Source organism: Sphingopyxis granuli NBRC 100800 (assembly GCF_001591045.1).
In the GTDB taxonomy this organism is placed as follows: domain Bacteria; phylum Pseudomonadota; class Alphaproteobacteria; order Sphingomonadales; family Sphingomonadaceae; genus Sphingopyxis; species Sphingopyxis granuli.
The window spans coordinates 1-51,952 of the sequence record NZ_BCUA01000023.1 but is presented as its reverse complement, the minus strand read 5'-3'; the positions used below and the strand labels follow the sequence as shown (position 1 = coordinate 51,952).

46 protein-coding genes are annotated in these 51,952 nt (G+C 67.7%); 27 read left to right on the top strand and 19 right to left on the bottom strand.

Going from position 1 to position 51,952, the window contains the following annotated elements; all coding sequences use genetic code 11:
• Nucleotides 1–350: 350 nt before the first annotated feature.
• The 4 genes from SGR02S_RS07890 to SGR02S_RS07875 all read right to left on the bottom strand — a co-directional run bounded on the left by SGR02S_RS07890 (nt 351) and on the right by SGR02S_RS07875 (nt 5,639).
• Nucleotides 351–1,940: an acyl-CoA dehydrogenase family protein gene (locus SGR02S_RS07890; RefSeq protein WP_067107646.1), complete on the bottom strand. Its 1,590-nt coding sequence runs from the start codon at nt 1,938–1,940 to the stop codon at nt 351–353.
• Between the two features lie 2 nt (nt 1,941–1,942).
• Nucleotides 1,943–3,157 carry an acetyl-CoA C-acetyltransferase gene (locus SGR02S_RS07885; protein ID WP_067107643.1) on the bottom strand — a complete coding sequence of 405 codons (1,215 nt, stop codon included), beginning with the start codon at nt 3,155–3,157 and terminating at the stop codon, nt 1,943–1,945.
• An 80-nt stretch (nt 3,158–3,237) separates the two neighbouring features.
• Nucleotides 3,238–4,434, bottom strand: coding sequence for a CoA transferase (locus SGR02S_RS07880; protein ID WP_067107640.1), 1,197 nt, complete (start codon nt 4,432–4,434; stop codon nt 3,238–3,240).
• A 35-nt stretch (nt 4,435–4,469) separates the two neighbouring features.
• The gene (locus SGR02S_RS07875) at nt 4,470–5,639 is read right to left on the bottom strand and encodes an acyl-CoA dehydrogenase family protein (protein WP_067107637.1); all 1,170 of its coding nucleotides are present in this window, start codon (nt 5,637–5,639) and stop codon (nt 4,470–4,472) included.
• Nucleotides 5,640–5,849: 210 nt separating this feature from the next.
• Here SGR02S_RS07875 and SGR02S_RS07870 point away from each other — a divergent pair, with 210 nt between their 5' ends.
• The gene (locus SGR02S_RS07870) at nt 5,850–6,587 is read left to right on the top strand and encodes a helix-turn-helix domain-containing protein (protein WP_067107636.1); all 738 of its coding nucleotides are present in this window, start codon (nt 5,850–5,852) and stop codon (nt 6,585–6,587) included.
• On the opposite strand, the gene SGR02S_RS07865 is transcribed toward SGR02S_RS07870, so the two are convergent.
• The 3 genes from SGR02S_RS07865 to SGR02S_RS07855 are packed head-to-tail and all read right to left on the bottom strand — an operon-like array spanning nt 6,581 to nt 9,575.
• Nucleotides 6,581–7,774, bottom strand: coding sequence for an acyl-CoA dehydrogenase family protein (locus SGR02S_RS07865; protein WP_067107633.1), 1,194 nt, complete (start codon nt 7,772–7,774; stop codon nt 6,581–6,583). The genes SGR02S_RS07870 and SGR02S_RS07865 overlap by 7 nt on opposite strands.
• 19 nt (nt 7,775–7,793) lie before the next feature.
• Nucleotides 7,794–8,645: an HTD2 family dehydratase gene (locus tag SGR02S_RS07860; protein WP_067107630.1), complete on the bottom strand. Its 852-nt coding sequence runs from the start codon at nt 8,643–8,645 to the stop codon at nt 7,794–7,796.
• Nucleotides 8,646–8,657: 12 nt separating this feature from the next.
• Nucleotides 8,658–9,575: an SDR family NAD(P)-dependent oxidoreductase gene (locus tag SGR02S_RS07855; RefSeq protein ID WP_067107664.1), complete on the bottom strand. Its 918-nt coding sequence runs from the start codon at nt 9,573–9,575 to the stop codon at nt 8,658–8,660.
• A gap of 204 nt (nt 9,576–9,779) precedes the next feature.
• Here SGR02S_RS07855 and SGR02S_RS07850 point away from each other — a divergent pair, with 204 nt between their 5' ends.
• Nucleotides 9,780–10,991: a glycosyltransferase family 87 protein gene (locus tag SGR02S_RS07850; RefSeq protein ID WP_067107627.1), complete on the top strand. Its 1,212-nt coding sequence runs from the start codon at nt 9,780–9,782 to the stop codon at nt 10,989–10,991.
• A gap of 12 nt (nt 10,992–11,003) precedes the next feature.
• Here the strand turns inward: SGR02S_RS07850 and SGR02S_RS07845 are convergent, their stop codons facing one another.
• Together SGR02S_RS07845 and SGR02S_RS07840 are read right to left on the bottom strand one after the other, a co-directional pair.
• A complete protein-coding gene (locus SGR02S_RS07845; protein WP_067107624.1) occupies nt 11,004–11,285 on the bottom strand; it encodes an ACT-like domain-containing protein in 282 nt (93 codons plus the stop codon).
• Nucleotides 11,286–12,341 (bottom strand): Leu/Phe/Val dehydrogenase, encoded by a 1,056-nt coding sequence (locus SGR02S_RS07840; protein ID WP_067107661.1) that lies wholly within the window; start codon nt 12,339–12,341, stop codon nt 11,286–11,288.
• 125 nt (nt 12,342–12,466) lie between these two features.
• Between SGR02S_RS07840 and SGR02S_RS07835 the strand changes: the two genes are divergently transcribed.
• Nucleotides 12,467–12,931 carry an Lrp/AsnC family transcriptional regulator gene (locus SGR02S_RS07835; RefSeq protein WP_067107621.1) on the top strand — a complete coding sequence of 155 codons (465 nt, stop codon included), beginning with the start codon at nt 12,467–12,469 and terminating at the stop codon, nt 12,929–12,931.
• A gap of 12 nt (nt 12,932–12,943) precedes the next feature.
• Here the strand turns inward: SGR02S_RS07835 and SGR02S_RS07830 are convergent, their stop codons facing one another.
• The gene (locus tag SGR02S_RS07830) at nt 12,944–14,272 is read right to left on the bottom strand and encodes an MFS transporter (RefSeq protein ID WP_067107619.1); all 1,329 of its coding nucleotides are present in this window, start codon (nt 14,270–14,272) and stop codon (nt 12,944–12,946) included.
• Between the two features lie 157 nt (nt 14,273–14,429).
• Here SGR02S_RS07830 and cyoA point away from each other — a divergent pair, with 157 nt between their 5' ends.
• From cyoA to SGR02S_RS07790, 8 genes are all read left to right on the top strand, one after another.
• Nucleotides 14,430–15,608, top strand: a complete 1,179-nt coding sequence (gene cyoA / locus SGR02S_RS07825; protein ID WP_067107616.1) for a ubiquinol oxidase subunit II — start codon at nt 14,430–14,432, stop codon at nt 15,606–15,608.
• Nucleotides 15,609–15,619: 11 nt separating this feature from the next.
• Nucleotides 15,620–17,629: a cytochrome o ubiquinol oxidase subunit I gene (cyoB, locus tag SGR02S_RS07820; RefSeq protein ID WP_067107613.1), complete on the top strand. Its 2,010-nt coding sequence runs from the start codon at nt 15,620–15,622 to the stop codon at nt 17,627–17,629.
• Nucleotides 17,630–17,633: 4 nt separating this feature from the next.
• Nucleotides 17,634–18,260, top strand: coding sequence for a cytochrome o ubiquinol oxidase subunit III (cyoC, locus tag SGR02S_RS07815; protein WP_067107610.1), 627 nt, complete (start codon nt 17,634–17,636; stop codon nt 18,258–18,260).
• Nucleotides 18,257–18,637, top strand: coding sequence for a cytochrome o ubiquinol oxidase subunit IV (gene cyoD / locus SGR02S_RS07810; RefSeq protein WP_067107607.1), 381 nt, complete (start codon nt 18,257–18,259; stop codon nt 18,635–18,637). Before cyoC ends, cyoD begins: the two co-directional genes overlap by 4 nt.
• Nucleotides 18,634–19,341: an SURF1 family protein gene (locus SGR02S_RS07805; protein ID WP_067107604.1), complete on the top strand. Its 708-nt coding sequence runs from the start codon at nt 18,634–18,636 to the stop codon at nt 19,339–19,341. Before cyoD ends, SGR02S_RS07805 begins: the two co-directional genes overlap by 4 nt.
• On the top strand, nt 19,341–20,645 hold the full coding sequence (locus tag SGR02S_RS07800; RefSeq protein ID WP_067107602.1) for an ATP-binding protein: 1,305 nt from the start codon (nt 19,341–19,343) through the stop codon (nt 20,643–20,645). Before SGR02S_RS07805 ends, SGR02S_RS07800 begins: the two co-directional genes overlap by 1 nt.
• Nucleotides 20,645–21,178, top strand: coding sequence for a response regulator transcription factor (locus SGR02S_RS07795; protein ID WP_082737293.1), 534 nt, complete (start codon nt 20,645–20,647; stop codon nt 21,176–21,178). Before SGR02S_RS07800 ends, SGR02S_RS07795 begins: the two co-directional genes overlap by 1 nt.
• 118 nt (nt 21,179–21,296) lie before the next feature.
• Complete coding sequence (locus SGR02S_RS07790) at nt 21,297–22,481, top strand: acyl-CoA dehydrogenase family protein (RefSeq protein WP_067107596.1); 1,185 nt, start codon at nt 21,297–21,299, stop codon at nt 22,479–22,481.
• Nucleotides 22,482–22,667: 186 nt separating this feature from the next.
• Here SGR02S_RS07790 and SGR02S_RS07785 read toward each other — a convergent pair whose 3' ends face one another.
• Nucleotides 22,668–24,071 carry an MFS transporter gene (locus tag SGR02S_RS07785; RefSeq protein WP_255211417.1) on the bottom strand — a complete coding sequence of 468 codons (1,404 nt, stop codon included), beginning with the start codon at nt 24,069–24,071 and terminating at the stop codon, nt 22,668–22,670.
• A 69-nt stretch (nt 24,072–24,140) separates the two neighbouring features.
• On the opposite strand from SGR02S_RS07785, the gene guaB reads away from it, so the two are divergent.
• The 3 genes from guaB to SGR02S_RS07770 all read left to right on the top strand — a co-directional run bounded on the left by guaB (nt 24,141) and on the right by SGR02S_RS07770 (nt 27,476).
• A complete protein-coding gene (gene guaB / locus SGR02S_RS07780; RefSeq protein WP_067107593.1) occupies nt 24,141–25,598 on the top strand; it encodes an IMP dehydrogenase in 1,458 nt (485 codons plus the stop codon).
• A 124-nt stretch (nt 25,599–25,722) separates the two neighbouring features.
• Complete coding sequence (locus SGR02S_RS07775; RefSeq protein ID WP_067107591.1) at nt 25,723–26,913, top strand: RsmB/NOP family class I SAM-dependent RNA methyltransferase; 1,191 nt, start codon at nt 25,723–25,725, stop codon at nt 26,911–26,913.
• A gap of 32 nt (nt 26,914–26,945) precedes the next feature.
• A complete protein-coding gene (locus tag SGR02S_RS07770) occupies nt 26,946–27,476 on the top strand; it encodes a tetratricopeptide repeat protein (protein WP_067107588.1) in 531 nt (176 codons plus the stop codon).
• Here the strand turns inward: SGR02S_RS07770 and rsmA are convergent.
• From rsmA to SGR02S_RS07750, 4 genes are all read right to left on the bottom strand, one after another.
• A complete protein-coding gene (gene rsmA, locus SGR02S_RS07765; RefSeq protein WP_255211416.1) occupies nt 27,473–28,318 on the bottom strand; it encodes a 16S rRNA (adenine(1518)-N(6)/adenine(1519)-N(6))-dimethyltransferase RsmA in 846 nt (281 codons plus the stop codon). The genes SGR02S_RS07770 and rsmA overlap by 4 nt on opposite strands.
• Entirely contained in the window at nt 28,315–29,334 is a 1,020-nt protein-coding gene (gene pdxA / locus SGR02S_RS07760) for a 4-hydroxythreonine-4-phosphate dehydrogenase PdxA (RefSeq protein ID WP_076076122.1), read from the bottom strand. Before pdxA ends, rsmA begins: the two co-directional genes overlap by 4 nt.
• On the bottom strand, nt 29,334–30,671 hold the full coding sequence (locus SGR02S_RS07755; RefSeq protein WP_067107585.1) for a peptidylprolyl isomerase: 1,338 nt from the start codon (nt 30,669–30,671) through the stop codon (nt 29,334–29,336). The genes pdxA and SGR02S_RS07755 overlap by 1 nt, the downstream gene beginning before the upstream one ends.
• Before the next feature lie 135 nt (nt 30,672–30,806).
• Complete coding sequence (locus SGR02S_RS07750; protein WP_067107582.1) at nt 30,807–33,107, bottom strand: LPS-assembly protein LptD; 2,301 nt, start codon at nt 33,105–33,107, stop codon at nt 30,807–30,809.
• A 131-nt stretch (nt 33,108–33,238) separates the two neighbouring features.
• Between SGR02S_RS07750 and SGR02S_RS07745 the strand changes: the two genes are divergently transcribed.
• The 4 genes from SGR02S_RS07745 (at nt 33,239) to ndk (ending at nt 36,328) form a co-directional block, all read left to right on the top strand.
• The gene (locus SGR02S_RS07745) at nt 33,239–34,684 is read left to right on the top strand and encodes a leucyl aminopeptidase (protein ID WP_067107579.1); all 1,446 of its coding nucleotides are present in this window, start codon (nt 33,239–33,241) and stop codon (nt 34,682–34,684) included.
• An 8-nt stretch (nt 34,685–34,692) separates the two neighbouring features.
• A complete protein-coding gene (locus tag SGR02S_RS07740; RefSeq protein WP_067107576.1) occupies nt 34,693–35,142 on the top strand; it encodes a DNA polymerase III subunit chi in 450 nt (149 codons plus the stop codon).
• Between the two features lie 120 nt (nt 35,143–35,262).
• Nucleotides 35,263–35,805, top strand: coding sequence for a hypothetical protein (locus SGR02S_RS07735; RefSeq protein WP_156483008.1), 543 nt, complete (start codon nt 35,263–35,265; stop codon nt 35,803–35,805).
• Nucleotides 35,806–35,905: 100 nt separating this feature from the next.
• On the top strand, nt 35,906–36,328 hold the full coding sequence (ndk, locus tag SGR02S_RS07730; RefSeq protein WP_067107570.1) for a nucleoside-diphosphate kinase: 423 nt from the start codon (nt 35,906–35,908) through the stop codon (nt 36,326–36,328).
• Nucleotides 36,329–36,391: 63 nt separating this feature from the next.
• On the opposite strand, the gene cls is transcribed toward ndk, so the two are convergent.
• The 3 genes from cls to purM form a co-directional block, all read right to left on the bottom strand.
• Nucleotides 36,392–37,837 carry a cardiolipin synthase gene (gene cls, locus SGR02S_RS07725; protein WP_067107566.1) on the bottom strand — a complete coding sequence of 482 codons (1,446 nt, stop codon included), beginning with the start codon at nt 37,835–37,837 and terminating at the stop codon, nt 36,392–36,394.
• 54 nt (nt 37,838–37,891) lie between these two features.
• A complete protein-coding gene (gene purN / locus SGR02S_RS07720) occupies nt 37,892–38,842 on the bottom strand; it encodes a phosphoribosylglycinamide formyltransferase (RefSeq protein WP_067107563.1) in 951 nt (316 codons plus the stop codon).
• A 138-nt stretch (nt 38,843–38,980) separates the two neighbouring features.
• Complete coding sequence (gene purM, locus SGR02S_RS07715; RefSeq protein ID WP_067107560.1) at nt 38,981–40,087, bottom strand: phosphoribosylformylglycinamidine cyclo-ligase; 1,107 nt, start codon at nt 40,085–40,087, stop codon at nt 38,981–38,983.
• A 149-nt stretch (nt 40,088–40,236) separates the two neighbouring features.
• Between purM and SGR02S_RS07710 the strand changes: the two genes are divergently transcribed.
• Genes SGR02S_RS07710 through SGR02S_RS07695 form a run of 4 tightly spaced genes read left to right on the top strand, consistent with a single transcriptional unit; the run spans nt 40,237 to nt 45,782 of the window.
• Complete coding sequence (locus tag SGR02S_RS07710) at nt 40,237–41,502, top strand: hypothetical protein (RefSeq protein WP_067107556.1); 1,266 nt, start codon at nt 40,237–40,239, stop codon at nt 41,500–41,502.
• A complete protein-coding gene (locus SGR02S_RS07705) occupies nt 41,502–42,158 on the top strand; it encodes an HdaA/DnaA family protein (RefSeq protein ID WP_067107553.1) in 657 nt (218 codons plus the stop codon). Before SGR02S_RS07710 ends, SGR02S_RS07705 begins: the two co-directional genes overlap by 1 nt.
• Nucleotides 42,149–44,317, top strand: coding sequence for an RNA degradosome polyphosphate kinase (locus SGR02S_RS07700; protein WP_082797024.1), 2,169 nt, complete (start codon nt 42,149–42,151; stop codon nt 44,315–44,317). Before SGR02S_RS07705 ends, SGR02S_RS07700 begins: the two co-directional genes overlap by 10 nt.
• A gap of 4 nt (nt 44,318–44,321) precedes the next feature.
• The gene (locus SGR02S_RS07695) at nt 44,322–45,782 is read left to right on the top strand and encodes a Ppx/GppA family phosphatase (RefSeq protein WP_067184921.1); all 1,461 of its coding nucleotides are present in this window, start codon (nt 44,322–44,324) and stop codon (nt 45,780–45,782) included.
• Between the two features lie 129 nt (nt 45,783–45,911).
• Here SGR02S_RS07695 and rnd read toward each other — a convergent pair whose 3' ends face one another.
• Complete coding sequence (rnd, locus tag SGR02S_RS07690) at nt 45,912–47,096, bottom strand: ribonuclease D (protein WP_067107547.1); 1,185 nt, start codon at nt 47,094–47,096, stop codon at nt 45,912–45,914.
• Nucleotides 47,097–47,544: 448 nt separating this feature from the next.
• Here rnd and aspS point away from each other — a divergent pair, with 448 nt between their 5' ends.
• From aspS to SGR02S_RS07665, 5 genes are all read left to right on the top strand, one after another.
• Nucleotides 47,545–49,326, top strand: coding sequence for an aspartate--tRNA ligase (gene aspS, locus SGR02S_RS07685; protein WP_067107545.1), 1,782 nt, complete (start codon nt 47,545–47,547; stop codon nt 49,324–49,326).
• Between the two features lie 62 nt (nt 49,327–49,388).
• Nucleotides 49,389–49,742 (top strand): hypothetical protein, encoded by a 354-nt coding sequence (locus SGR02S_RS07680; protein ID WP_067107542.1) that lies wholly within the window; start codon nt 49,389–49,391, stop codon nt 49,740–49,742.
• Nucleotides 49,739–50,125, top strand: coding sequence for a type II toxin-antitoxin system VapC family toxin (locus SGR02S_RS07675; RefSeq protein ID WP_067107540.1), 387 nt, complete (start codon nt 49,739–49,741; stop codon nt 50,123–50,125). Before SGR02S_RS07680 ends, SGR02S_RS07675 begins: the two co-directional genes overlap by 4 nt.
• Entirely contained in the window at nt 50,122–51,000 is an 879-nt protein-coding gene (locus tag SGR02S_RS07670; RefSeq protein WP_067107537.1) for an alpha/beta fold hydrolase, read from the top strand. The genes SGR02S_RS07675 and SGR02S_RS07670 overlap by 4 nt, the downstream gene beginning before the upstream one ends.
• Before the next feature lie 92 nt (nt 51,001–51,092).
• A complete protein-coding gene (locus SGR02S_RS07665) occupies nt 51,093–51,878 on the top strand; it encodes a polyphosphate kinase 2 family protein (protein ID WP_067107534.1) in 786 nt (261 codons plus the stop codon).
• Nucleotides 51,879–51,952: the final 74 nt, after the last annotated feature.

The following is a 51,952-nucleotide window of genomic DNA, read 5'->3' as shown; positions in this document are numbered from 1 at the left end:
ACCCCGGCTTTCGCCGGGGAACAGCTCCTGACTTGCCTGAAGGTTATATATGCCGATCAAGTCCGGGTGACGAGGAAGCCGAATATGCCGTTTGAATGTCTTTCGTGTCCCCGCGCAGGCGGGGACCCAGAGCGTTCATACGCCGACGCGGGCTTTTCGCCGCTCTGGGCTCCCGCCTTCGCGGGAGCATCGAGGTTCATTTAGAGCGTGATATCAAATGATCGTCATTGCGAGCGGCGAAGCCGCGCGGCAATCCAGAGCGTACGCAGACCGCCCTGGATTGCTTCGCTCCGCTCGCAATGACGAAGCGGGTCTATCCAAAATCACGATGCTCTGAAAACGGATGCGATCTAGTTCCGCCCGGCGGTCAGCCCGCGCGCGATGACCTGCGCCTGAATCTCGGCCGCACCCTCGAAGATATTGAGGATGCGCGCGTCGCACAGCACGCGGCTGATCTCATATTCGAGCGCGTAGCCGTTGCCGCCGTGGATCTGCAGCGCCGCGTCGGCGTTCGACCAGGCGGCGCGCGCGCCGAGCAGCTTCGCCATTCCCGCCTCGATGTCGCAGCGCTTGCCCGAGTCCTTGGCGCGCGCGGCGGCGTAGCTCAACTCGCGCGCGGCGACGAAATCGACGAGGCTCATCGCCAGCTTGTCGGCGACGCGCGGGAAATGGACGATCGCCTTGCCGAACTGCTTGCGGGCGAGCGCATAGGCGAGCCCGAGTTCGAGCGCGCGCCGCGCCACCCCGACCGCGCGCGCCGCGGTCTGGATGCGCGCGCCCTCGAAAGTGCGCATGAGCTGCTTGAAGCCTTGCCCTTCCTCGCCGCCGAGCAGCGCGTCGGCGGGCGCCTGCATCGCGTCGAACTGCAGCGCATATTCGCGCATTCCGCGATAGCCGAGAACCTCGATCTCGCTGCCGCTCATCCCCTCGGCCGGGAAGGGGTCGGCATCGGTCCCGCGCGGTTTGGGGACCAGCAGCATCGACAGGCCCGCATAGCCTTTGGCATCGGCGACGGTGCGCGCGAGCAGCGTCATGAGGTCCGAGCGCGCGGCGTGGGTGATCCAGTTTTTCGCGCCGTCGATCACCCAGCCGTCGCCGGCCCGCCGCGCGCGCGTCTGGAGCGCGCCGAGGTCGGAGCCGGTGTCGGGTTCGGTGAACACCGCCGTCGGCAGTATCTCGCCGCTGGCGATCTTCGGCAGCCATTCGGCCTTCTGCGCGTCGGTGCCGCCCATCGCGATCAGCTCGCCCGCGATCTCCGACCGCGTGCCGAGCGATCCCGCGCCGATCCAGCCGCGCGACAGCTCCTCAGTGACGATGCACATGACGAGCTTGCCGAGGCCGAGCCCGCCGAACTCTTCCGCTATGCAAACGCCAAATGTGCCGAGGTCTGCCATCGCCTGAACCGTGGCGTCGGGGATCAGGGCGTTGGCAAGGTGCCAGCCATGCGCGTGGGGGATGATCTCCGTTTCGGTAAAGCGCCGATACTGGTCGCGGATCGCGTCGAGGTCGGTGTCGTGCAGCGTCTCGCTCGGCCAGTGACCCTCGGCGAGCGCGGCAGCGACAGCGGCGCGCATTGCGGCATGGTCGGCGTCGAGCAGGTCGGCACAGGCATCGGCGAGCGTTCGGGCGGCCGCGCCGATGCCGAGGTCGGCCGGGCGGAAGATTTCATTCTGCCCCATCGGCAGCCCGCCAGCGAGCTGGCCGATGCTTTCGGCGAAGGCCAGCGTCGCGGTCTGCGCGTCGAGCGGGTCGGCGCCCCTTCCGGCCTCGAGCCAGTCGAGTATGGCTTCCAGCGCCGCAACCGTCGTCGCGACCCATGCGAAGCCGTGCGCCGCGCGCTGCTCGGCGTCGATCGGGTTCGCAGCCAGCCGTGCGGCCAGCGCCTCTTGCGCCGTCGCGCGATAGGCTTGCGCCGCCGCCAGAGCCGGGCGGAGCTCCATGGTCAGGCCGCGCGCTCGAAGATCGCGGCGATGCCCTGGCCGCCGCCGATGCACATCGTCTCCAGCCCGTAACGGCCGTCGCGGCGTACCAGTTCGCGCGTCAGATTGGCGAGGATGCGCCCGCCGGTCGCGCCGATCGGGTGGCCGAGCGAGATGCCCGATCCGTTGACGTTGAGTATCTCGTTGCGGCTGTCGTCGTCGGACCAGCCCCAGCCCTTGAGCACCGCGAGCACCTGCGGCGCGAAGGCTTCGTTGAGCTCGACGAGGTCGATGTTGTCCCAGCCGAGCCCATTGCGCGCGAACAGTCGCTCGACCGCGGGCACCGGCCCGATGCCCATGCGGCTCGGGTCGCATCCGGCCGCCGCCCAGCTATGGAACCAGGCGATGGGTTCGAGGCCGAGTTCGTCCAGCTTGTCCTCGGCGACGACGAGGCACGCGGCGGCGGCATCGTTCTGCTGGCTGGCGTTGCCCGCGGTGACGACGCCGCCTTCCAGCGCGCGCAGCTTGCCCAGCGTCTCCATGCTCGCGTCGGCGCGATAGCCTTCGTCGTGCGCGAAGACGACCGGGTCGCCCTTCTTCTGCGGCACGCTGACCGGGACGAGTTCGTCGTCGAACAGACCCTTGTCCCACGCCGCCGCGGCGCGCTGGTGGCTGCGCACGGCGTAGGCGTCGGCCTGCTCGCGGGTGATGTTGTAATCCTTCGCCAGATTCTCGGCGGTCTCGATCATTCCGGTGATGACGCCGAAGCGCTCGACCGGCTGCGACATCACGCGCCCGCGCGTCAGCCGGTCGTGCAGCGTCAGATTGCCCGCGCGTACGCCCTTGCGAATGTCGGTCGTGTAATGCTCGACGTTCGACATCGATTCGACGCCGCCCGCGACGACGATGTCGGACATGCCCGTCTGCACCATCATCGCGGCGTTGACGACCGCCTGCAGGCCCGAGCCGCAGCGGCGGTCGAGCTGATAGCCCGGCACTTCGAGCGGCAGGCCCGCGGCAAGCCACGACCAATGCCCGATGCTCGGCGCCTCGCCATTGCCATAGCCCTGCGAAAAGACGACATCGTCGACGCGTGCGGGGTCGATCTTCGTGCGGTCGATCAGCGCCTTCAGGATGACGGCGCCCAGCTCTCCGGCGGTAACCGACGACAGACTGCCGCCGAACTTGCCGACGGCGGTGCGGATCGGGGCGACGATGGCGGCGCGGCGCAGGGTCATGTCATTCTCCGGTATGTTTCTGGTATTGAATTGGATCGTCACTCCGGATCAAGTCCGGGGTGACGGAAGAAAGGGATATCTCAACCGACACCGACGATCCCGGCGTCGATCAGCCGGGCGATCTCGCCCGACGACAGCGACAGGCGGGCGGCCAGCACTTCTTCCGAATGCTCGCCGTTGCGCGGGGCGGGGCGGGGCGGCTGGCGGTCGGCCTGCGGGATGGTCGCGAAGGCGCCCGCGGCGGGATAGGCGAAGCCGCTCGGATTGGCCGCGTCCGCGAAGATCGGGTTGTCCGCCACCAGCGCCGGGTCGTTCGCGGCGTCGAGCATCGTGCGATAGGGCGAATGGACGATCCCGCCCGCGTCGAAGGCGGCGGCGAGGTCGGCGTGGTCGCGGCGCGCGATCGCCCGCTCGAACAGTGGATAGAGCGCGTCGCGGTGCGTGAAGCGCAGCCCGTCATTCTTCGCGAAGGACACGCCGCGCACCGCCTCGACCGCCGCGACGGCATCGCCGAGGTCGAGCGCCGCGATCAGATTCGCCCATTGGCGCGGCGTGACGACGACGATCATCGTCCGCTGACCGTCGCGTGTCGTGAAATCGCGGCCAAACAGGCCATAGACGGCGTTGCCCAGCCGCGGCCGGTTCGCTCCGCTATAGAGCACCTCGGCGATGCCGCCCATGTTGGCGACGGTGCCGATCGCGACGTCGGACAGCGGCAGGCGCACCTCGCCGCCGTCGCCGGTTGCGGCGCGCCGCTGGACCGCGGCGAGCAGCGCGAAGGCGGCATAGGCGCCGGTAAGCAGGTCCCACGCGGGCAGGACATGGTTGACCGGCTCCGGCCCTGCACCGGTGAGCATCGGATAGCCGACGCTGTTGTTCACCGTATAGTCGAGCGCGGGCGACCCGTCGGCCCAGCCCATCACACGGATGGTGATGAGGTCGGGACGCCCTTCGGCCAGCAGGTCGTGCGACAGGAAGCCCTTGACCGGGAAATTGGTGACGAACTGCCCCGTCGCGCGCACCAGCGCCTGCAGCAGTTCGCGCCCCTCGGGCCGGCCGAGGTCGAGCGCGACCGACTTCTTCGCGCGATTGAGATTTTCCCAATAGAGCGAATCATTGTTTTCCGTGACCGGCCAGCGCCGGAAATCGGGGCCGCCGCCGATCTGGTCGACGCGGATCACCTCGGCCCCGAACTGCGCGAGATACAGGCCCGCGGTGGGCGAGGCGACGAAGGACGACGCCTCGATGACGGACAGGCCGGGGAGGAGGTTATACATGGGCCGCTCCCTCCGGGGCCTCGATCGTGGCGGGCTTATCCATTCGCATGGAACTCGCGCAGCATATGCTTGGCGATCTGAAGCTGAAGGATCTGCGTCGTCCCTTCGTAGATGCGATAGATGCGCGCATCGCGGAAGAAGCGCTCGGCGTCATATTCGGCCAGATAGCCCGCCCCGCCATAGACCTGCACGCAGGCATCGACGACGCGGCCGCACATCTCGCTGGCGAAGACCTTGAACGCCGCCGCCTTGCGCAGGACATTCTCGCCCGCGTCGGCGCGGCGGGTGACATCCTCCATCATGCATTCGGCGGCATAGATGTCGACCTCGCTCTGCGCGAGCATCTGCTGGATGAGCTGGAAGTTCGCGATCGGCTCGCCGAACGCCTTGCGCTCGGTCGCATAGCGCACCGCGCTGTCGAGCGCGCGGCGGGCATAGGCGGTGGCGGCGGCGCCGACCGACATGCGGCCGTTGTCGAGGCTCATCATCGCATAGGCGAAGCCCTTGCCGAGTTCGCCGCCGAGCAGCGCCTCGCCGCCGATGCGGACGTCGTCCATCACGATGTCGGCGATATGGCTACCCGCCTGGCCCATCTTCTTGTCCGACTTGCCGATCGACACGCCCGGCGCGTCCATCGGCACGATGAAGGCGGAGACATGGGCGTTCTTGGGGAGATTTTCCTTGCTCGTCCGCGCCATGATCAGCCCGACCTTCGCGAAGGGCGAATTGGTGATGTACCGCTTGGTGCCGTTCAGCACCCAGCCGTTGTCGGTCTGCGCAGCGCTGGTCTGGAGCCCCGCCGAGTCCGATCCCGATCCGGGCTCGGTCAGGCCGAAGCAGGCGATTTCGCCCGATGCGACGCGCGGCAGCCATTCGGCCTTCTGCGCGTCGGTCCCGCCATTCTTGAGCGCCGAGGTGAACATGCCGATGTTGATCGAGATGATCGACCGGAACGCCGGCATCGCATAGGACAGCGTGTGGATGGTGCGGATATACTGGCTGATGTTCATCCCCGCGCCGCCGAACTCCTCGGGGATGGTCAGGCCGAACAACCCCATGTCGCGCATTTCGGACAGGATGTCGTCGGGGATGCGGTCGGTCTCGATGATCTCCCTCTCGGCGGGGAGGAGACGCTCGCGGACGTAGCGGTCGAGCTGTTCGATGAACTGTTCGAAGACGTCAGCGTCCATTCCGGGGTTCTGCATCCCTTCGGTCCCTTCTTGTCGCCCGCGTTTGCGGAAAAGCCCTGATCGCTATTTCGATCCTTGTCCGCCCACCGCGCGATGGCAATGATTTTCGCGCCTCGGCGCCGCGCGCTGCCGGCCGAATCGCTTCGGGCGTGGGCTAGGATGTTCCTCGGCATTTTTCAATAAATGGAATTTGCTTTTCATCATCAGGAAAAATAAGAGGGAGGGATGAGCCAGCCGGTCCGGTCCATCGCGCAAGCTTTTGCCATCCTGCGGCTGCTCGCCGATGGCGATGGCCTGACGCTGTCGGAAATCGGGCGCGCGCTCGACCTCAGCCCGTCGAGCTGTTTCAACCTGCTGAACACGCTGGTGGCCGAGGGGGCGATCGCGCGGGGTGTCGGCGGCAAGCGCTATCGGCTGGCGGGGCCATGGGACGGTTTCGAGGGATTGCGCGACCGGGCGGGACGCTCGTTGATCGATCGCGCGCGGCCGCTGATGGCAAGATTGGCGCAGCAGGGCGACGCCGCAGTGGGCCTATGGAAAATGGCGTCGCGCGAGCGGCTGCAACTCGTCGCGCACGCCGAAAGCGACGCCGTCATGCGGCTGCGGTTCGCCGATGCGCAGCGCCAGCCGCTCGGCGGCGGCGCGGCGGGCCGGGCGCTGGCGGCGGCACAGCGCGTCGACGATGCCGAACTGGCGCGCCGCTATGCGCCCGTGCGCTGGCAAGCCGATCTGCCGTTCGACGTCTACGCCGCGCAGGTGCGCGAGGCGGCGGCGCGCGGCTATGCGATCGACCGCGGTTTCGCACATCGCGGGATATGGACGGTCGCGGTCGGCATCGCCGATGTGGCGCCCGGCTTCTGCCTGTCGGCCTCGATCGTCGCGGGGTCGCGCGGGGAGGCGGAGGTCGCGCAACTCGCCGCCGCGCTTGGACAGCTTCGCGCGCGGCTCGTCGCCGATCAATAGCTCCGCGGCAGGCCGAGGACATGCTCGGCGAGGAAGGACAGGATCAGGTTGGTCGAGATCGGCGCGACCTGATAGAGGCGCGTCTCGCGGAACTTGCGCTCGACGTCATATTCCTCGGCGAAACCGAAGCCGCCGTGCGTCTGGATGCAGACATTGCCCGCCTCGCTCGACGCGTCGGCGGCGAGCATCTTCGCCATGTTCGCCTCGGCGCCGTTCGGCTGTCCGGCTTCGTAGAGCCGGGCCGCTTCGTGCACCATCAGTTCGGCCGCGCGCATGTTGGCATAGGCGCGCGCGATCGGAAAGGCGATGCCCTGATTCTGGCCGATGGCGCGGCCGAAGACGTGGCGTTCGTTCGCATAATCGGCCGATTTCTTCGTGAACCATTTGGCGTCCCCGACGCATTCGGCGGCGATCAGCACGCGTTCGGCATTCATGCCCGACAGGATGTAGCGAAAGCCTTTCCCTTCCTCTCCCAGCAGGTTGGCCGCCGGGATGCGCATGTTGTCGAAGAAAATCTCGGTCGTCGCATGGTTCATCATCGTGCGGATCGGCCGGATCGTCAGCGAACCGTCGGCGAGCGCCGCCTTCATGTCGACGATGAAGGTCGAAAGGCCGTCGGTTTTCTTCGCGGCCCGGTCGCGGGGCGTGGTGCGCGCGAGCAGCAGCATCAGGTCGCTGTGCTCGGCGCGGCTGGTCCAGATCTTCTGGCCGTTGACGACATAATCGTCGCCCCCGTCCTTCGACGGAGCAGGCTCACGGACCGCCACGGTGCGCAGGGCGGTGGTGTCGGTGCCGCTCGTCGGCTCGGTGACGCCGAAGGCCTGCAGGCGCAGTTCGCCGGTCGCGATCTTTGGCAGATAGGCACGCTTCTGCTCTTCGGAGCCGTGGCGCAGGATCGTCCCCATCGTGTACATCTGCGCATGGCAGGCGCCGCCGTTGCAGCCTTCGGCCTGAATCGTCTCGAGGATCGCGACCGCCGCCGACAGGCCCAGCCCCGATCCGCCATATTCCTCCGGGATCAGCACCGACAGATAGCCCGCGTCGGTCAGCGCCTTGACGAACGCCGTCGGATATTCGCGCTTCGCATCGAGTTCGCGCCAATATTCGCCCGGAAACTCGGCGCACAGGCGGCGCACGCCCTCGCGGATTTCGGGAAAATGCTCGGCATCATAGGGGCTGAGGTGCATGGTCGATCCTATCGCTGGGTCAGGTCGCGGCGGTGCCGCTCATGATCTGTCGGCCGTCGCCGGCAAAGGCGGCCAGTTCGATCGCGTCGCCGCCGCCGCGCAGCACAAGGTGCAGCGGCTCGCCGCAGATCGCCGGCGACAGGCCGCGAAAGGCGAAGCGGGTCAGGGCATTGTCGCCGAACTGGCGCTGCGCGAGGTCGAGGAGCAAAGTCGCGGTGAGCGGGCCGTGGACGACCAGCCCGCGATAGCGCTCCGCATCGCGCGCATAGGGCAGATCGTAATGGATGCGGTGGCTGTTGAAGGTCAACGCCGAATAGCGGAAGAGCAGCGGCTCGTTCGGGGTCGTCGGGCGATGGGCGTCCCATGCCGCGGGGTCGAAGCCTGTCGCGCCCGGCGGGGGCGGGGAGAGCGGCGCATCGGGGGGCGCCGCTTCGCGAAACACGATCGACTGGGTCTCGCGCAACGCGAGCGTATCGCCGGCGTGCGTCCGATGCTCGATCGTGACGAACAGCAGCTTGCCAGATCCGCCTTGCTTTTCGGCGATCGCGGCGATGCGCGAGCGGCGCGCAATCGCCTCTCCGACGCGCAGCGGGCGCAGGAATTCGACCTCGCTCGACGCCCACATGCGGCGCGGCAGCGGCGCGGGCGGCATGAAGCTGTCTTCGCTCTCGTCGCGTCGCGGATGGCCGTCATTGCCGAGCTGCGCGGTTGGCGCATCGGGCAGGCCGAGGCACCAGTGGAACCCCTGCGGCACCGCGCCGTCGGACGGCGCCCCGCGGTCGAGCGTCGCGAGCCACCGCGCCAGCGCCGACGCGTCGATCCGGTCGCGCCGTTCCTCCTCGCGCCCGATCCAGCCCTGCCATTCGCTCATGCGGCGCCTCCGTCAGACGGGGTCATAGGGAAAGACATGCGCCGACACCTCGTCGGCGCGCGCGAAGGCGGGACGAAAGGCGGGGATCAGTTCGTCGGCGATCGTTTCCGCCGTCCAGCCATCGAGCTTCACCATCGAGCGCACCGGGCGCGGCTTCGAAAACAGGAGAATCTCGTTCTTGCGCACGCTGAAGATCTGGTTGGTGACGTCGCGCGACAGGTCGGAGGCGAGGTAGGCGACGAGCGGGGCGATCTTGTCCGCCGACATTTCCTGCATCCGCCGGACGCGCTCCTGCTGCTCGGGGGTTTCGGCGGGGATCGACGAGGTCATCCGGCTCCACGCGAAGGGCGCGATGCAGTTCGACCGCACCCCGACGCGCGCCATGTCGAGCGCGATCGACTGCGACAGCGCCACGACGCCCAGCTTCGCCGCCGAATAATTGGCCTGTCCGATGTTGCCAATCAGGCCGCTGGTCGAGGTGAAATGGATGAAGCTGCCCGACTGCTGCTCGCGAAAATGGGGCGTCGCGGCCTTCGAGACGTTGAAGACGCCGGTCAGGTTGACGTCGATGACGCTCTTCCAGTCCTCATAGCTCATCTTGTGCCAGATGGTGTCGCGCAGGATGCCGGCATTGTTCACGACCGCGTCGATGCGGCCGAAGCGCGCGACGGCATCCTCGACGATGCCCGCGGCCTCCTTCGGATCGGCGACGTTGCCGAAATTGGCGACCGCGTTGCCGCCCGCGGCGACGATATCGTTGGCGGTGGCCTGGGCGGGGGCGGTGTCGCCGCCATCGCCCGCCTGCGCGACGCCGGGGTCGTTGACGACGACGGCCGCGCCCTGCGCCGCGCAGTGCAGCGCCAGCTCGCGGCCGATCCCGCGCCCCGCACCGGTGATCGCGACGACTTTCCCTTCGAGGCATCCGCTCACTTCGTCTCTCCCCGTGAATCCGCGTTGCGCCGCTTGATAGCGATTTTCGGCGCCGGGACCAGAGCGCGTGATCGCGCCGGGCGCCAAGGGCGATCAAGGATATCGCAAGACTTGTCGCCTAGGGACTGGCGCCAATCGGTTACGGGAATGCAGCCCAGGAGCGTCAGGACCATGGTTTCCAGCGATTCCCGTTCTTCGCTTCGGATGCGATGGGCGCTCGCCGCGCTTCTGCCGCTTCTGCTGCTGCTTCACGGCGTTGAGGCGATGAGCCTGCACGGGCATGTCGGCAGCGATTACCGGATTTTCTACGACAGCGTGCGGCGGCTGCTCGCTGATCCCGCGACCCTGTATGCGCCCGACGCGCGGGAGAGCCTGCAGGGCTATCTGTATCCGCCGCCCGCCGCGCTGCTGTTCCTGCCGCTGCTCCTCGGGTCGGTCGAGCAGGGCTTTGCGATCGCCAGCGTCGTGATCGTCGGATGCGGCGTGCTGTCCTGCCTGATGTGGCTGAGCCTGACGCGCGAGGCGCTGGGCCTGCGGCGCGATTGGCTCGCGGCGCTCGTGATCGTGGCGCTGGCGACCTCGACCGGCGCGATGCTCGCCGTCCGGCAGGGACAGGTCGGTACGATCATCCTGTTCCTGTGCGTCGCGGCGGTCTGGCTCGACAGCCGCGGCTGGCCGAAGCTGGCCGGCGCGCTGATCGCCGCCGGCTGCTGGATCAAGATCTATCCGGTGCTGATGCTGTTCTGGCTTTTCTGCCGGCCGCAGTGGCGCCCGATGCTGACCGGGTTCGTCATCGCCGCCGTCGGCATTCCGCTCGTGGCGCTCGTCAAGGTGCCGCCCGCCCTCTATCTGGACTATTTCCAGACCCAGCTTCCCGCCATGTCGGGCCGCGCGATCGTCCATATCGACAACCAGTCGATCGCCGCCATCGTCACACGGCTCGATCTTCCGCTCGAGGTTTATTCCCTGTCCTACCAGACCGCGCCGCTGCCGGGCTGGCTGCGCGGCGGCGTCGTCCTGGCGATGCTGGGGGCGATGGCGGCGATCGTGCTGCGGGTGCGGAGGACCGGCGCGCCGGCCCTGACCGTCGCGAGCTGGGCGACCGCCATCGCCTGCCTCGTCGCTCCGCTGGGGTGGGGACACACCTATGTCCTGCTGTTTCCGCTGTTCGTCCAGCTCTGCCGCGTCTCGCTCGCCCGCATCGAGGCTGGCGAGGGGTGGGGCGAAGCCGTCGCCGTCGGGCTCTGCTATCTGGCGCTGCTCCCGCCGGGCTATCACCGGCTGGCGATCGCGGAGATGCTGCCCGGCTGGGCGGCGCAGCTCTTCTACGCGCGCTATGCGGTCGCCGCGCTCGTGCTGCTGGCGATAAGCTGGCGCCAGCTGGGCCGGGAGGGCAAGGCCGCGCGTCCGGCCTGACGCGCCCGGCCGTTAAACGGCGACCGACGCCGGCGCGCCGACCGGAATCGCCGGCATCGCGCCGCCCGAATCCTCCAGTTCCACCGCCGCGATCGCCGCCGTCTCGCCCAGCTTGGCGGCAAGGATCGCCGCCTGCTGCGCGGCAAGGTTCGCCACCGCCACCTCGATCCGCATCCAGCCGCGATCGAGCGAGGCCGACAGGCTGGTCGGCACGATCGCGCGCTGCGCGAAGAAACCGGCGACGCGCGGCAGCGACTGCGGGTCGGCGAGCGCCTCGATCCGAAAGCGGTGCATTCAGGCCGCCGCCCGCCGCTGCGCGTCGGCGATCACCTCTTCGGCCATTTCGTCGGCGACGAGCGCGGGCGAACGCGCCTCGCGCGCCGCGCGTTCGAGCAGCGCCGCGACGCGCGGCGCGATGGCGGCGACGCGTTCGGCGACCTCGGTCGGGCCTTCGCCCAGATATTCGGCCGACACGCTGATGATCCCGCCCGCATTGGCGACATAGTCGGGAACATAGGCGACGCCGCGTTCGTGCAGCAGGTTCGCGATGTCGGGCGTCGCCAGCTGATTGTTCGCGGCGCCGCACACCAGCCGCGCCTTGAGCGCCGCGACCGTGTCGCGGGTCAGCGCGCCGCCGAGCGCACAGGGCGCGAAGATGTCGGCCTCGACCGTCGCGATCTCGTCGACCCCGACCACCCGCGCATCGAGGATCGCGCGCAGCCGGTCGCGCCGCACCGGGTCGGGATCGGCGATGACCAGTTTCGCGCCCGCATCGGCCAGGTGGCGACAGAGCTCGGCGCCGACGTGGCCGGTGCCCTGCACCGCGACGGTCAGCCCGGCCACGTCGCGCCCCAGCGCGAAGCTCGCCGCCGCCTGCATCGATTCGAACACGCCGCGCGCGGTCCATGGCGACGGATCGCCGCCGGCGCGTCCCTTCGCGGGCGGCAGCCCCGCGACATGGCGTGTCACGCCCGCGATCTCCTGCATGTCGGCGACCGTGGTCCCGACGTCCTCGGCGGTGACATAGAGCCCGCCCAGTCCCTCGACCACGCGGCCGAAGGCGCGGAACAGCGCCGCACGGTCGTAATCGCCCGCGGGTTTCCGCAGCACCGCCTTGGCGCCGCCGAAGGGCAGGTCGGCGAGCGCATTCTTGTAGCTCATCCCCTCGGCGAGGCGCAGCGCGTCGGCGAGCGCGCTGTCGGCGTCGGGATAGCTCCAGAAGCGGCAGCCCCCGGCACCCGGCCCGAGCGCGGTCGAATGGATGGCGATCACGCCGTCGAGTTGCGCTTCGGCATCGTACAGGCGAACGCATTCGACCGGGGGCGTCAGGCGGGCAGGGCGGGCAACCATCATCTTGCTCCTCGAAATGATGCCCGATCATCGCATCCGCGAGGCGAACAATCTTGCTCGCTTTTCAAGGGCGCTGGTACGATTATGGGATATTATTGCCGGATAAATCTGTTTATGAGGAATAAATGACCGACCTTGACCCGTTCGAGATAAAAATCCTCCGCGAATTGCAGCGCGATGCCAACCAGACGACGGCCGAGATCGCCGAGCGCGTCGGGCTGTCGGTGTCGCCCTGCTGGCGCCGCATCGACCGGCTCGAACGCGACGGCTTCATCCGCAAGCGCGTCGCGATCGTCGACCGGCGCCGGGTCGGGCTCAACGCGCATGTCTTCGCGCAGGTGAAGCTCAACGCGCACGGCCGCGCCAACCTCGACGAATTCAGCGCGGCGATCCGGTCCTTTCCGGAAGTGCTCGACGCCTATGTGCTGATGGGGTCGATGGATTTCATGCTGCGCGTCGTCGCGAAGGACATCGACGCCTATGAGCGCTTCTTCTTCGACCAGCTCAGCAAGCTGCCGGGGGTGCAGGAAATCAACTCGACCGTCGCGCTATCGGAAATCAAGTCGACGACCGAATTGCCGCTCGGCTGACCCGCCCGCGTCTCAGCCGATGGTTTGCGCCAGTTCGCGGTTCAGCCACAGCGCGACGAGCGTGCCGATCGCACCCGACAACAGATAGGCGCCCGCCGCGATCAGGCCGAATACGCTCGACAGCCACAGCGCGACCAGCGGCGCGAAGCCGGCGCCGAACAGCCAGGCGAGGTCGGAGGTGAAGGCCGATCCGGTATAGCGGTGGCGCTGGTCGAAGTTCGACGACAGCGCGCCCGAAGACTGGCCGAAAGCCAGCCCGAGGAGCAGGAAGCCGAGGATCATGAACACCGCCTCGCCCATCTCGCCGGCGCCCAGCAGTTGCGGTGCGAAGCCGCTGAACGCCGCGATCGCGGCGGCGGTGACGCCCAGCACGGTGCGCCGCCCGACCCGGTCGGCGAGATAGCCCGAGGCGATGATCGCGAACACGCCGACCACCGCCGCGATCGCCTCGATCGCCAGGAAGCGCGCGGGCGTTTCCTCGGTGAACAGGAACACCCACGACAGCGGAAACACCGTCACCATGTGAAAGAGCGCGAAGCTGCACAGCGGCGCGAAAGCGCCCACTGCGATCACTTTCCATTCGGACCGCAGCGTCTCGGTCAGCGGCGCGGGTTCGAGTTCCTTGTCCTCGAACAGCGCGGCATATTCGGGGGTGACGACGATGCGCAGCCGCGCGAACAGCGCCACGACGTTGATCGCGAAGGCGACGAAGAAGGGATAACGCCAACCCCAGTCGAGGAAATCCTGCGCGGGCAGCGCCGCGATCAGGAACATGAACAGCAGGCTGGCGACGATCAGGCCAAGCGGCGCGCCGAGTTGCGGGATCATCGCGTACCAGCCGCGCTTGCCCTCCGGCGCGTTGATCGCGAGCAGCGAGGCGAGCCCGTCCCACGATCCGCCGAGCGCGACACCCTGACCCATGCGGAACAGCGCGAGCAGCAGCGCCGACCCGATGCCGATCGTTGCGTAACCGGGCAGGAAGGCGATCGCGGCGGTCGATCCGCCGAGCAGGAACAGCGCGTTGGTCAGCTTGGCGCCGCGGCCATAGGTGCGGTCGATCCAGGTGAAGAGGATGGTCCCGACCGGCCGCGCGAAAAAGGCGAGCGAGAAGATCGCGAACGACCACAGCGTGCCGTCGACCGGGTCGAGATGCGGAAAGACCAGCTTCGGGAACACCAGCACCGACGCGATCGCATAGACGAAAAAGTCGAAAAACTCCGACGTCCGGCCTATGATCACTCCGATGGCGATTTCGCCGGGAGAGATGCGATGGCCAACATCGTAAAGCGCGCGCGCATCGCGTTCGGCCTGGGTGGTGGAAGGCGCGTTTTCGGCAGACATGGCAGACGTCCTGCTTCTGGGCGTCGCTGGCGCGGCGCGAGTCGATCATAGGGCAAAAGCGCCCGTTATGAAATCGCCCCTGCGCGATCGTCGCCGCTCGCGGGATTGGACAAAATGTCCTATGGGCTGCGTAACAAAGGAGGCCTAGGCGCGCGTCATGCCCAGTCATCTCCCCCGTTCGGCCGCGTGGAAGCGGTTGCTGCCGCTCGCCGCGCTGCCCCTGCTCGCCGGATGCGGCCTGGTCGTGCTCGATCCGGCCGGCGACGTCGCGAAACAGCAGGGCGACCTGATCCTGATCTCGACCGGGCTGATGCTGCTGATCATCGTTCCGGTGATGTTGCTGACCATTTTCTTCGCGTGGCGCTATCGCGCTAGCAACAAGGAAGCGACCTACAAGCCCGACTGGGACCATTCGACCCAGCTCGAACTGGTGATCTGGTCGGCGCCGCTGCTGATCATCATCTGCCTCGGCGCGATCACCTGGGTCGCGACGCACCTGCTCGATCCCTATCGCCCGCTCGCGCGCACCGCGCCGGGACAGGCGGTGGCGGCAGAGGTTCAGCCGCTCGACGTCCAGGTCGTCGCGCTCGACTGGAAATGGCTGTTCATCTATCCCGAACAGGGCGTCGCGACGGTCAACGAACTCGCGGTGCCCGCGCATCGTCCGCTGCGTTTCCGCATCTCGGCCTCTTCGGTGATGAACAGCTTCTATGTCCCGGCGCTCGCGGGGCAGATCTATGCGATGCCGGGAATGGAGACCAAGCTGCACGGAGTCTTCAACGAAACCGGCAATTTCACCGGCTTTTCGGCCAATTACTCGGGCGCCGGCTTTTCCAACATGCGCTTCGCGGTGAAAAGCCTGCCGCCCGCGGCCTTCGACCGGTGGGTGGCGCAGACCAAGGCTTCGGAGGGCGGGACGCTCGACCGGCTGACCTATCTGCGGCTCGAACGGCCGAGCGAAAAGGAACCGGTGCGCCGGTTCGCCGCGGTCGAGCCGCAGCTTTTCGACGCGGTGGTCAACATGTGCGTCGAACCCGGCAAGATGTGCATGCACGACATGATGTCGATCGACGCGAAGGGCGGGGCGGGGATCGCGGGCATCCACAACGTTCGCGACATCGCCTATGACAAGTTCGCCGCGCGCGGCAGCACCGACATCGCGCGCTGGAGCCTGCGCTATGTCGCGGCGCTGTGCAGTTCGCCGCTGATGCGTGCCGAGCGGCCCGATGCCACGCCGGTGAATCCCGAACGGCTGAGGGGCGAGGGGCTGCCCGTTCCCGGCGCCGGTCCGGGGCGCACCGCGCTCAATGCTCCCGCCACCCGCCCGATGTCCTGACCGAGATCGCCATGACCCCCTCTTCCCCTCCCGCCACCGATCCGATCTTCGGCCGCCTGTCGCTCGACGCGATTCCGCTGCACGAACCGATTCTGATCTTCACCTTCCTCGGCGTCGCCGTCGGCGGCCTCGTGCTGCTCGGGCTGATCACCCGCTATCGCCTTTGGGGCTATCTGTGGACCGAGTGGTTCACGACCGTCGATCACAAGCGGATCGGGATCATGTACATGATCCTGGGCCTGATCATGTTCCTGCGCGGCTTCGCCGATGCGGTGATGATGCGGCTTCAGCAGGCGATGGCGTTCGGAGGATCGGAAGGCTATCTGCCCGCGCACCATTACGACCAGATCTTCACCGCTCACGGCGTGATCATGATCTTCTTCGTGGCGATGCCCTTCATCACCGGGCTGATGAACTATATCGTCCCGCTCCAGATCGGCGCGCGCGACGTCTCCTTTCCCTTCCTCAACAATTTCAGCTTCTGGATGACGACCGCGGGCGCGGTATTGTGCATGGTCTCGCTGTTCATCGGCGAATTCGCGCAGACCGGCTGGCTCGCCTATCCGCCGCTGTCGGGGCTGGCCTACAGTCCCAACGTCGGGGTCGATTATTATATATGGTCGCTCCAGATCGCCGGGGTCGGGACGACCCTGTCGGGGATCAACCTGATCGTCACCATCCTGAAGCTGCGCGCGCCGGGGATGCGGATGATGAAGATGCCGATCTTCACCTGGACCAGCCTGTGCACGAACATCCTGATCGTCGCGACCTTTCCGGTGCTGACCGCGACGCTCGCGCTGCTCAGCCTCGACCGCTACGTCGGCACCAATTTCTTCACCAACGATTTCGGCGGCTCGCCGATGATGTACGTGAACCTGATCTGGATCTGGGGTCACCCGGAGGTCTATATCCTGATCCTGCCGCTGTTCGGCGTCTATTCCGAAGTTACCGCGACCTTTTCCGGCAAGAAGCTCTTCGGCTACACGTCGATGGTCTATGCGACGGTGTGCATCACCATCCTGTCGTACCTCGTCTGGCTGCACCATTTCTTCACCATGGGGTCGGGCGCCAGCGTCAACAGCTTCTTCGGCATCACGACGATGGTGATCTCGATCCCGACGGGGGCAAAGCTGTTCAACTGGCTGTTCACCATGTATCGCGGCCGCATCCGCTTCGAACTGCCGATGATGTGGACGGTCGCCTTCATGCTGACCTTCGTGATCGGCGGCATGACCGGGGTGCTGCTCGCGGTGCCGCCCGCCGATTTCGTGCTGCACAACTCGCTGTTCCTGATCGCGCATTTCCATAACGTCATCATCGGCGGCGTCGTGTTCGGCGTGTTCGCGGCGATCAACTACTGGTGGCCCAAGGCGCTCGGCTTCAAGCTCGACGTCTTCTGGGGCAAGGTCAGCTTCTGGTGCTGGGTCGTCGGCTTCTGGGTCGCCTTCATGCCGCTCTATATCCTCGGCCTGATGGGGGTGACGCGGCGGATGCGCGTGTTCGACGACCCGAGCCTGCAGATCTGGTTCGTTGTCGCCGGGGTGGGCGCCGCGCTGATCGCGATGGGGATCGTCGCGATGCTGATCCAGTTCGGGGTCAGCATCTGGCGGCGCCACGATCTGCGCGACGAAAGCGGCGACCCATGGGACGGCCGCACCCTCGAATGGGCGACGAGCTCGCCGCCGCCCGACTATAATTTCGCCTTCACGCCGCTGATCCACGACCTCGATGCGTGGCACGACATGAAGCGGCGCGGGCACCAGCGGCCGGTCGCGGGTTTCCGGGCGATCCACATGCCGGGCAACACCGGCGCCGGGATCATCCTGGCGGCGATCAGCCTGGTGATGGGCTTCGCGCTGGTCTGGCACATCTGGTGGCTCGCGGGGCTGAGCTTCGCCGGGCTGATCGGCGGTGCGATCACCCACAGCTTCAACTACAAGCGCGACTTCGACATCCCCGCCGCGACCGTGGCCGAGGTGGAAGAGGCGCGCACCCGCCAGCTCGCGGCGGCCGGAGCCTGATCGCATGAGCCATCCCACGTCCGCCGCCGCCGAGCCGGTGTCCTTCTACCAGCTCGAGGAGCATGCGCATCCCGAGGGGCACAGCACGATGCTGGGCTTCTGGATCTATCTGATGAGCGACTGCCTCATCTTCTCGATCCTCTTCGCCTGCTATGCGGTGCTCGGCGGCAGCTACGCCGCGGGGCCGGCGCCGAAGGACCTGTTCGACCTGCCGCTCGTCGCGCTCAACACCGCTATGCTGCTCTTCTCGTCGATCACCTACGGTTTTGCCGTGCTCCAGATGCAGCAGGGGCGCGTCCGGGGGACGCAGCTCTGGCTGGCGGTGACCGCGCTGTTCGGCGCCGCCTTCCTGGGGATCGAGCTGTACGAATTCCATCACCTGATCGAGATCGGCGCGACGCCGCAGCGCAGCGCCTTCCTGTCGAGCTTCTTCACGCTGGTCGGCACGCACGGTCTGCACGTCACCTTCGGCATCGTCTGGCTGGTCACGCTGATGGTCCAGCTCGGCCGCCACGGGCTGATCGCCGCCAACCGCCGCCGCGTCATGTGCCTGTCGATGTTCTGGCATTTCCTCGACGTCATCTGGATCGGCGTCTTCACGATCGTCTACCTGCTGGGAGTGCTGCGATGACCCCCGACCCCCATGGCGAACAAGCCGCCGGCGGGCACGCCGAGATCGAGATGCCGCACGCATCGATGCGCGACTATGCGATCGGCTTCCTGCTGTCGGCGGTGCTCACCGCCATCCCCTTCTGGCTGGTGATGACGCGGCCGCTGGAGGCCGGCGCGACCGCGGCGATCATCATGGTCTTCGCGGTCGCGCAGATCATCGTCCACATGGTCTATTTCCTGCACATGACGCCGAAGGCGGAGGGCGGCTGGTCGCTGACCTCGCTCGTGTTCACGATCATCATCCTCGCCATCGCGCTGGCGGGGTCGCTGTGGGTGATGCATCACCTCAACACCAACATGATGCCGATGCCGCACGACATGAGCCAGCTTCCGTGACAGCGACCCGCCGCGCGGTCCTCGCCGCGGCGGCGCTGCTCGTGACCGCCTGCCTGCTCGCGCTCGGCGTGTGGCAGCTCGAACGGCGCGTCTGGAAGCATGCGCTGATCGCCGCGGTCGGAACGCGCCTCCATGCCGATCCCGTCGCCGCGCCTGGACCGGCGGCGTGGCCCGCGATCCGCGCCGACACCGACGCCTATCGCCGCATCCGCGCGCGCGGCACCTTTCGCCACGACCGCGAGACGCTGGTGCAGGCGGTGACGGCGCGCGGCGGCGGCTATTGGGTGCTCACCCCGCTCGAAACGCCGGACTTCACCCTGCTCGTCAACCGTGGCTTCGTGCCGCTGGGCAAGCGCGATCCGCGGGCGCGCGCCGCGGGGAATCCCGCCGGCCCCGTCACCGTGACCGGCCTGCTGCGCGTCACCGAGCCGGGCGGCGCCTTCCTGCGATCGAACGATCCCGCCGCGAACCGCTGGTATTCGCGCGATGTCGCCGCGATCGCGCAGGCACGGGGGCTGGGGCGCGTCGCGCCCTATTTCCTCGACGCCGACGCGGCGCCCAACGCCGGCGGCTATCCGGTCGGTGGGCTGACGGTGGTGAAATTCGCCGACAACCATCTGGTCTATGCACTGACCTGGTTCGGCCTCGCGTTCATCAGCCTCTATTTTGCGTGGCGGTTGTGGCGGCCCTATAAAGAGGCCTGATGACCACCATGCCCGACCCATCGCTGGCGCTGCCCGAGGCCGACGCCGGGCGCCGCAACCTGACGCTGCTGATCCAGCTCCGCTGGCTCGCGGTCGGGGGACAGCTTGCGACGATCGCGATCGCGACCGGCCTGATGGGCATCACCCTGCCGCTCGTCCCGCTGCTCGCCACCATCGTGCTGCTCGCCTCGATCAACGTGGCGAGCCGCGTGCGGCTGCATCGCGGCGGCGCCGTGACCAATGGCGAGCTGACCGCCGCGCTGCTGTTCGACGTCGCGGCGCTGGCGTGGCAGCTTCATCACAGCGGCGGCCTCGCCAACCCCTTCGCCTCGCTGTTCCTGCTCCAGGTCGTGATCGGCGCCATCCTGCTCACGCCGCGCTCATCGTGGGCCATCGTCGCCGCGACGCTCGCCGCGCTCGCGGCGCTGCGCATCGGGCCGACGCCGCTGGTGCTGCCGCCGCGCTATGCCGGCGATCCGCTCGGCCTCTATCTCAAGGGCAGCTTCGTCTGCTTCGTGCTGATCGCGGTGCTGCTCGTCGCCTTCGTCACGCGGATCAGCCGCAACCTGCGCGACCGCGACGCGGCGCTCGCCGCCGCGCGCCAGCGGGCGGCCGAAGAGGATCATATCGTCCGCATGGGACTGCTCGCCTCGGGCGCCGCGCACGAACTCGGGACGCCGTTGTCGACGCTGTCGGTGCTGATCGGCGACTGGAAAGGGGCGCCGCGCTTCGCGGCCGATGCCGAATTGCAGGAGGACCTCGCCGACATGGATGCGGCGGTCCAGCGCTGCAAGACGATCGTCGGCGGCATATTGATGTCGGCGGGCGAGGCGCGCGGCGAGGCGCCGCAGCTCACGACGATGCGCCGTTTCCTGACCGAGATCGTCGAGGATTCGCGCGCCGCGCGCATGCCTGGGACGGTCGCGTTCAACGACCTGTTCGGCGCCGACGTCGCGATCGTGTCCGACCCCGCCTTGCGCCAGGTCATCGGCAATGTCGTCGACAACGCCGCCGAGGTGTCGTCCGACTGGATCGGCATCACCGCGTCGCGCGATGGCGACATGGCGGTGATCGAGATCGTCGACCGCGGCCCCGGCTTCAGCGACGAAATGCTCGAACATTTCGGACAGCCCTATCGCTCGACCAAGGGCAGGCCGGGCGGCGGGCTCGGGCTGTTCCTGCTTGTCAATGTCGTGCGCAAGCTGGGCGGCGGCGCCAGCGTGACGAACCGCGCGGCGGGCGGCGCGCGGGTGCGCATCTTCCTGCCGCTGTCCGCGCTCGCGCCCCCCGAAGGAGAGCCATGATGGCCGATCAGAGAATGCTGGTGATCGTCGAGGACGACGAGGCCTTTGCGCGCACGCTCCGGCGCTCGTTCGAACGGCGCGATTACCGGGTCGAGGTCGCGCATGATCCGGAGGAACTCGCCGATCTGCTCGGACGCTTTCGCCCGGGCTATGCCGTCGTCGACCTCAAGCTCGGCAATGCCTCCGGCCTCGCCTGCGTGCAGACGCTGCGCGCGTCGGACGCGGCGATGCGGATCGTCGTGCTCACCGGCTTCGCGAGCATCGCGACCGCGGTCGAGGCGATCAAGCTCGGCGCCTCCTACTATCTTGCCAAGCCATCGAACACCGACGACATCGAGGCGGCGTTCGACCGTGCCGAGGGCAATGTCGACGCGCCGCTCGACGCGCGTCCGTCGTCGATCAAGACCGTCGAGTGGGAGCATATCCACCAGACGCTCGTCGAGACCGGCTTCAACATCTCCGAAACCGCGCGGCGGCTCGGCATGCACCGCCGCACGCTCGCCCGGAAGCTGGAGAAGCGGCAGATACGATAGGCGCGGCCGGCCTCGGGCGGTAAAAGTTAGCAGTCTAACCATATGGGCCCCGCGACCGATTGCCATGCCGGATCCGATCGCGCATGGGCAGGGCAGGATTCGATCAGGAGAGCAGGTGATGGGCGTATCGGAACGGGCGCGGGAGATCGGTGAGCGGGTGGAGGCGTTCGTTCGCGACGTCGTCGCCCCCTATGAAAGCGACGCGCGGCGCGATCATCACGGTGCGCCGACCGACGAACTGGTCGCGGAACTCAAGGAAAAGGCGCGCGCCGCGGGCGTGCTCACGCCGCATATCCTGGCCGACGGCGACCATCTGACGCAGGTCGAGACGGCGTGGGTGCTGCAAAAGACCGGTCTGTCGCCGCTCGGCCCGCTGGCGTGCAACACCGGCGCGCCCGACGAAGGCAACATGTATCTGCTCGGTAAGGTCGGCAGTCCCGAACTCAAGGAACGCTTCCTGAAACCGCTGGTCGAAGGCCGCGCGCGCTCGGCCTTCTTCATGACCGAACCGGCCGACGAGGGCGGCGCGGGGTCCGATCCCTCGATGATGAAGACGAGTTGCCGGATGGACGGCAATCATTGGGTCATCAACGGCCGCAAGGCGTTCATCACCGGCGCCGACGGTGCGAAGGTCGGCATCGTGATGGCAAAGGCGGAGGATGTCGCGCAGGGCGGCGGCGCGTGCATGTTCCTCGTCGATCTGCCCGACCCGGCGATCCGCATCGACCATGTTCCGAACACGATCGACAGCTCGATGCCCGGCGGCCACGCGACGGTGACGATCGACAATCTGCGCGTTCCCGCCGACCAGATGCTGGGCGAGGCGGGCGAGGGGTTCAAATATGCGCAGGTTCGCCTGTCGCCGGCGCGCCTGTCGCACTGCATGCGCTGGCACGGCGCCTGCCAGCGCGCGCACGAGATCGCGAGCGACTATGCCAATCGCCGCATGGCCTTCGGCAAGCCGCTGATCGAGCATGAGGGGGTCGGCTTCATGCTCGCAGAGAATCTGATCGACCTCAAGCAGGCCGAACTGATGATCCGCTGGTGCGCCGAGGTGCTCGACACCGGCTCGCTCGGCACGACCGAAAGCTCGATGGCGAAGGTCGCTGTGTCGGAGGCGCTGATGCGCATCGCCGACCGCTGCGTCCAGGTGATGGGCGGCACCGGCGTCACCGACAAGACGATCGTCGAGCAGGTGTTCCGCGAGGTCCGCGCCTTCCGCATCTACGACGGCCCGACCGAGGTCCACAAATGGAGCCTCGCCAAGAAGATCAAGCGCGACTGGAAGGCCGCGCAGGGGTAAGGAGGCGCCGCTGCGGCGGTTTGCGTAAGTCGACACCATCTCCATTCCGGTCGACACCATCTCCATTCCGTTCGTGTCGAGCGAAGTTGAGACACCCATCGACCTTGCGCTATGCGGAGGGGTGTCTCGACTTCGCTCGACACGAATGGGAAGATAAGGGTTCGGTGCCCTGAATGGCTCCCTGCCTCAGGGCAGCACCCGCCCCTCGTTGCGCCCCGGCATCGGCGCGAAGATGCGCAGCGCCGGCGCCGACAGCGCCAGCCATGCCGCCGCGGCGAACAGCGCCACCGGCAGCGACCACAGGTCGGCGACCAGCCCGAGCAGATAGGCGCCCAGCGCCATCCCGCCGAACGTCACCGCCTGATAGATCGACAGGCAGCGCCCGAGGATCGATTCGGGCGAGCGAAGCTGCATCGCGACGTTGAGCGTCGTCAGCGTCGATACCCACATCGCCCCCGTGACGAACGAGGCGAGGAGGATGAGCGGCAGGCTGCGCGTCACCGCGACCGGGATCAGCGCGGCGGCGAAGATCAGTGCCGAGGCGCCGACCACCGTCTCGCTCCCCCAGCGCCGCCGCATCGCGCCGATCCCCAGCGCGGCGCAGATCGACCCCGCGCCGAAGGCGGCGAGGCACAGGCCATAGACGATCTCCGTCCCGTGCAGCCGGTCGCGCACCAGCGACGGCAGCAGCGCCTGGAAACTCGCCGCGCCCAGCCCGAAGACGAGTCCGCGCGCCAATATGCGGCGCAGCGGGTCCGACTGCGCGCAGAAGCGCATGCCGGTGGCGATCGCGGCGAGGATCGGCGTGCGCTTGGGCGGGGTGATGGTCGGGCGCCAGCGCAGCAGCACGAGGATCAGCGCGACATAGCTGAGCGCGTTGAGCGCGAAGGCGGGGGCGGGGCCGGTCAGCGAGATCAGCAGGCCGCCGAGCGCCGGCCCGACGCTGCGCGCGAGGTTGAAGGCGATGGTGTTGAGCGCGATCGCCTGCGGCAGATGCTCGTGCCCGACCTGAAGCCGGACGGAGGCCTGCCACGCCGGTGCGTTGAGCGCGGTGCCGCAGCCGACCGCGAGGGTGAAGCACAGCAGCAGCACCGGGCTCATCGCGCCGACCCAAGTCGTCACGGTCAGCGCCGCCGAGACGACCAGCATCGCGCTCTGCGCCGCGAGCATCACGCGGCGGCGGTCGAAATTGTCGGCGATCGCGCCCGCGAAGATGCCGAGCAGCATGATCGGGATCGACGCGCTCGCCTGCACCAGCGCGACGAACTGATGCGACGGCGTCAGCTCGGTCATCAGCCAGGCGGCGGCGACCGACTGGATCATCGACCCCATGTTCGACGCGAGGTTGGCGATCCAGATCGCGCGGAAGGCGGGAAACCGGAACGGAGCGAGCGCGGAGGACGAGGGGGAAGGGGAGGGGGAAGGAGCGGAGGAGCCGGCGTCGATCACGCCGACCCGCCTAGCCGCGCCGCGAAAGCCCCGCAAGCCCGCGCCGGTGCGGCGCGCCGTCCGCGCATTCGACGCGCCCTTGAAATATTCGTGCGCCCCCCACTGGCGCGGATCGGCCTGACTGGTTACATGGGCCGCCACCGAACGAATCGCGCGCGCCGCTTCCCGGCCCGGGGGGCAGACGCCGCCCGCACCAGAAAGTGGCAACCCATGGAAATCATCACCGGCCTGACCTTCGACGACGTGTTGCTGGTCCCCGGCCCCTCGGACATGTTGCCGTCCGAAGCCAATCTCTCGACCCGGCTCACCCGCGAGATCGGGCTCAACATCCCGATCCTCTCCTCGGCGATGGACACGGTGACCGAAGCCGACATGGCGATCCTGATGGCGCAGATCGGCGGCATCGGCGTGCTCCACCGCAACCTGACGGTCGAGGAACAGGCGGCCGCCGTCCGCCAGGTCAAGCGCTATGAAAGCGGGATGATCGTCAACCCGATCACCATCACCCCCGACGCGCCGCTGTCCTATGCGATCGCGCTGATGGAGCAGCATCGCATTTCGGGCATTCCGGTGGTCGAACCGGGCGGCAAGCTCGTCGGCATCCTGACCCACCGCGACGTGCGCTTCGCCGACAACCCCGGCCAGCCAGTGCGCGAACTGATGACCGCCGACAACCTCGCCACCGTGCGTCCGGGCGTCAGCCAGGAGGAAGCACGCAAACTACTCCACCAACGCCGCATCGAAAAGCTGCTCGTCGTTGACGGCGACTATCGCTGCATCGGGCTGATCACCGTCAAGGACATGGAAAAGGCGGTGACCTTCCCCGACGCGACCAAGGATGCCGCTGGCCGGCTGCGCGTCGCGGCGGCCACCAACACCGGCGATTCGGGGGTCGAGCGCGCCGCGGCGCTGATCGACGCCGAATGCGACCTGATCGTCGTCGACACGGCGCACGGCCACAGCCGCATGGTCGGCGCGACGGTCGAGAAGATCAAGAAACTGTCGAACCGGGTGCAGATTCTTGCGGGCAATGTCGCGACCGGCGACGCGACCCGCGCGCTGATCGATGCCGGCGCCGACGGGGTCAAGGTCGGCATCGGCCCGGGCTCGATCTGCACGACGCGGATCGTCGCCGGCGTCGGCGTGCCGCAATTGACCGCGATCCTCGACAGTGTCGAGGAAGCGGCGAAGCATAATGTTCCGGTCATCGCCGACGGTGGCCTGCGAACCTCGGGCGACATCGCCAAGGCGCTGGCGGCGGGGGCGTCGAGCGTGATGGTCGGATCGCTGCTCGCCGGCACGGCCGAGGCGCCGGGCGAAACCTTCCTCTACCAGGGGCGCACCTACAAGAGCTATCGCGGCATGGGCAGCGTCGGTGCGATGGCGCGCGGTTCGGCCGACCGCTATTTCCAGCAGGATATCAAGGACCAGATGAAGCTGGTCCCCGAAGGCATCGAGGGTCAGGTGCCGTTCAAGGGTCCCGCGAAGGATGTGATCCACCAGCTCGTCGGCGGGGTGAAGGCCGCGATGGGCTATACCGGCAGCCGCACCCTCAAGGATCTGCGTGAGCGCGCGAAATTCGTGCGCATCACCAACGCCGGCCTTCGCGAAAGCCATGTCCACGACGTTTCGATCACCCGCGAGGCGCCCAACTATCCGGCAGGCTGAGAGGTCGTCATTGCGAGGAGCGTGGCGACGAAGCAATCTCCGGCCACCGTCATACCATACCGCCAGCTGGAGATTGCTTTCCCCGACTTTCGCCGGGTTGCAATGACGAGGGAAGGTTGACGCCGTGACTCCCGCAGCCCGCCTCCAGACCGCGATCGAGATTCTCGACGCCATCGCGGCATCGGCGCGCGACGGCGGCCCGCCCGCCGATGCCCTGATTGCCGAGGCGATGCGCGCGCGGCGCTATGCGGGATCGAAGGACCGCCGCGCGATCCGTGCCCTCGTTTACGACGCGATCCGCGCGGTGCGTTCGGCGCCGCCATCGGGGCGTGCCGCGATGCTGGCGCTTGCCGACAGCGATCCCGAGCTTGCGGCGCTGTTCGACGGCTCGCCCTATGGCCCCAAACCGATCTCCGATGCCGATCCGCGCGCCGAAACCGGCCTGGCGGCGCCGGCGCTGATCGACCTGTTCGATCCGCTCGTCGGCGCAGGGGAAGGCGGAGCGATGCTCGAACGCGCCGCGCTCGACTTGCGGGTCAATCGCCTCAAGGCGACGCGCGACGGGCTGGCCAAACTCTTTCCTGAGGGCGAGCCGATCGCGGGCGCGCCCGACGGCTGGCGCTTACCCCCCGAAACCGCCGCCGCGCAGCATCCCGCCTATGGCGAAGGGCTGTTCGAGGTGCAGGACGCCGCCAGCCAATATGCCGCGGCGGCGCTCGATGCCGCGGCGGGGATGCGGATCGTCGACCTGTGCGCGGGGGGCGGCGGCAAGACGCTCGCCATTGCTTCCTGTACCGGCGACGCGGCCGATATCCTTGCCTGCGACACCAATCGCGCGCGGCTGCGCCAGCTTGCCCCGCGCGCCGAGCGCGCGGGGGCGACGCGGATCGAAACGCGGCTGCTCGACCCGGGCAAGGAGATGGACGTGCTCGCCGACTGGCGCGGTCGGGCCGACCGCGTCTTCGTCGATGCACCCTGTTCGGGCAGCGGTACATGGCGCCGCAGCCCTGAATTGCGCTGGCGCCTCACCCCCTCGCGGCTCGACCGTCATCTCGCCGACCAGGCGAAACTGATCGCGCTCGGCGCCGAACTGGTGGCGCCGGGGGGCAAACTTCTTTATGCTGTCTGCTCGATCATCGCGCGCGAGGGGCGGGCTCAGGTGGACGAATTTCTCGACCGGCATCCCGGCTGGACAGCCGACGGCGGCTATCTGCCCGCGGGCATCGGGCGCGCGGCGGGCAGGGGGTTCCTGCTTACGCCGGCGCACGACCGCTGCGACGGCTTTTTCCTCGCACGGCTGACGGCGCCATGTTAGGCTCGCCGCGGATGCGAAGATGGGAGAATGCAATGCGCGTCAGTTTTCTGGCTCTCGGCGCCGGGCTTGTACTGGCCAGCCTGCCCACCGCATCCGACGCGCAGCGCGCCGACAATGACATTCTCCCGCGCTCGGTCGCCCTCCAGCATGAGGGCGAGAATGCGCAGCGCGCGGGCAATCTCGATGGCGCGATCGACTATTATGAATCGGCGCTCGCCGCCGATCCGCGCAACCGCTCGGCGATCATCGCGCTCGCGCAGGTGGCGCGCGCGCAGGGGCTGCCGGGCAAGGCGATCGCACTGTATCGCGAGGCGTTGCTGCTCGAACCCAATGATGTCGTCGCGCTGGCCGGGCAGGGCGAGGCGCTTGCCGACAAGGGCGCGCTCGAACTGGCGCGCGAGAAACTTGCCGACGCGCGCCGCGTCTGTTCGGACGCATGCCCGCAGGTCGCAGCGCTCGAAAAGGCGATCGACGCCGGCGCGTCGAAGCGCGTCGTCGCGGCCGAAGCGATCGCACCCAAGCCGGTGGTGACGACGGCGAACCCGCCGAGCGGACAGAATTAGGTCGACCGTCCGCCCAGCACCCGCGCCAGCACAACCCATTCGGCGACACTCACCGTTTCGGCGCGCCGCGTCGGATCGATCCCGATGCGTTCGAGTGCCTCGACCGCGCCCGGCAGGCCTTTGAGGCTCTGCCGCAGCATCTTGCGGCGCTGGCCGAAGCCTTTTTCGGTCAGTTTCGACAGCAGCGCCGGGTCGACGCCCTCGGGTTGGTCGCTGGGGGTGAGGTGGACGATCGCCGACATCACCTTGGGCGGCGGGGTGAAGGCCGATCGGTGGACCTTCATCGCGATCCGCGCGTTCGATCGCCACTGGGAGAGAACGGCTAGGCGGCCATAGGCGCCGGTGCCGACCGGCGCGACGATGCGCTCGGCGACTTCCAGTTGGAACATCAGCGTCAGCGATGGCCACAGCGGCGGCCACGCGGGCGGCTCCAGCCAGCGAGTGAACAGCGCGGTCCCGACGTTATACGGCAGGTTGGCGACGATATGGTATGGGCCGCCCGCCAGCGCGTCGGCGTCGATCGCCATCGCATCGTCCGAAATCACCGTCAGGCGTCCGTCGAAAGCTTCGGACAATTCGCCGAGCAGCGGCAGGCAGCGTGCGTCGCGCTCGACCGCGATCACGCGCGCGCCGGCGCGCAGCAGCGCGCGCGTCAGGCCGCCGGGGCCGGGACCGACCTCGAACACCGTGGCGCCCGCGAGGTCTCCGGGCAGCGCCGCGATCCGGTCGAGCAACTGCTCGTCGAACAGGAAATTCTGCCCCAGCGCCTTGCTCGCCGACAGGCCGTGCGCGCGAACCGTCTCGCGCAGCGGCGGCAGCGGGCGCGACGGGTCCTGCGTCACTTCGCGGCTGCGCAGCCGGCCTCGCGCATCGCGGCCATGCGCGCCGCCATCGCGATTGCGGCGATCGTCGGTCCCGGATCGGCCTGGCCGGTTCCGGCGATGTTGAAGGCGGTGCCATGGTCGGGCGAGGTGCGCACGATCGGCAACCCCAGCGTCAGGTTGACGCCGTCGTGGAAATGCAGCGCCTTGAACGGCGCCAGCGCCTGGTCGTGATACGCGCATAGCAGTGCGTCATAGCGGTCGCGGATGCCGGGCGCGAACAGCGCGTCGGCGGCGAGCGGTCCGTCGATAGCGAGCCCATCCTCGGCCAGTGCCGCCAATGCGGGCACGATGATCCGGGTCTCCTCGTCGCCGAGCCGGCCGCTTTCGCCCGCATGCGGATTGACGCCGGCGATGGCGAGGCGCGGGTGCGCGATCCCGAAGTCGCGCTTCAGCCCGCGCGCGACGATCCGCGCCTTGGCGACGATCAGGTCGCTCGTCAGCCGTTCGGGCACCTCGGCGAGCGGGATATGCACGGTCAGCGGCACGACGCGCAACGCCGGGCCCGCCAGCATCATCACCGCGTTGGTCGCAGTGACGCCGCAGCGTTCGGCGATGAACTCGGTCTGGCCGGGGTGGGTGTAGCCGATGCTTTGCAGCGCATGCTTGGACACCGGACCGGTGACGAGCGCCGATGCAGCCGGGGTCCGGGTCAACCCGATGCCGGTTTCGAGCGCATGGAGTGCGCAGGTGGCGCCCGCCGCGGTCGGTTCGCCGGGAGTCAGCGCGCCGCTGTCCTCGAGGTGCCAGACAGGCAACGCCTCGGCGAAGGCGGCGACCACTTCGGCCATGTCGCCGACGCGCGCGACGGGGCCGTCCCACACGGCGGCGATCGCGGCCGCATCGCCGATGGCGACGAAGGGGGGCAGGCTATGCTCGCGGCGCGCCACCCAGGCGCGCGCCACGACTTCAGGACCGACGCCCGCCGGATCACCCATGGTGACGGCGATCGGCGGTCGATGAGGGACGACGGTCATCAGCTATATTCGATCACGGCATCCCGGCGCAGGTCGCGCAGATAGCGCTGGGCGCGCTTGTTCACTTTTTCGTCGAGCAGACGCTGCTCGATCTGCTGCAGATCGGGGGCCGACGCGCTTTGCGGCATATCGCGCCCGCACAGCACGAGGACGCTGATCCCCTCGTCGACCGCGCCGAATGGTTGTGAGGTCTGGCCGACCTGCAGGTCCATCATCGTCGCCTGCAGCGGTGCCGGAAGCTGGCGCATCAGGATGTCGCGCGCCACCACCGAGGCGCCAAGGCTCTGCGCCACGGCATCGGCGGCGCCGCAGCCGGCGATGGTCTTCGTCGCTTCGGTGAACTTGCCGGCCAGTTCGCTTGCCTGCGCCGGCGTCGTGCCCGGCGCGAAGTTGAGTGAAATCTGCTTGAGGCTGAGCACCGCATCGCGCGGATCGGCGGTCAGCACCTGGCGCCGGTCGACCATCAGCAGGATCGACATGCCGCCGGGCACCTCGATCGGGCCGACGAACTGTCCGGGCTCCATCTGCGCCGCAGCCTGCGCCATCGAGGGAGGGAGCTGGCCCGGCCGGACCCAGCCGAGATCGCCCCCGACGACGGCGGTCGATGCTTCGGAGAATTGCCGCGCATAGGCCGCGAACGACCCGCCGCTACGCAGCGCCTCCATGATCTTGCGCGCATTATCTGCGACCGCCGCGGCATTCTCGGGCGTCGCCGACAGATAGATTTCGCCAAGGTGGAATTCGTCCTGTCCCTTGGCCTCGTTGAGCCGCTTGACCACCGCTTCGACCTCTTCGGTCGACACGTTGGTCGTCGACTGGACGTTGCGCGCGAGCAACCGGTCCCAGGCGAACTCGCCCCGGATCTGCTGCTTCACCGCGCTCGCCGACGATCCCTTGGACTTCAGATATTCGGCGAACTGATCGGGCGTCTGCCGGAAGCGCGCCGCGAGCTGGGCGAACTGCTGATCGATCATCGCCTCGTCGATCGTGATATCGGCGGCGCGCGCTTCCTGAATCTGAAGCTTTTCATCGATCAGGTTGCTGAATATCTGCTGGCGCAGCCGCTGCTCTTCCTCGGGCGGCAGCACCATGTCGCTGTTGGCGATGCGGATCAGCGCCAGCCGCTGCTCGATGTCGGTCGATGTGATGATCTCGCCGTTCACTGTCGCCGAGGGACGATAGACGTTGGGCTTGGCATCGCCATAGAGCTGGACGTTGCCGGGGATGTTGAGGCTGGTGGTCGGCGTCTCATCGTCCGAAACGGTCTGCGCCAGCACCGGCGTCATACCTGCGGCCGCGACGGCAAGCAGGCCGATCATGGTCGAAAATCTGGTCATCTTCACCCTATTCGAGAAATATCGCGACGCTCCGTATCAGCCGGAATGCCTGCTGGTCCAGCGCAATCGGCCGTTCGGACCCGTTCGCCTTTCGGATAGGCGCGCGTCGCTGAACGCAAGCTGAGCGGACCGCGCCTAGAAACCGAGGTTGCGGAACGCGATACGGAAGGAAAAGCTGTTGCCGCGGCGCGCGTCGCCAGTGTCGATATAGTCGCGGCGCCAGGTCAGCGCGATCGACAGGCAATCGTCGTCATAGGCGATGCCGAGCCGGTGTCGAATCGGCTCCCACCCGTCGGAAGTGGCGCTCGGGTCGTCTTTCTTGCCGGTAAGGTCGACGATCGCCGAACCGAAGAGCGACCAGTTGCGGGCGACCGCGACGCGGCCGCCGGCGCGCACCTCCTCGCGGTCCTGCAGATCCTCGCCGAGCAGCAGGATGTCGCGGTTGAGCCGCGAATAGCCGAGCACGGCATAGGTCGACTGGCTGCCGATCGTTGCGTCGAACTCGTTGCGCCGCACCGCCAGATTGTCCTTGTCGAGCCGGAAGCGATGCGTGAGGCGCAGGAAATCCCGATAGGCGACGGTCGTCCGCCCGACGATGTCCGAGGTGCGGTTGGTCAGGCCGGTGCCGTTCGGAAACAGGCTGGGCTTGTCGGAAAGGCGATAGCTCTGGCCGATCACCGTGTTGATGTTGAAACCGGGACGGCTGTAATTCCATTCGAAGCCATAAGTGATGCGCGCGCCGTCCTCGAACCGGTCGTAGCCGTTGAAGCGGTTGATCGCGAAGAGATTGCTGTCCTCCAGGTCGAAGGCGCGCGAATCCTCGTTCGGGATGTCGAGGTTCTTGAGCGGCGGGGTCGCCACGACCTGTATGCGCGGGGTCAGCGTTTGCGTACCGCCCAGCAGCTCGCCGATGAAGGGCCAGCGCATGTCGGCGGCGATCGCGGCGATGCCGCGCCCCTGCCAGCCCGACTTGCCGCGATAGCCGGGAATGGCGGTGAGCAGATTCTCGTCGCTGTGATAAATATCGCCGCGCACCATGGCGGTCAGCGCGATTTCCTGCCCCAGCCCCGTCAGGCCGCGCAGATCCCAGCGCGCGCCGGCGAAGGCGCGCTGCGTGTCCTGTCCGGCCGTCCGCCCGATCGCAAGCGTGTTCAGTTGCAGCTCGAACTGCCCGCCGAGCCACGGATCGTCGAGCCGCTGGCGATAGTCGATGATCGGCAGCGCGACCGGCTGCTGCCCTTGCACGTCGTTGACGCGCAGCGTCTGCGTCGCCCAGCCCGCGATCGACAGATAGCTTTGCCCGCCGATCCGTTCGACCTCGAAGGTCGAGCGCAGCCGGTCGTCGCGGCTGATGTCATAGCGCCGCATGAAGGTGCGGTCGCTCGCGATGCGGCCCGAATAGGTGAGGCTCCAGCGCGGGTCGAACTGGAACTTGCCCGCGCTTTCCAGATAGCCGCGGAATTCCTTGGTCGAACGCGTCGGCGCGCCGACGAGCGGTACCACCGAACTGTGGGTCGCATAGCCGTTGATGCGGAACGAGCCGATATCGGTCAGCGCGCGAAACTCGCCCTCCAGCATCGGCGCGGCGCCGGTATAGAGGTGCGGCGTGATCGTCAGGTCGCGGTCGGGCGCGAGGCGCAGGTAATAGGGCAGGGCGAATTCGAACCCGTTGGTCCGGTCGACCCGCACCTCGGGGACCAGGATGCCGCTGCCCGCCTCGCTGTTCGCCGGATGGCTCAATCCGGGCAGGGGGATCAGCGGCAGGCCGAAGATCTCGACCCGCGCGCCCTTGTAGCGCACCTTGTTCTTCGTGCGGTCGTACAGCACGCGCACGGCGCGAATCTGCCAGCTCGGCTTTTTCGGGCAACCGGCGGCGTCCTCGACCGGGCAGGGCGTATAGGCGGCGTTTTCCAGCTCGATATTGCCGTTGTCGAAGCGGGTGCCCTTCACCGCCGCAAGCCGCGCGCCGTTGTCGAGCACGACCAGCAGATTCTCGACCACCCCGTCGCGCAGGCTGTCGGTCAGGACGATGCGGTCGCCATAGGCGGTGTCGCCTTCGGGATTCTTGATCGCCACGTCGCCCTCGGCGACGACCTCGCCGGTCTTGCGGTTCCACGTCACCTTGTCGGCGCGCATCGATATGGTGTCGCGGTTCATCGCGACATTGCCCTCGGCGACGACGATTTCGCTGTCGGTGTTGTAGTTCAGATTGTCGGCGGCAAAGCCGATCTGCTGCTCATCCGCCGGATCGGGCGCGTCGGTCGTGACGGGCGACACCACGGGAGTCTGGAGGTCGGGTTCGTCCTGCGCGGCGGCGGACAGTGCCTCGCGCGCCTGCTGCGCGAACGCCTGGCTTGCGAACAGGGCAAGGCCGCTCGCGGTCGCCAGCCCGAAGGCCCGCACACCCGTCGTCGGTCGGAACAAAGCCCAGTTCATCGAATCCCTTTGTCCCACATCTCGCTAGCGTCCGCCCGGACTGGATCGGCTGCTTTGTTTTTGCAACTCGCAGGCGAAACCCCTATCGGTCCGGCACGTTCCAATCAATCGTCGCATAAGAAAGTAGGTCCATGGACATTCAGTTTGTCGCGCAAATCGCTGCGTCCGCCGACGTTGTCGCCTTTCCGGTCCGCAAAGGGGGCGCTTCCGCGCTCGGTGCGCTGCTCGGGGCGCTCGCGGCTCAGACGCGGTTCGACGGCGCGGCGGGCACGGTGGCGGAGACCGCGGCGATCGACGGCGATCAGGCAAGGCGGTTGCTGCTCGTCGGCATCGGCGAAGGAACGACGCACGACCTCGAACGCGGCGGCGCGGCGCTCACCGCACGGTTGCAGACGAGCGGCGTCGGGACGGTGCATGTCGATTTCGCGAGCGCCGGGCAGAGCGACGAGGAGGACATTCTCGCCTTCGCGATGGGCGTGAAGCTGCGCAACTGGCGGATCGACACCTATCGTACCCGGCTGGCCGACACCGCGAAGCCCAGCCTGCAGAAGGTCGTCATCGCGTCGCCCGCCGGCGACCTGTCGGCGCGCTGGGGGCGCCAGTCGGCGGTCGCCGACGGCGTCGCGCTGACCCAGACGCTCGTCGCCGAGCCGCCCAACATTCTCTATCCCGAAAGCTTCGTCGAGCGTTGCCGGCATCTCTCCGACCTCGGCGTCGAGATCGAGGTGCTCGACGAACGGCAGATGAAGGCGCTCGGCATGGGTGCGCTGCTCGGCGTCGCGCAGGGCTCGACGCGTCCGCCACGGCTCTTGGTGATGCGCTGGAACGGCGGCAATTCCGGCGATGCGCCGGTCGCCTTCGTCGGCAAGGGCGTCACCTTCGACACCGGCGGCATCAGCCTGAAGCCCGGTCCCGGCATGGACATGATGAAATGGGACATGGGCGGCGGCGGCGCGGTCGCGGGCGCGATGAAGGCGATCGCCGGGCGCAAGGCGAAGGCGAACGTCGTCGGCGTCATCGGGCTGGTCGAAAATATGCCCGACGGCAACGCGCAGCGGCCCGGCGATATCGTCACCACCCTGTCGGGCCAGACGGTCGAGGTGCTCAACACCGACGCCGAAGGCCGCCTCGTGCTGTGCGACGCGATCGCCTGGGTCCAACAGGCCTGTTCGCCCAAGGTGATCGTCGACCTCGCGACGCTGACCGGTGCGATGGTGATCGCGCTCGGCCATGAATATGCCGGGATGTTCGCGAACGACGACGATCTGGCGGCGAAACTGATCGAAGCGGGCGAAGCGAGCGGCAACAAGCTGTGGCGCTTCCCGCTGTCGCCGGCCTACGACAAGCTGCTCGACAGCCCGATCGCCGACATGAAGAACATCGGCCCGCGCGAGGCCGGGTCGATCACCGCGGCGCAGTTCCTCAAGCGCTTCGTCGGCGAAGGCGTCGCCTGGGCGCATCTCGACATCGCGGGCATGGCGTGGGCCGACAAGGACGGCCCGGTGTGGGCGAAGGGCGCGACCGGCTACGGTGTGCGGCTGCTCGACCGCTATATCGCCGACAATCACGAGGGCTGAAGCCCGAGGTGGCCCGCGTCGATTTCTATCGGCTGATCCGCGATCCGGTCGAGCGGGTGCTTCCCGCGATCGCGGCGCGCATCCTGGACGGCGGCGACCGGCTGCTGGTGGTCGCCGCGTCGGCGATGCAGCGGCAGGCGATCGACGAAGCGCTGTGGACGCTCCAGCCAGCGAGCTTCCTGCCGCACGGCGCCGCCGGATCGCCCGACGAGGCGATCGAGCCGATCCTGCTGGCGGGGACGCTCGATACGGCGCCCGCGAACGGGGCGCGGCTCGTCGCGCTTGCCGATGGCGCGTGGCGCGACGAGGCGCTCGGCTTCGACCGCGTGTTCCTGCTGTTCGACAACAGCCGGATCGACGATGCCCGCGCGACGTGGCGCGCGCTGGGCAAGGCCGATGGCGTGGAGCTTCATTTCTGGAAGCAGGACGAGCGCGGGCGCTGGTCCGAGGGACCCTGACCCGTCGTGTGACGGCCATCACCGACACGCTGCGCCGCGCTCGTCAGGGTCTGTCACGATCGACCGGGGGTGACAGGCGGGAATCCGTCCGATAGCCTGCCGGCCAGCAGGAGGATCATGATGACGACGCGCCTTTTCTCTTCGCTTCCCCTCGGTGTCGCGGCTGCCGCTGCGTTGCTCGTGGCGGGTTGCGGATCGAAGTCCGAGACCGAGGTCGCTAGCGGCACCGTCACCGATCCCGAGACCGGCGAAAAGACCGACTACAAGATCACCAGCAGCGCCGACGGCGAAGAGGGCAATATCAGCATCAGGACCGAGGACGGCGAGATGCGTTTCGGCGGCGGCGCCGCCAATGCGAAGCTGCCGGCGGGCATCGCGCCCTTTCCGGGTGCGAAGATGACCGGGGGCTTCGCCGCCTCGGGCAAGGACGGCGACGGCGGCATGGCGAGCTTCGAGGCGAAGGCGAAGGCCGCCGACGTCATCGCCCATTTCCGCAAACAGGCCGAGGGCGCCGGCATGAAGGTGACGGCCGAGGTCAAGGCGGGCGACACGCTGATGCTGGGCGCGGAAAAGGAAGGCGCGGACAAGACGGGGATCCAGGTCACGGCGACCCAGGCGGGCGATATGGTCAACGGCACCGTCACCTATAGCACCGGCGGCTGATCGCCGCGGCTCGCGCGGCTTTCGCTCTTTTCTTGCGGTGCGGCAAAAGCGCGGCTAGAGGCGCGCGCATTCCAGACACAGCAAGGCAGGAGCTTTCCCCATGGCGGTCACCCGCACCTTTTCGATCATCAAGCCCGACGCGACGCGTCGCAACCTGACCGGCGCCGTCACCAAGGCGCTCGAAGACGCCGGGCTGCGCGTCGTCGCATCGAAGCGCATCCACATGACCCGCGAGCAGGCCGAGGGCTTCTACGCGGTCCACAAGGAACGCCCCTTCTTCGGCGATCTGGTCGCCTTCATGACCTCTGGTCCGGTCGTCGTGCAGGTGCTCGAGGGCGAGGACGCCGTGAAGCGCAACCGCGACATCATGGGCGCGACCAACCCGGCCGACGCCGCCGAAGGTACGATCCGCAAGAGCTTTGCCGAGAGCATCGAGGCGAACTCGGTCCACGGCAGCGACAGCGACGAGAATGCGGCGATCGAGATCGCCTTCTTCTTCAAGCCCGAAGAAATCGTCGGCTGAGCGAGGCCTTCAGCGACATCCGACAAGGCCGCCGGAGCGATCCGGCGGCCTTTTCCTTACGCGTCACAGCAGCGGGCTGAGCGTCGCGACCAGATTCTGCCACAGGCGGCGCACCGTGCCGACATTCGCGATGGTCGCCGCCGTGACCGGGGTCGACTGCGCCAGATAGGCATCCTGCCGGGCGCGGATATCGGCGGCGAAATGCTGGTCGGCGAACAGGATATTATTCTCGAAGTTGAGTTCGAAGCTGCGCCGGTCGAGATTCGCCGACCCGATCAGCACCACCTCGCCATCGACGACCATCGTCTTGGCGTGGAGCAGGCCCGGGCCGAATTCGTAAAGGCGCACGCCCGCCGCGATCAGCGGCTCGTAATAGCTGCGGCTGGTATTGGCGACGATCCGGCTGTCGTTACGGCGGGGCAGGATCATCGTCGTCGCGACCCCGCGCCGCGCGGTGTCGAGCAGCGCGCAGATCAACTGTTCGTCGGGCACGAAATAGGGGGTGGTGATCACCAGTTCGCGCCGCGCGGCGTGGATCAGCGAGGTGAAGCAGGCGGTCATCGCGGGATAGGGCAGGTTGGGGCCGGTGCCGATCACCTGCGCCGCGATCCCGGGATCGGCGGCGGGGGGCGGCTCGGCCGCATCGCCCAGCAGGTCGCTGATGTCGTCGCCGTGCTCCGATTCCCAGTCGGCGGCGAAGACGAACTGGCAGTCGCGCACGACCGGCCCTTCCCATCGCGTCATGATGTCGACCCACGGCGCATAGCGCGACTTGATGCGGAACTCGGGGTCGGCGAGGTTCTGGCTGCCGCACCAGGCGATGCGGTTGTCGACGATGAGCTGCTTGCGGTGGTTGCGCAGGTCGAAGCGGCCGCGGATCAGCGTCCAGACCAGCCCGCCGATCGGCAGCGCGATCCGCGCGTCGACCCCGGCGTTGCGCAGCGCGATCCAGTGCGCCGATCGGATGAAACCGCGCGAGCCGAGCGCGTCGGCCAGCACGCGCACCTTCACCCCGCGCTGCGCGGCGCGGATCAGCGCATCCTTGATGCGAAAGCCGTTGTTGTCGGCGAGCCAGATATAGAAACACAGGTGAACGGTCGATTTCGCCGCGTCGATGTCGGCGACCATCTCGCGGATCGCCGTATTGCCGTCGGCGGCAAGATGCGCGCGATTGCCCAGCGTCGGGGGCAGGGCGTTCACCGTCTCGGCGAGCGCGAAGGGCGCGGCATAAGGCGTCTTCGCCAGCTTTCTGCGCGCTGCCGCCTTTTCGCTCGGATGCGGCAGATGCGCCTCGATCTGCCGGTATCGCGCGCGCCGTTTCGCGCTGATCCGTGCTTCGCCGAGCAGCAGATAGGCGACGACGCCGACCACCGGGACCGCGATCGCGGCGATCAGCCAGGCGAGGCGCGAGGCGGGCTCGCGTTGCGGGCGCAGCAGGATGCGCGCGATCACGGTCGCATAGACCGCGATCCACAGGATCGTCAGGACGAAGGCGATGTCGGACCGCATCGCCCTTCATTCACCCCGCTTTTGCCGAAAAGGCCAGCAGCAATCCGCCCGGCGTCAGAATTCGTCCGCGGCCGCCATCAGCCCGGCGAGCTTCTTCGGCGCGATCGCGCGCCAGCTTCGCGCGATCCGGGCGCCAAGGTCGTCCCAGTCGTTGTCGCCCATATCGAGCCGGATGCCGATCCAGCCGTCGCCGAAATAGGCGGGACGGAAATGCCGCTCCGCGTCCTGCTCGATCAGCAGCGCCTGCTCCTCGGCGCCGCTGATCTTGACGAGCAATGCGGTGCGTCCGTCGCCGTGGTGATCGTGGCTGAACCAGGCGAATTTCTTGCCCTTGACGATACCGAAGCAGGGCATGCCGTGCGACAGCGTCTCTTCGGCCTCGGGCATCGCCATCGCCAGTTCGCGCACGCGGGCAAGCCAATAGTCGGGCGTCGCCTCGCGCATCACGAAGGCGGCGAGGGTCGGGGCATAGAGCTGATGCTCGGCGATCAGCACCCGCGCGGCGAGGCTGTCGGCGGTATCGCCGGGCAGGATCGCGACTGGCGTCTGCGCCAGCACCGGCCCGTCGTCGAGCGCCGCGGTCACGACATGGACGCTGCATCCGCCGAACCTGTCGCCGGCGTCGATCGCCTGCTGGTGCGTATGGAGGCCCTTGTATTTGGGAAGCAGGCTCGGATGGATATTGAGCATCCGCCCCTCCCAGCGCGCGACGAAATCGGCGCTCAGGATGCGCATATAGCCCGCGAGCGCGACATAGTCGGACCCCGCGGCGCGGAGCTGCGCATCGACGAGCGCGTCGAAGGCATCGCGGCCCATGCCCTTGTGCGACTGCGCCCAGGTCGCGATGCCCTCGGCGGCCGCGAGCGTCAGGCCCGGCGCGTCGGGATTGTTGCTCGCGACGAGGACGATCTCGAACGGGCAGCTTTCGGCCTTGGCCGCATAGAGCAGCGCCGCCATGTTGGTGCCGGTGCCGGAGATCAGGACGGAGACGCGGGCTTTCGTCATCAAATCCTCCCCGCTTGCGGGGAGGGGGACCGCGAAGCGGTGGAGGGGGCTCGCGTCCCCAAGCCACGCAGGCGGGCCACGATGGCCCCCACCGTCAGCCGCTGCGCGGCTGCCACCTCCCCACGCGTGGGGAGGATTTCAGCCATGATGCGTCGCCGACCATGCCGCCATCGCGCTCCACGTCTCCGACCCGCCCGACACGGTGCAGCCCTTCTCGCCCTCGGCGATATGCCCGATCCGGTGCACCGTCTCGCCCGCGGCCTCCAGCGCCGCGGTCACGTCGGCGGCGTCGGCTTCCGCCACCACCACCGCCATGCCGATCCCGCAGTTGAAGGTGCGCGCCATTTCCTCGGGCTCGATATTCCCCTGTGCCTGCAGGAAAGCCATCAGCCGCGGCTGATCCCACGCATCGGCATCGACATGCGCATGCAGCGTCTTCGGCAGCACGCGCGGGATATTCTCGAGCAGCCCGCCGCCGGTAATGTGCGCGAGCGCGTGGAACTTGCCGCTCTTCACCAGCGGCAGCAGGCTCTTCACATAGATGCGCGTCGGCGCCATCAGCGCGTCGATCAGCAGCACGTCATGATCGAACAGCGCCGGGCGTCCCAGCTTCCATCCCTTGTCGGCGGCGAGGCGGCGCACGAGCGAAAATCCGTTCGAATGCACGCCCGAGGACGCAAGGCCGAGGATCACGTCGCCCGCCGCGACCTTGTCGGCGGTCAGTACCTGGTCGCGCTCGACAGCGCCGACGCAGAAACCCGCGAGATCGTAATCGCCCTCGGCATACATGCCGGGCATCTCGGCGGTCTCGCCGCCGATCAGCGCGCATCCTGCCTGCCGGCATCCTTCGGCGATGCTCGCGACGACCGCGGTCGCGACATCGTTGTCGAGCTTGCCGGTCGCATAATAGTCGAGAAAGAACAGCGGCTCGGCACCCTGCACGATCAGGTCGTTCGCGCACATCGCGACAAGGTCGATGCCGACGCCTTCGTGCCGCCCCGATTCGATCGCGAGCTTGAGCTTGGTGCCCACCCCGTCGTTCGCCGCGACGAGCAGCGGATCGCTGAAACCCGCGGCCTTGAGGTCGAAGAAGCCGCCGAAGCCGCCCAGGTCGGCATCGGCGCCGGGGCGGCGCGTCGCACGGGCGAGCGGAGCGATGGCACGGACCAGCGCGTTGCCGGTCTCGATCGATACCCCGGCCTGGGCATAGGTATAGGAGGCGGGTTGGTTATGCTTGGAATCCATGGCACGCGCGCCTAACTCTTCCCGGCGACAAATGCCATGATTTCCTTGTCGCTGGCCATGGCTTTCGCGTAGGGCATGCTGGAATCGCCGTTGCGGCGCCGTGGTGGCGGCAGGACGGAACGGCTTCGAGGGTTGAACCAAGAGTAGAGATGATTTCCGCCGCTTCCCTCCCGTTCCCTCGCTTTTCGCGATCGATTTCCTGGCCGCGCGACTGGCGCTGGGCCGCGTTTGCCGCGCTGTTGCTGGCGATTCTGGTCGCCGGCCTCGTCGAGGGGCAGATCAGTCGCGGCAATCGCGGCATCACCCCGATCAACAGCAGCGGCGATTTCCTCGCCAGCGGAATCACCGTCGACGTCGTCGGCGCCAATGCCGACGAGGCGCGCGAAAAAGGGTGGCGCGAGGCACAGCGCAAGGGGTGGCAGCAGCTTTATCGCCGGATCAACGGCAGCGACGGTCCCGCGCTCGGCGATTCGGTGCTCGACGGCATCGTCACCGCGATCGTCGTCGAAAAGGAACAGATCGGGCCGCGCCGCTATGTCGCCACGCTGGGTATCCAGTTCGATCGCGTACGCGCGGGACAGATATTGGGTGTCAGCGGCCGGACGCTGCGCTCGCCGCCGCTGCTCGTCATCCCCGTCTATTCGGTCGATGGCATCGCGCAGGTGTTCGAACAGCGCAGCGCGTGGCAGCGCGCCTGGGCCGAATATAATACGGGGCAGAGCGCGATCGACTATGTCCGCACCGCGGGCACAGGCGCGGATACGCTGCTGCTCAACGCCGGGCAGACGGGGCGGCGGGGGCGCGTCTGGTGGCGGGTGATCCTCGACCAATATGGCGCCGCCGACGTGCTGATGCCGATCGCGCGCGTCGAATACAGCTATCCCGGCGGGCCCATCAAAGGCTATTTCACCGCGCGATTCGGCCCCGACGACAAGCTGATCGACAGCTTCACCATGACGGGGCCGAGCCCCGCCGCGCTGCCCGACATGATGGAAAAGGCGGTCGCGCGCATGGATGCCATCTATACCAATGCGCTGGCAGCCGGCGTCCTGCGGACCGACACCTATCTGGTCCTCGAAAAGCCGGTCGAGAAGGTCGACCTGCCCGAGGATGCGGCCGGCGACGACACGCTGCCCGTCGAAACCGACGCCAGCGTTTCGGCGACCCCGCCGGCGGGCGTCCAGAGCTTCACCGTCCAATATGTGTCGTCCGACGTCGAATCGGTTTCGGCGACCGAGCGCGCGGTCGGCGCCATCGCCGGGGTCCAGTCGGCCTCGACCACCAGCCTCGCGCTCGGCGGCACGTCGGTGATGCGCGTGACCTTCCGCGGCGACCTCGGCGCGCTCAAGGCGGCGCTCGCCGCGCGCGGCTTCAAGGTGCAGGAAGGCGGCGGGCAGCTCAGGATCAGCCGCTGATGGCGGTATCCACGGGACAGATCGCGCTGCCGCTCGACTGGAGCGCTGGCGGCGCCAACGACGGCCCGCTGATCGTCGGGACGAGCAATGCCGACGCGGTGCGCTACCTGCGCCACGTCGCGACCTGGCCGGTGCGGACCGCCGTGCTCACCGGGCCGCGCGGTTCGGGCCGCAGCCTGATGGGGCGCCTGTTCGCTCGCGAGACCGGCGGCCGCGTCATCGACGGGCACGACAGCGTTTCGGAAGAGGCGCTGTTCCACGCCTGGAACGCGGCGCAGGCGTCGGGGACGCCGCTGCTGATCATCGCCGATGCGTTGCCGGCCGACTGGGGGATCGCGCTTCCAGACCTCGCGTCGCGGCTGCGCGCGGTGCCGGTTCTGACGATCGGCGAGCCTGACGACTGCCTGGCGCGCGACCTGATCGAGGCCTTGTTCGCGCGGCGAGGACTGGCGATCGCGCCCGAGGTTCCCTCCTACATCGTGCCGCGGATGGAGCGCAGCTATGCGATGATCCACCGCATCGTCGCCGCGCTGGACGCGGCCTCGCTCGAAAAAAGACGCCGCATCGGCATTCGTCTTACGCGTGAAACATTACTGTCACAGGGGCTGATCGATCCCGATTTGCTCGAAAGGCAGGATGACGCCACATGTCGATAGCTGCAGGCCCTCTTCGCGCCGAAAATGACGCCGATCCGGCGCCGCCCCGCTTCGGCCCCGAACGCTTCTTCAACCGCGAACTGTCGTGGCTCGCCTTCAACCGGCGGGTGATGGAGGAGGCGCGTAACCCCGCGCATCCGCTGCTCGAACGCCTGCGCTTCCTGTCGATCTCCGGCAGCAACCTCGACGAATTCTTCATGGTCCGCGTTGCGGGGCTGAAGGGGCAGCAGCTTCAGGGGATCGACGACCCGTCCGCCGACGGCCGCTCGCCGGGGCAGCAACTCGCCGAAATCGAGGCCGAGGTGAAGCGCCTCGTCGATCAGCAGCAGAGCGAATGGCAGCTTCTCCATCGGCTGCTGGCCGAACAGGGGATCGTCGTCCACGGTTCCGATTCGGACCCCGAGGCGCTGCGCGCTGCGCTGCGCCCCTATTTCATCGACCAGATCTTCCCGATCCTGACCCCGCAGGTGCTCGACCCGGCGCATCCTTTTCCCTTCATTCCCAATCGCGGGCTGGGCGTGATCTTCGACCTCCAGCGCAAGGCGGATGGCGAGACGGTGCGCGAACTGGTGATGATTCCGCCGTCGCTGCCGCGTTTCGTGTCGCTGCCGGGCGAGGCGAGCGCCGTCGTGCCGGTCGAATATCTGGTCAAGATCTTCGCCGACCTGCTGTTCCCCGGCTTCACCGTCCGCTCGCGCGGGGTGTTCCGCATCATTCGCGACAGCGATATCGAGATAGAGGAAGAGGCTGAGGACCTCGTCCGCCTGTTCCGCACCGCGATCCGTCGCCGTCGCCGCGGCCGCGTGATCCTGCTCGAATTCGGCGCCGACATGACCGAGGAACTGGCGGCGGTGCTCGGCGACGGCATTCAGGGGCATGAGGCGACGATCGCCAAGATCGGCGGCTTCGTCGGCCTCGCGGCGCTGTCCGCGCTGGTCGAGATCGACCGGCCCGACCTCAAGTTCCCGGCCTATTCGCCGCGCTTTCCCGAACGCATCCGCGAACATGGCGGCGACTGCTTCGCCGCGATCCGCAGCAAGGACATCGTCGTCCACCATCCCTATGAAAGCTTTGACGTCGTCCTGTCCTTCCTGCGCCAAGCAGCGGCGGACCCCGACGTCGTCGCGATCAAGCAGACGCTCTACCGCGCCGGCAACCAGTCGCCGGTCATCCGCGCGCTGATCGAGGCGGCGGAGGCGGGCAAGTCGGTGACGGCGATCGTCGAGTTGAAGGCCCGCTTCGACGAAGAGCAGAACCTGCTGTGGGCGAACCAGCTCGAACGCGCCGGGGTGCAGGTCGTCTACGGCTTCATCGAGTGGAAGACCCACGCCAAGATTTCGATGGTCGTGCGCCGCGAAGGGCAGGGGTATCGCACCTATTGCCACTTCGGCACCGGCAATTATCATCCGGTCACCGCGCGCATCTACACCGACCTCAGCTTCTTCACCGCCGATCCGCGCGCCGGTCGCGATGCCGCGCAGCTGTTCAATTACATCACCGGCTACGTCGAACCCGGGCGGCTGGAAATGGTGACGATGTCGCCGCTCAACATGCGCCGGCACCTCAGCGAGCTGATCGACGCGGAAATCGCGGCGGCGAAGGCGGGGCGCCCGTCGGGCCTGTGGGCGAAGATGAACAGCCTCGTCGATCCCGACATCATCGACAAGCTTTACGAAGCGAGCGCGGCGGGCGTGCCGATCGAGCTCGTCGTGCGCGGCATCTGCTGTCTGCGTCCCGGCGTGCCCGGCCTGTCGGAGAGGATTCGCGTCAAATCGGTGGTCGGCCGCTTCCTCGAACACAGTCGCATCTGGGCCTTCGCCAACGGCGCGCGCCTGCCGCACAGCGGCGCGAAGCTCTATATCTCCAGCGCCGACTGGATGCCGCGCAACTTCGACCGGCGCGTCGAATATATGATCCCGATCGAGAATCCGACCGTGCACGACCAGATTCTCGACCAGGTGCTGGTCGCGAACCTGATCGACAACGAACAAAGCTGGGTGCTTCAGCCCGACGGCACCTATGTGCGCCTGGTTCCGGGCGACAAGCCGTTCAACCTGCATCATTATTTCATGAACAATCCATCGCTTTCGGGGCGCGGCACCGCGCTCCACAAGCGCCACGACGTCCCGACGCTCGACGTCCATCTGCGCGGGGACTGACCTCTTGCCCGTCCTCCGCTCTGCGGTCATCGACATCGGTTCGAACTCGGTCCGCCTCGTCGTCTACGAAGGGGCGGCGCGCGCGCCCGCGGTGATCTTCAACGAAAAGGTGCCGGCCGGGCTCGGGCGCGGCCTGGCGATCGACGGCGCGATCGCGCCCGAGGATGCGGCGCGCGGTCTCGCCGCGCTGCGCCGCTACGCGCTGCTCGCGCGCCAGATGGAGGTGGGCGACCTGCAATGCGTCGCGACCGCCGCGGTGCGCGACGCGACCAACGGCGCGGACTTCATGGCCGGCGCGGCCGAGGCGGGGCTCGAGATCCGCTTGCTGTCGGGCGCCGAGGAAGCGGAGGCGGCGGGCTGCGGCGTGCTGGCGGCGATTCCCGATGCGCACGGCATCGCCGTCGACCTCGGCGGCGGCAGTCTGGAACTGGCCGAGGTCGCCGACGGCGCGGTCGGCCGCCGCGCCTCCTTTCCGCTCGGCGTGCTGCGCCTGCCGGCGCTGCGCGGGCAGGGGCAGCAGGCGTTCGACCGCGCGGTGCGCCGGCTGCTGAAAGCGGCGGGCTGGCCGGGCGACATGGCCGGGCTGCCGCTCTATCTGGTCGGCGGTTCGTGGCGCGCGCTGGCGCGTCTGGATTTCGAACTGACGCGCTATCCGCTGCCCGTGCTCGATCATCATGTGATCCCGCGCACGGCGCTGCGCCGCCTGATCCGCGCGACGAAGCGGATGAGCTTCGAGGAATTGCGCGCGATCCCCGGCATGGCGTCGAACCGCGCCGCCGCATTGCCCGACGCGACGATGCTGCTGGCGACGCTCGTCGACATCATCGACGCGCCGCAGATGACGGTCTCCTCATCGGGGCTGCGCGAGGGCCTGCTCTATCAGGCGCTCGATCCCGCGACGCGCGCGCAGGATCCGCTGATCGCCGCCGCCGAATTCGAGGGGCGTCGCCTCGCGCGCTTCGGATCGCACGGCCGGACGATCGCCGACTGGATCGCGCCGCTGTTCGCGAGCGAAACCCCCGCCGACGCCCGCATCCGGCTCGCCGCGAGCCTGCTGAGCGACGTCGCCTGGTCGGCGAACCCCGATTTCCGCGCCGAACGGAGCACCGAGATCGGCCTGCACGGCAACTGGCGCAGCATCGACATTCCGGGCCGCATCCTGCTCGCGCGCGCGCTCCATGCCGGATTCGGCGGCGCCGACGAGGATTTCCCCCCGATGGACAGCCTGGTCGCGGCGGAGCGGGTCGAGCGCGCGCGGCAATGGGGCCTTGCGATCCGGCTTGCGCAGCGCCTGACGGGCGGGGTCGAGGCGCCGCTGAAGGCCAGCGCGCTCGCGCTCGTCGACGGCAGGCTGCAGCTCAGCCTCGATCCCGGCTGGCATCATCTGGCGGGCGAGGCGGTCGACCGCCGCCTGCGCGCGCTGGGCCAGGCGCTGGGCGCCAAGCCCGAACTGGTGCTGCTTTAGCGCGCATCGCCGCTTAAGGTTGGCAACTATGCCACGTCGACGAACTGTTCCCCGGCGAAAGCCGGGGTCCATGCGAGGTAGCGCTGCACTTTCTGGACCCCGGCTTTCGCCGGGGAACAAACTCGGTCGTCAGGCGTCGGCGGCCGCCGGCTCGATCTCGCTCATCACCAGCTTGCCGCCCCGCACCGCGAAACCCATCCGTCCCTCGACCAGATCGAGCGCCGCCTGGCCGAACACCTCGTAGCGCCAGCCCTGCATCATCGCGATACCGTCGCGGCGCCCGGCGGCGAGCGCTTCCAGATCGTCGCTGCGCGCGATCAGCCGCGCCGCGACATTGAGTTCGCGCGAGCGAATCTTAAGCAGCAGCTTGAGCAGGTCGGCGACGAGCGCGCCCTCCTTGCCCAGCCCCGGCCCGCGCGGGGCGCGGTCGGGCATGTCTTCCTTCGCCAGCGGCTGCGCGCCGGCGAGCGCATCCATCAGCCGCCCGCCGATATCGTTCGATTTCCACGTCGCCGACAGGCCGCGCACTCGGCCCAGCCCATCCTGATCCTTCGGCGGATGCGCGGCGAGGTCGGCGAGCGTCTCGTCCTTGACGATGCGGCCGCGCGGCAAATTCTTGTTCCGCGCCTCGCGCTCGCGCCACGCCGCCAGCGCCTTGAGCCGGCCGAGCACCTCGGGCTTGCGCGTCGGCGCCTTGATCCGCAGCCACGCCTTGTCCGGATCGACGCTGTAGTGCGCCGGGTCGGCGAGCTTTTCCATCTCTTCGTCGAGCCAGTGCCCGCGGCCGGTCTTCACCAGCTTCTTCAGCATCATCGGGAAGATCTTGGCGAGATGGGTGACGTCGCCGATCGCATAGTCGATCTGGCGCTTGTCGAGCGGCCGGCGGCTCCAGTCGGTGAAACGCGCGCCCTTGTCGAGCTGCACGCCCAGCCACGCCTCGACCAGGTTCGAATAGCCGACCTGCTCGGCCTGACCGAGCGCCATCTGGCCGATCTGCGTGTCGAAGATCGAATGCGGCGTCTTGCCGGTCAGGTTGAAGATGATTTCGACATCCTGCCCCCCGGCATGAAAGACCTTGAGCACGTCCTCATTGTCGACGAGCAGGTCGAGCAGCGGCTGCAGGTCGATGCCCGGCGCCATCGGGTCGATCGCCGCGGCATGGTTGCTGTCCGCGATCTGGATCAGGCACAGTTCGGGCCAGAAGGTATTTTCGCGCATGAACTCGGTATCGACCGCGATGAAATCGCTGTCTTTGATGAGGTCGACAAATTCAAGGAGCGCCGCGCTGGACTCGATCAACGGATGGATTTGCATGGGGCGCCTATACCGCGACTTTTCCGCGACGGGCAGGAAAAATTGGTGGCGGTGCGGTTCGTGCGCTGCGGCGGGGAGAGTGGAGATTCGCGCAGAGGCGCAGAGACCGCAGAGGAGGAAAGAATGAAATTCACGCGGAGACGCGGAGGCGCGGAGAGGCAGCGCTTGCCGCGAAGCAGCTTTTCTCTCTCCAACTTCGCGATGAAATCGAGGTCAGGAAAAGGAAGGGCCTATCGGCCCGACTTTCTCCGCGCCTCCGCGTCTCCGCGTGAACCGAAATCTCTGCGGTCGCTGCGCTTCTGCGCGCCTTTTTTCTTTCTCCTATCCCCGCTCGCCCCGAACCCATTTCCCAGCCCGCCCTTGACAAATGGCGCGCCGCATTGCCTTAGGCGCGGCCATGTCGGCGCGTTTCCGGGGCGCGCCTCTCCAGCCTTTGAAAGACACGAAAATGCACGCCTATCGCACCCATAACTGCGGCCAGCTTCGCAGCCAGGACGTCGGTCAGACCGTCCGCCTGTCGGGCTGGGTGCACCGCAAGCGCGACCATGGCGGGCTGTTGTTCGTCGACCTGCGCGATCATTACGGCCTGACGCAGATCGTCGCCGACAGCAGCGACCCGGCCTTCGCGACGCTCGACGGACTGCGCGCCGAAAGCGTGGTCACGGTCACCGGCGACGTCGTCGCGCGCTCGGCCGATACGGTGAATGCGAACCTGCCCACCGGCGAGATCGAGGTGCGCGCGCGCGACGTCGCGGTGCAGTCGGCCGCCGCCGAACTGCCGCTGCCGGTCGCGGGCGAGCAGGAATATCCCGAGGATATCCGCCTGAAATACCGCTTCCTCGACCTGCGCCGCGAACGGCTGCACGCCAATATCCTGCTGCGCGCGAACGTCATCGCCTCCCTGCGCCGCCGCATGGTCGAACAGGGCTTCACCGAATATCAGACCCCGATCCTCACCGCCTCGTCGCCAGAGGGTGCGCGCGACTATCTGGTGCCGAGCCGCGTCCATCCCGGCAAATTCTATGCGCTGCCGCAGGCGCCGCAGATGTTCAAGCAGCTGCTGATGGTCGCGGGCTTCGACCGCTATTTCCAGATCGCGCCCTGCTTCCGCGACGAGGATGCGCGCGCCGACCGCTCTCCCGGCGAATTCTATCAGCTCGATTTCGAGATGAGCTTCGTCACGCAGGACGATGTTTTCAATGCGATCGAACCCGTCCTCGCGGGCGTGTTCGAAGAGTTCGCGAATGGCAAGGCGGTGACCCCGGCCGGTAGCTTCCCGCGCATTCCCTACCGCGAATCGATGCTGAAATATGGCAATGACAAGCCCGACCTGCGCAACCCGCTGATCATCACCGACGTGTCGGCGCATTTCGCCGGATCGGGTTTCGGCCGCTTCGCCGACATCGTCGCGGCGGGCGACGTGGTGCGCGCGGTTCCGGCGCCGGGGACGGCGGAAAAGAGCCGTAAATTCTTCGACGACATGAACGCCTGGGCGCAGGGCGAAGGCTTTGCGGGGCTCGGCTATGCGACGCGCAAGGGCGGCGAATGGGGCGGCCCGATCGCCAAGAACCACGGACCGGACAAGATGGACGCGCTCGCCGCCGAACTCGGCCTCGGTCCCGACGACGGCCTGTTCTTCGCGGCGGGCAAGGAAGCCGTCGCGGCGAAGCTCGCGGGCCTTGCGCGCACGCGCGTCGCCGAACAGCTGGACCTGATCGACCAGAACCGCTTCGACCTGTGCTGGATCGTCGATTTCCCGATGTTCGAGGCCGACGAGGATACGGGCAAGATCGATTTCAGCCACAACCCGTTCAGCATGCCGCAGGGCGAGCTGGAAGCGCTGGAAACGAAGGACCCGCTCGATATTCTCGCCTGGCAATATGACATCGTCTGCAACGGCGTCGAACTGTCGTCGGGCGCGATCCGGAACCATCGCCCCGATATCATGTACAAGGCGTTCGAGATCGCCGGCTATTCGCAGGCCGATGTCGATGCCAATTTCAGCGGCATGATCAACGCCTTCAAGTTCGGCGCGCCGCCGCACGGCGGGTCGGCGCCGGGGGTCGACCGCATCGTGATGCTGCTCGCCGACGAACCGAACATCCGCGAGGTCGTCGTCTTCCCGATGAACCAGAAGGCCGAGGACCTGATGATGGGCGCCCCCGCGCCCGTCACCGAAAAGCAGCTTCGCGAACTTCATATCCGGCTTGTGGACGGGCCGAAGGGCTGACGGACACGCTCCGTTCGGGCTTTCTCTTGCGATGGTTGTGAAACTGTGATACGCAGTTTCACATGAAGAATGTCACTATCGCCCTCGACGACGAAACGCATCGCCGCGCGCGTATTCGCGCGGCGGAACTGGGGACGTCGCTGTCGGCGCTGGTGAAGGATTATCTGCGGCAATTGGCCGATGCGCCGTCGCCCGAAGCCGGAGTGCGGGAAATGCCCATGCCCTTTACCGCCGCGCCCGCTTATGCGGCCGGCTCGCCGACGATCAAGCCCGCGCCGCGGAACGCCAAGCCGCGGCAGCCGGGGGCGCTGCGGGGGAAGACCGGGGTCGCCGACGATTTCGACGAATGGCCCGAAGGCTTCCTCGACGCCCTCTATGGCGAAGATACCGAGGCCGCGCGCAACTGGTATAAATGAGGCTGCTGCTCGACACCCATGCGCTGATCTGGTGGCTGGAGGATTCGCCGCACCTCGGCCCCGTGTCGCGCGCGTTGATCGCCGATGCGGACAATGACGTGCTGGTCAGTATCGTGTCGCTTTGGGAAATCACGATAAAATGGCGGGTCGGCAAATTGGCGCAATCGGGAAGCCATTTCGCCGAGCTGCTTGACGATCAGCGCATCGACTTGTTGCCCGTGACGGCGGAGCATATCCGCGCGCTCGATACGCTCGCCTTTCATCACGGCGACCCGTTCGATCATCTGATTCTGGCGCAGGCGGAGCGGGAGCGGTTGATGGTCGTGACGAGCGACCGGCAGATGGCGCTTTATGGTGTTCCTTGCATCGAGGCGGCGAAATGACGGAGCAGGGTCCCGCCACGCACAGCCTCGTCACGCCCGACGGCGACATCTGCTGGTTCGAATGGGGGCAGCCGGGGGAAGGGGCGACGCTGCTGCTTCTCCACGCAACGGGTTTTCATGCGCGGTGCTGGGACCGGGTGGTCGCGGCGCTGCCGCCCGGCACGCATGTCGTCGCGCCCGATCATCGCGGCCATGGGCGCAGCTTTCGGCCGGCGTCGCTGTCCGACTGGACCGGCAATGCCGCGGCGCTGCTGCCGCTGGTCGACCGCTTTGCCGGGCGGCCGCTCGTCGGCTGCGGCCACAGCATGGGCGGCTATGTCCTCACCCGCCTCGCCGCCGAGCGGCGCGAGGCCTTTCGCCATCTCGTCCTGATCGACCCGGTGATCATGGCGCCGGATCTCTATGCCGGCGGCGGCGATGCGCCGGTGCCCGATCCGGCCGAATTTCCGGTGTCGCGCCGCCGCAACCAGTGGGCGGATGCGGACGAGATGCGCGCGCGCTTCGCCGATCGCCTGCCCTACAGCCGGTGGGACCCGCGGGTGCTCGCCGATTATTGTGCCCACGGGCTGCTGCCCGCCGCTTCGGGCGAAGGCTATGAACTGGCGTGCCCGCCGCGGCTGGAAGCATCGATGTATCAGAATGCGCTGCGGAACGATCCCTATGCTTGGCTGGGCGCGCTCGCGGCGTCTGTCACGCTGATCCGCGCCCCGGCGGGAACGCGCGACGGCGCGCTTGATTTCTCGCAAAGCCCGACATGGACCGAACTCGGCCCGCACCTCGGCGCGGTGCGCGACGAGCTGTGGGCTCAGAACAGCCATTTCATCCCGATGGAAGTGCCCGGGCGCGTCGCGGACCTGCTCGCCGGACTGATCTGACCGCTCGGGAAAGGCGTCCGCGGCTGTATCAGATAGCGACATATGCGATCACCCCCTTGGTCGCGCGCGTGGGGCTGGGCTAGGGTGGCGGCATGACCATCTCGCTCTCCGATCATGAAACCGGCGCCCGATACGAGGGCGATTATGGCAAGGACCTCGCCGCGCTGCAGGACCGGCTCGAACGCATCCAGGCCGCGCATATCGCCTATGGCCAGCGCAGCGTCATCATGCTCGAAGGCTGGGACGCGGCGGGCAAGGGCGGGATCATCCAGCGGATGACCGCCTCGCTCGACCCGCGCTTCTACGAGGTCTGGCCGATCGGCGCGCCGAACGATGCGGAAAAGGCGCGGCATTTCCTGTGGCGCTTCTGGACGCGCCTGCCCGGAAACCGCGAAATCTGCGTCTTCGACCGCAGCTGGTACGGGCGCGTCCTCGTCGAACGCGTCGAGGGTTTCGCGACCGAGGCCGAGTGGCGCAAGGGCTATGACGAGATCAACGAGTTCGAGGCGCAGCTGACCGGATCGGCGACCAACCTCGTCAAATTGTTCGTCCACGTCACGCAGGAGGAACAGGACCGGCGCTTCGCCGACCGCCTCGACGATCCGTGGAAACGGTGGAAGACGGGGGGCGAGGATTATCGCAACCGGGCAAAGCGCCCGGACTATCTCGCCGCGATCGAGGAGATGTTCCAGCAGACCGACACGCGCTGGGCGCCGTGGAAGGTGATCGACGGCAACAACAAGAAGGCGGCGCGGATCGCCGCGCTGACGCATGTCGCCGAGCGGCTCGAGGCTGCGGTGCCGATGACGCCGCCCGAACGCGATCCCGCGGTGGTCAAGCTGGCGCGCAAGGCCTTCGGCTATGAGGTGAAGGATTGAGGAGGCGGCAGCCTTAGGGTCAGGACCCATTAATTCCGCGTTCGAGGCGTCGAAATGGCGAAGATATCGGGCTT

Excerpts from the sequence above, each read along its gene's own strand:
- SGR02S_RS07840 (WP_067107661.1), bottom strand. The coding sequence starts at position 12,341 with ATGGTTGCCCGCCCTGCCCGCCTGACGCCCCCGGTCGAATGCGTTCGC.
- SGR02S_RS07710 (WP_067107556.1), top strand. The coding sequence starts at position 40,237 with ATGATTTCCGCCGCTTCCCTCCCGTTCCCTCGCTTTTCGCGATCGATT.
- SGR02S_RS07755 (WP_067107585.1), bottom strand. The coding sequence starts at position 30,671 with ATGACCAGATTTTCGACCATGATCGGCCTGCTTGCCGTCGCGGCCGCA.
- SGR02S_RS07890 (WP_067107646.1), bottom strand. The coding sequence starts at position 1,940 with ATGGAGCTCCGCCCGGCTCTGGCGGCGGCGCAAGCCTATCGCGCGACG.
- SGR02S_RS07735 (WP_156483008.1), top strand. The coding sequence starts at position 35,263 with ATGACGACGCGCCTTTTCTCTTCGCTTCCCCTCGGTGTCGCGGCTGCC.
- SGR02S_RS07865 (WP_067107633.1), bottom strand. The coding sequence starts at position 7,774 with ATGCACCTCAGCCCCTATGATGCCGAGCATTTTCCCGAAATCCGCGAG.
- guaB (WP_067107593.1), top strand. The coding sequence starts at position 24,141 with ATGGAAATCATCACCGGCCTGACCTTCGACGACGTGTTGCTGGTCCCC.
- cyoD (WP_067107607.1), top strand. The coding sequence starts at position 18,257 with ATGACCCCCGACCCCCATGGCGAACAAGCCGCCGGCGGGCACGCCGAG.
- rnd (WP_067107547.1), bottom strand. The coding sequence starts at position 47,096 with ATGCAAATCCATCCGTTGATCGAGTCCAGCGCGGCGCTCCTTGAATTT.
- SGR02S_RS07665 (WP_067107534.1), top strand. The coding sequence starts at position 51,093 with ATGACCATCTCGCTCTCCGATCATGAAACCGGCGCCCGATACGAGGGC.
- SGR02S_RS07800 (WP_067107602.1), top strand. The coding sequence starts at position 19,341 with ATGACCACCATGCCCGACCCATCGCTGGCGCTGCCCGAGGCCGACGCC.
- ndk (WP_067107570.1), top strand. The coding sequence starts at position 35,906 with ATGGCGGTCACCCGCACCTTTTCGATCATCAAGCCCGACGCGACGCGT.
- purN (WP_067107563.1), bottom strand. The coding sequence starts at position 38,842 with ATGACGAAAGCCCGCGTCTCCGTCCTGATCTCCGGCACCGGCACCAAC.
- cls (WP_067107566.1), bottom strand. The coding sequence starts at position 37,837 with ATGCGGTCCGACATCGCCTTCGTCCTGACGATCCTGTGGATCGCGGTC.
- SGR02S_RS07860 (WP_067107630.1), bottom strand. The coding sequence starts at position 8,645 with ATGAGCGAATGGCAGGGCTGGATCGGGCGCGAGGAGGAACGGCGCGAC.
- SGR02S_RS07835 (WP_067107621.1), top strand. The coding sequence starts at position 12,467 with ATGACCGACCTTGACCCGTTCGAGATAAAAATCCTCCGCGAATTGCAG.
- SGR02S_RS07880 (WP_067107640.1), bottom strand. The coding sequence starts at position 4,434 with ATGTATAACCTCCTCCCCGGCCTGTCCGTCATCGAGGCGTCGTCCTTC.
- SGR02S_RS07675 (WP_067107540.1), top strand. The coding sequence starts at position 49,739 with ATGAGGCTGCTGCTCGACACCCATGCGCTGATCTGGTGGCTGGAGGAT.
- SGR02S_RS07700 (WP_082797024.1), top strand. The coding sequence starts at position 42,149 with ATGTCGATAGCTGCAGGCCCTCTTCGCGCCGAAAATGACGCCGATCCG.
- SGR02S_RS07750 (WP_067107582.1), bottom strand. The coding sequence starts at position 33,107 with ATGAACTGGGCTTTGTTCCGACCGACGACGGGTGTGCGGGCCTTCGGG.
- SGR02S_RS07795 (WP_082737293.1), top strand. The coding sequence starts at position 20,645 with ATGGCCGATCAGAGAATGCTGGTGATCGTCGAGGACGACGAGGCCTTT.
- SGR02S_RS07705 (WP_067107553.1), top strand. The coding sequence starts at position 41,502 with ATGGCGGTATCCACGGGACAGATCGCGCTGCCGCTCGACTGGAGCGCT.
- cyoC (WP_067107610.1), top strand. The coding sequence starts at position 17,634 with ATGAGCCATCCCACGTCCGCCGCCGCCGAGCCGGTGTCCTTCTACCAG.
- SGR02S_RS07745 (WP_067107579.1), top strand. The coding sequence starts at position 33,239 with ATGGACATTCAGTTTGTCGCGCAAATCGCTGCGTCCGCCGACGTTGTC.
- SGR02S_RS07680 (WP_067107542.1), top strand. The coding sequence starts at position 49,389 with ATGAAGAATGTCACTATCGCCCTCGACGACGAAACGCATCGCCGCGCG.
- aspS (WP_067107545.1), top strand. The coding sequence starts at position 47,545 with ATGCACGCCTATCGCACCCATAACTGCGGCCAGCTTCGCAGCCAGGAC.
- SGR02S_RS07850 (WP_067107627.1), top strand. The coding sequence starts at position 9,780 with ATGCGATGGGCGCTCGCCGCGCTTCTGCCGCTTCTGCTGCTGCTTCAC.
- SGR02S_RS07845 (WP_067107624.1), bottom strand. The coding sequence starts at position 11,285 with ATGCACCGCTTTCGGATCGAGGCGCTCGCCGACCCGCAGTCGCTGCCG.
- SGR02S_RS07830 (WP_067107619.1), bottom strand. The coding sequence starts at position 14,272 with ATGTCTGCCGAAAACGCGCCTTCCACCACCCAGGCCGAACGCGATGCG.
- SGR02S_RS07770 (WP_067107588.1), top strand. The coding sequence starts at position 26,946 with ATGCGCGTCAGTTTTCTGGCTCTCGGCGCCGGGCTTGTACTGGCCAGC.
- SGR02S_RS07790 (WP_067107596.1), top strand. The coding sequence starts at position 21,297 with ATGGGCGTATCGGAACGGGCGCGGGAGATCGGTGAGCGGGTGGAGGCG.
- cyoB (WP_067107613.1), top strand. The coding sequence starts at position 15,620 with ATGACCCCCTCTTCCCCTCCCGCCACCGATCCGATCTTCGGCCGCCTG.
- SGR02S_RS07885 (WP_067107643.1), bottom strand. The coding sequence starts at position 3,157 with ATGACCCTGCGCCGCGCCGCCATCGTCGCCCCGATCCGCACCGCCGTC.
- SGR02S_RS07870 (WP_067107636.1), top strand. The coding sequence starts at position 5,850 with ATGAGCCAGCCGGTCCGGTCCATCGCGCAAGCTTTTGCCATCCTGCGG.
- cyoA (WP_067107616.1), top strand. The coding sequence starts at position 14,430 with ATGCCCAGTCATCTCCCCCGTTCGGCCGCGTGGAAGCGGTTGCTGCCG.
- purM (WP_067107560.1), bottom strand. The coding sequence starts at position 40,087 with ATGGATTCCAAGCATAACCAACCCGCCTCCTATACCTATGCCCAGGCC.
- SGR02S_RS07670 (WP_067107537.1), top strand. The coding sequence starts at position 50,122 with ATGACGGAGCAGGGTCCCGCCACGCACAGCCTCGTCACGCCCGACGGC.
- SGR02S_RS07875 (WP_067107637.1), bottom strand. The coding sequence starts at position 5,639 with ATGCAGAACCCCGGAATGGACGCTGACGTCTTCGAACAGTTCATCGAA.
- pdxA (WP_076076122.1), bottom strand. The coding sequence starts at position 29,334 with ATGACCGTCGTCCCTCATCGACCGCCGATCGCCGTCACCATGGGTGAT.